Here is a 57,671-nt window from a genome sequence, read left to right on the forward strand (position 1 = left end):
AAAATTGACATTGCAACTATTGAAGCCGCCATCGCCGGGCGCTGATGGGGTGTGTGAATGTGGGAGCGCACGAGCTTTAGCGAGGCCGCGATAGCGGTGGGTCAGGTGGTTTATAGGCCAGCAGTACCGCCGCCTTCGTAGCCTCGCTGGGGCTCGACAACTCCCACATTTGATCTGTGTTGCCTGCAGGTGCTGTGCCCGCCATCCACCTCCCCCCTCACCCTCCATGCGCCAAAAAAAGTCATGCATCGGACCGCCTGGTTGCGAGCCTGGCGATAGCGGCCTATGTTTCAAGCCATGCTGTTGCTGTCCCCCACCCTACGCCCATTCCGTAACCAGGTGACGACATGCCTAACCTCCCCCGCCCCGCCGTACTTGAACTGATCGGTAACACGCCGCTGGTCAAGGTCAGCCGCTTCGACACTGGCCCTTGCACCCTGTTTCTCAAGCTTGAATCGCAAAACCCCGGCGGTTCCATCAAGGACCGCATCGGCCTGGCGATGATCGACGCCGCCGAGCGCGACGGCCGCCTGCGCCCCGGTGGCACGATTATCGAGGCCACCGCCGGCAATACCGGCCTGGGCCTGGCACTGGTTGGCCGGGCCAAGGGCTACCGGGTAGTGCTGGTGGTGCCGGACAAGATGTCCACGGAAAAAGTGCTGCACCTCAAAGCCATGGGCGCCGAGGTGCATATCACCCGTTCCGATGTGGGCAAGGGCCACCCCGAGTATTACCAGGACGTGGCCGCGCGCCTGGCCAAGGACATTCCGGGTTCGTTCTTCGCCGACCAGTTCAACAACCCGGCCAACCCCCTGGCCCATGAAACCAGCACCGCGCCGGAGATCTGGGCGCAGACCCAGCATGATGTGGATGCGATTGTGGTAGGCGTCGGCTCGGCCGGCACCCTCACCGGCTTGACCCGTTTCTTCAAGCGCGTGCAGCCCGAACTGGCCATGGTGCTGGCCGATCCGGTGGGTTCGGTGATGGCCGAGTACAGCCGCAGCGGTCGGCTTGAAACCCCTGGTTCCTGGGCCGTGGAAGGCATCGGCGAAGACTTCATACCGTCGATTGCCGACCTGTCCAGCGTGCGCCACGCCTACTCCATCAGCGATGAAGAAAGTTTCGACCATGCCCGCCAGTTGCTCAAGGCCGAAGGCATTCTTGGCGGCTCGTCCACCGGCACCCTGCTCGCCGCCGCGCTGCGCTATTGCCGCGAGCAGACCGAGCCCAAACGCGTGGTCACCTTCGTGTGCGACACCGGCACGCGCTACCTGTCCAAGGTCTACAACGACCAATGGATGAACGACGCCGGCCTGTTGCAGTACAAGCACTACGGCGACCTGCGCGACCTGATCGCCCGTCGCTTCGAAGATGGCCGGGTGATCAGCGTGAGCCCCGACGATACCCTGCTCACCGCCTTCCAGCGCATGCGCCTGGCGGATGTGTCGCAACTGCCGGTGCTGGTGGACGGCACGCAACTGGCGGGCGTCATCGATGAGTCCGACCTGCTGCTGGGCCTGCATCAGGACGCCACGCATTTTTCCATGAGCGTGGCCAGCGCCATGACCCGCACCCTGCACACCTTGGCCCCCAGCGCCAGCCTGGCCGAACTGCAGGCGGAGCTGGATCGCGGCCTGGTCGCCATCATTGCCGACGCCTCGGGCTTCCATGGCCTGATCACCCGCGTCGACCTGCTCAACCACCTACGGAGATCCCTTGCATGAGCCAGCCCGATAAAAGCGCGTTCGCCACCCGTGTGATCCATGCCGGACAGTCCCCCGACCCGACCACGGGCGCGCTGATGCCGCCGATCTACGCCAACTCCACCTACCTGCAAGATAGCCCCGGCGTGCACAAGGGCTTTGACTACGGCCGTTCCCATAACCCCACGCGCTTTGCCCTGGAACGTTGCGTTGCCGACCTTGAAGGCGGCACTCAGGCCTTCGCGTTTGCCTCGGGACTGGCGGCGATTTCCACGGTGCTCGAATTGCTCGATGCCGGTGCGCATATCGTTTCCGGCAATGACCTGTACGGCGGCACCTTCCGCCTGTTCGACAAGGTGCGTCAGCGCAGCGCCGGGCATACGTTCAGCTATGTGGACCTGAGTGATGTATCGGCGTTTGAAGCGGCGTTGCGCGACGACACGCGTATGGTCTGGGTCGAAACGCCCAGCAACCCGTTGCTGAGCCTCACCGACCTCAGCGCCATCACCCGCCTCTGCCGCGCCCGCGGCATCCTTTGCGTGGCCGACAACACTTTCGCCAGCCCGTGGATCCAGCGCCCGTTGGAGCTGGGGTGCGACATCGTGGTGCACTCAACCACCAAGTACCTGAACGGCCACTCGGACGTGATCGGCGGCATCGCCATCGTCGGCGACAACCCTGAATTGGCTGAGCGCCTGGGTTTCCTGCAGAACTCGGTGGGCGCCATCGCAGGGCCCTTCGATGCGTTCCTGACCCTGCGCGGCGTGAAAACCCTGGCCCTGCGCATGGAGCGCCATTGCCGCAACGCGCTGGAACTGGCGACCTGGCTGGAGCAGCAACCGCAGGTGTCGCGGGTGTATTACCCGGGCCTGAAATCCCACCCTCAGCACGAACTGGCCCAACGGCAGATGCGCGGATTTGGCGGGATGATTTCAGTGGACTTGAATAGCGACCTGGCAGGCGCAACGCGCTTTCTGGAAAGCGTGAAGATCTTCGCCCTGGCCGAGAGCCTGGGTGGCGTGGAGAGCCTGATCGAACATCCGGCAATCATGACCCACGCCAGCATCCCGGCGGCGACGCGGGCGCAGTTGGGGATTGGGGATGGGTTGGTGCGGTTGTCGGTGGGAGTTGAAGACGTGGAGGACTTGCGCGCGGATCTGGCCCAAGCCCTGGCCCACATATAAATCCCCAAACACCGGCGATCCAAATGTGGGAGGGGGCTTGCCCCCGATGGCAGTCTGTCAGTCCCTGGATTAGGTGACTGAACCACCGCCATCGGGAGCAAGCCCTAATGCCAGTCAGTTAAGGCTTTTTGTAGGAGCGAGCTTGTTCTGGTCAAGTTTTTCCGGACACCGATTACGGTGATCAAGCCGCCTCCTGCTCCATGGCTATTGGCGACAGGTAGTTGTTGTAGCTGTGCAGCCTGATCCGGTTGTATCGCATGAAGAAGCAAGTCATATCCTGCTTGGCTTCTTCAACTGTCGTATAGCCTTTGGTGGGCACCCACTCTGATTTGAGCGTCCCGAAGAAACGCTCTGTTGGCGCGTTGTCCCAGCACTGCCCCCTACGGCTCATGCTTTGCGTTATCCCATGCCCCAGCAGCTCGGATTGAAAGAGCTGGCTGGTGTATTGGCAGCCTTGATCCGAATGAAACATCAAGCCTGCATGTTTGCCTCGAACCTCCACCGCCATTCTCAGCGCCTTGCTAACCAGGTTGGCGTCATTGATCAGAGAAAACGCCCAGCCAACGATTCGGCGGGCGAACAGATCAATGACCGCTGCCAAGTGATACCAGCGTTTCCCAACCATCAGGCTGGTAACGTCGCCGCACCAGACTTGATTAATTGCGGTTGGCTCGAAGTTACGCTCAAGCAAGTTCTTGGCCACAAACGCTTCGACGCCTCTAGAACGATACTGATGGCGGCGGCGCTGTTTGCTGGCCAGATTTGCCTCCGCCATGAGCTTTGCAACTAAATACCGTCCCACCTTGATCTGCTGGGCTTTCAAGTGCTGAGAAATCATCCGCGCGCCTGCACTTTCCCGGCTTTCGACATGCAATTGCACGACTTTTGCTCTAAGCGCGTCACGCTCGGCATTCGGCGCTGAGCGACGCTTGATCCAGTCATAAAACGCGCTACGAGAAACGCCTAGCGCACTGCAAAGCAGGCTGGTCGGATATGAACTCGACTCCCTCAGTTCCTCGATCAGGAAAAACGATCGGGATCCGACATCAAGAGAGCCGTAGCCTTTTTTAAGATTTCAGCCTCAGTCTCCAGGCGCTTGACCTTGGCTCGTAGCTGTTGAAGCTCTCGCTGTTCGTCGCTGATAGCCTTGGTACCTGCCACTGGCTGCCCTTTGTGACGCTCTTTACGAACCTGATCCACCCAGCGGCGCAGAGCCGTAGGGCCAACGGCCATGGATGCACAGACGTCGGGAACTGAGCAGTTATCATCAAGAACCATGCTTGCAGCACGTTGCTTGAACTCGCGGGTATAGGTCTTTCGCTGTTGCATGGAACCTCCTGATTGGGCGAATCATATCGCCCTTAAGAGGTGTCCGGGATCATTAGGCCAGAACAGCTTGCTCGCGAAAAACTCACAGGCACCGCGTTTATTCAGGAAGCACGCGTTATCGTTGACGTTTTTCGCGAGCAAGCTCGCTCCTACAGACGGTGGTGTACGCTTAACTGACTGGCATTAGGGCAAGCCCCCTCCCACATTTTGCCCTTCATACATCAGATAGCTATCAATGTGCCGAGGTAGCGCTTGCCCTTGCCGCGTGCAGTTTCTTGTAGCTGTCGATCAAGCGCAAATGCCGGTCCAGTCCTTCGAGCTTCATGCTGGTCGGCGTCAGCCCATAAAACCGCACGCTGCCGTTGACCGAGCCAATCACCGCGTCCATGCGTTCGTTACCGAACATGCGGCGGAAGTTGGCTTCGTAGTCGGCCAGGTCCAGATCTTCGTCCAGTTCCATCTCCAGCACCGCGTTCACCGCCTGGTAAAACAACCCGCGTTCGACGGTGTTGTCGTTGTACTGCAGGAACATTTCCACACATTCCTTGGCCTCCTCATGCTGCTGCAAGGCGAGGAAGATCAGCAGCTTCAGCTCCAGAATGGTCAGTTGGCCCCAGGCGGTGTTGTCGTCGAACTCGATGCCGATCAGCGTGGTGATATCGGTGTAGTCGTCCAGCTCGCTTTCGATCAAACGCTCGACCAGTGCTTGCAACTGCGCTTCGTCCAGGCGGTGCAGGTTAAGGATGTCTTCACGGAAAAACAGCGCTTTGTTGGTGTTGTCCCAGATCAGGTCGTCCACCGGGTAGATTTCCGAGTAGTCCGGCACCAGGATGCGGCAGGCGGTGGCGCCCAGGTGCTCATAAACCGCCATGTACGACTCTTTGCCCATGCCCTCCAGAATACCGAACAGCGTCGCGGCTTCCTGGGCGTTGGAGTCTTCGCCGTGGCCGGAGAAGTCCCATTCGACGAACTCATAATCGGACTGGGCGCTGAAGAAGCGCCACGACACCACACCGCTGGAGTCGATAAAGTGCTCGACGAAGTTATTCGGCTCGGTCACTGCCTGGGCTTCGAAGGTCGGCTGCGGCAAGTCGTTCAAGCCTTCGAAACTGCGGCCTTGCAGCAGTTCGGTGAGGCTGCGCTCCAGCGCCACTTCCAGGCTTGGGTGCGCGCCAAACGAGGCAAATACGCCGCCGGTGCGCGGGTTCATCAGGGTCACGCACATCACCGGGAATTCACCGCCCAGGGACGCATCCTTGACCAGCACCGGGAAGCCCTGGGCTTCCAGGCCTTCGATACCGGCCAGAATGCCGGGGTATTTGGCCAGCACCTCGGCCGGTACATCCGGGAGCGCAAATTCGCCTTCGATGATCTCGCGTTTCACCGCCCGCTCGAAAATCTCCGACAGGCACTGCACCTGGGCTTCGGCCAGGGTGTTGCCGGCGCTCATGCCGTTGCTCAGGTAAAGGTTTTCGATCAGGTTGGAGGGAAAATACACCACCTCGCCATCGGACTGACGCACGAACGGCAGCGAGACGATGCCCCGCGCTTCGTTGCCCGAGTTGGTGTCGAACAGGTGCGAACCGCGCAGCTCGCCGTCGCGGTTGTAGACCTTCAGGCAGTAGGCATCCAGAATTTCACTCGGCAACTCGTCGTTCGGGCCCGGCTGGAACCAGCGCTCGTCGGGATAATGCACGAAGGGCGCGTTGGCCAGTTCCTCACCCCAGAACTGGTCGTTGTAGAAGAAGTTGCAGTTGAGCCGCTCGATGAACTCGCCCAACGCCGACGCCAGCGCGCCTTCCTTGGTCGCGCCCTTGCCGTTGGTAAAACACATCGGCGAGTGGGCATCGCGGATATGCAGCGACCAGACGTTGGGCACGATATTGCGCCATGAGGCGATTTCGATCTTCATGCCCAGGCCCGCCAGGATCGCGGACATGTTGGCGATGGTCTGCTCCAGCGGCAGGTCCTTGCCGGCGATGTAGGTGCCCACCTGGGACGTCGAGTTGGGCATCAACAGCGCCTGGGCGTCGGCGTCGAGATTGTCGACTTCCTCGATCACGAACTCGGGCCCGGCCTGCACCACTTTCTTCACGGTACACCGGTCGATGGAGCGCAGGATGCCCTGGCGGTCCTTGTCCGAGATATCCGCCGGCAGCTCGACCTGGATTTTGAAGATCTGGTTGTAGCGGTTTTCCGGGTCGACGATGTTGTTCTGCGACAGGCGAATATTCTCCGTGGGAATATTGCGCGTGGCGCAGTACAACTTCACAAAGTACGCCGCACACAACGCCGACGAAGCCAGGAAGTAATCGAATGGCCCCGGCGCCGAACCGTCGCCTTTGTAGCGAATCGGCTGGTCGGCAATCACCGTAAAATCATCGAACTTGGCTTCAAGCCGAAGGTTGTCGAGAAAGTTGACCTTAATTTCCATGCGGGCACACCAGAATAACGGGCTAAACAAAATGGCCGCCATTATGAAGATTTTCGCCGGGAAGTCTCAGGGTTTTGCGTGTGGGCTGCTGATCGGTATCGCTATGCCAGCAGCGCTTGAGCCGCTGGCATAACGTGATGGCCGGTCAGAGTTCGCGTGAAATCAGGCGTTGCGCCAGGCTGGTTCGATTGATCGCCAACTCGCTGCTGACGTCCGGCCCGCGATAGACCATGGACGTTTCATGACGCACATAATCGCCCGAACGCGCCGCGCTCAGCCAATTGAACGAGCCCACGCACAACAGCGCTTCATCGGCCATCACCAGTTTGCTGTGCACCTTGTTGACCACACGCACCTGCACGGCGTGGTGCTTCAAAGTGGCCAGCGCATCCTTGAATTCGGCGACTTTGCCGGGGTCACCCTCTGACTTACTGCGGCCGATGCCAGTGTTGAAGTGCAAATCGGTATACACCGTGACCGGCACCCCGCGCTGCACGGTGCCGCACATGGCCTCAAGGGCGCCGCTTTCGCGCATCCCCCTCAGGCGCACCCAGGGCGTCACGATCTGCACCTGCTGCTGCGCCGTCTCCAGGGTCTGCAACAGGAACTGATCATGTTCGGCAAACTCATGCAGGTGGCTCAACCCGGTGCGCGCCGTCAGCAAATCCGCCCGAGGCTGGAAATCAAAGGTGAGCGCATTGTCTGCGCTGTTCAACAAGTACTGCGCCAACCGGCCACGCGGCTTGCTGGCGGGGATCTGGCTGAACAGGTCCATATCGCCGAACACCAGAAAACTGTCTTTGGCGCGGGAAACCGCCACGTTCAACATGCTGTCCCTACGGTCGATAAACGCACCGTCGGCATGCTTGGAATACACCGCAGAAAAAATCACCACCGGGCGTTCGGCGCCCTGGAAGGAGTGCACGGTGCCAACGGTCATTTCACCGTCGCCTTTGCCGGTACGAATGCCCAGGGCGGCGCACGCCTCGGTAATGGCCTGGGTCTGCGCGCCAAAGGGGGTGATCACCCCGAGGATTTCCCAGAGTTCCTTGTTATAGCGCTGGGTCAGCTGCTGTTCATTGGCCTTGATCCAGGCAGCGATAGTCTGTGCCTCGAGCAGGTTATGGCGGCTGCCGCCCTGCTTCTGCTGGCACAGCCCGTTGATATGCAGGTAACCCAGGCCCGGCAGGCCACCCTGCGGTTTGGCGCCGCGTCGCGGTTGCAGCTTGCCTTTGTAGCAGAGCGCATTGCAGTAATCGATGATCGAGTCATAGCAACGGCGGTGTTCATATAGATAAAGGCCGCGGGCCAGGTCGCGGTCGTAATGATAGCGGCTGGTGGACTGCGCAATCGCCATGACGCTGCCACTGGCGGCACTGCGCCCGCTCTCACAGAAGGCCTCGTACTCATCGTCCACACGGCTGCGTGACAGCAGGCCGGCAGCGAGCAGGTTGCCGATATCCACCGACGGCGGCACCGACCATATCGGTTCGATTTGTTGCGTGTCGCCAATCACCAACGCTTGCCGCGCCAAGGCGAACGACGGCGCCGCCACTTCGGGCAGCACCTGGCCCGCCTCGTCTACGATCAGCAGGTCGATGAAATTCAACGCGTAATCGGCGACATAACCATTGCCGTCATGGCGGCTGCACGACAGCTCGGCCGGCAAGCGATAGAACGTCGCCACCACGCAAGGCGTGAGCTTCATCCAGCGCCGCCAGTTTTTTTCCAGGGTCTTGCGGCCGTTTTTTTTGCGGCTTTTAAGAATCAGTGGCAGCTCATCGGCGACTTCCAACAGCCAGCGGCCCTCCCAATAATGCGTGGTCAGCAGGAACGTCTCGAAGCGCAGCGAGGTGTCCGCCCAACGGTCGCAGTCCTCCAGCGTTACCTCGGCGGCGGGCTTGCCGACGGCATTGGGTAACCGACCAATCGCCGCCTGCCAGTTCAACAGCTCACGCTGCTCATCGCGCCGCAAGTGCTCCACACGCTCACGCTGGGTTTCAAGGATTTTCAGGCTTTGGGCGTGTGCGCCACGGCGGCCGTCAGCAGGCGCTCTATCTCATGCACGTCGTTGGCGCTCTGCAGCTGTGCATCAGTTTCATCGATGTGCAGTTTGGCCAAGCGCAGGCGCTTGGCGGCAATCGGGCCGAACCAGCCGAACAGCGTGTAAATCAATGACTCATGGGCCAGGTAATGCTTGAAATCTTTCAGGCGTGCCTTGGCGCTTGCCAACTGATCGGACTGCGCCCGACATTGCCCTTCAAGCGTCGCAATTGCCGTGTATGGATTATCGCCGAGCAAGGCCTTCATGGCGTCGCGCGCCGCGTTCAATCTTGCCCAGCCCTTCTCGATATCGCCCAGTTGCTGCTGGCGCAGTTGAATCAGGGCCTGCAGCTTGTCGACGGTGCCCTGAAGCGTGGGCTGCGACGGCCCGGGAAAGGCGATGGCGGCATGCTCCAGATACGCCTGCTGCGCTTTATCCAGATAGGCCTGTGTCTCCAGCTCCAGGTAAAAGCTTTTGGTCTGATAGGTGCGGGCCATCTCCGCTTCCGCAGCGGCCTTTGGAAAGTAAGCGCCAAAGCTGTTGATATCCGGAAGCCAGCGCCCAGCAAAGGGGCCGGTGCCTGCCGAGAAGTCCTTGCCAAATGCCTTGATGATGTTGGTGACCGCCTGATTGTTCGTAGAACTGGCGACAATCACCGGCGGCTCGCCGCCCTCGGCAGCGGCCTTGGCCCAGAGTGATGCGACGACCGACAGGAGCAATGTGGTCTTACCCGTACCCGGCGGCCCGTTGACCGCCAGGATATCCCCGGCGCTACCCGCCAGCAGGTGCGCGAGGCTGTCGCGTTGGGCAGGCGCCAGCGCGTATTCGTCACCGGCATGCCCTCCTCGCCCGGCGAACAGGCTGTTGGCGGCCAGGCACGGCTCATCGGGCATGCGCTCGCGTTGTGCGAACCGCTCGAACAACGGCGCATCCGGTTTGCCAAGGCGCAAATGATCGTACAGCGCCACGATATTACGGCTGAAACCTTCGGCCTTCTGTTCCTTGAACACATAGCAATAGTTGACCGGATCAAAACCGTCATCCACGCCGTTCCAGGCGTTGCAGACCGTCTGGAACATCGTCTTGCAATAGCGCAGATAGGTGATCCACTGCTCGCGGTAGTGCTCCGGCTGCACCTCCGTGCCGGCGGGTGGCGGCTCGAACTGCGGCGCATCTTGTGCGGTTAGAAACGTATCCAGGTCATGCTGGGCGCCGATGGTGAAGTTGTCGCGATCCAACGGTTCCAGAATATCGCGCGGCACCAGCGTGGGCCCGGTCGGATAGATCAGCCCGTCGCGGGTGACCGACACCCTGCAAATGATCGGCGTGATAAACGCCGGCAGCCCGTTGCGCGCCTGGCGGTGCTCCTGGCGTGAGGCGTACACGAACGGGCGTAGCGTAACCTCCACATGGAGCAGTTGTGCCGGTTCGCCGGCAAATAGGCTGTCCACTTGCTCAACCGGCAAACAACCGGCGGCCAGCGAAGCCAAGGGCACTGCGGAGTAGGTTTTGACATGGCTCGGGGATAACGCGCCATTGCCGTTTTCCGCGTCGGCCAGCGAGGTGCGCCAGTAGTTGGCGAGTTTCAGAGAATAATCGTTCATCGTCCTGATTCAGTGCAGACCGTGACTCACTGTTACGGTCGGTGGGTGGGGATGTGGACCGAGGGTAACGGTTCAGGGAGCAGGTGGGCAATCACCTGAGGCTAAAGGCACCTCTGAGGCGCAGATCGAAAAACCCCGGCCTCTGCCAACATCTCGGCCAACGCATGCGGCCATACCCTGTCATCCGATGATCGCAGTGCCTGAGCTGACCAATACCGATGATCGGCCATGACCTAGGCTTCCTGTTCAGTCCATGCGGCTTTGCGCTCGCGCATTAAATAGATTCCTTTCTGATCGCCACAGGTTATGCCGACTGCGAAACCATCCAGTCGATGAATGCATCAAGGCGCAGCAAGAACGCCTCACCCTCGGCGCTTGGGTTTCTGGCCTCGAACAGGAAGTAGGCGATTTGGGTGATCATGGTCGGATAACGCTGCCGGAACAGCGCCACATGCTCCTCCAGCGTCTGCGGCCACATCGTGGCTTCTGCTGACCGCAGCGTATGCGTGGAGCGGATCAACTTGCGCGCAGCTTCGCGCTGCAAACGCAGGCGTTGCGGTGTGTTCGCGGCCTGCACGATGTCTGCGCGATAGCGGCTCAGCACTTCCACAAAATCATCGTTGAGTGCCAGGGCGATATCGCGGCTTGGCCGGAATGGCTCGAATCGCAATCCAAGGTCATCGCCCCACAGGCACCGGCAATGATGCTTGAGCCAGAACCCCCAGCGATTATGGTTCTGCGGTGCCAATACCTGTGCGCGGTGGCCAATGTCGAAATCCACCTTCGTGACACACGGATGCCGCTGCTCCAGCGCCAGCCGTGCCAGCTCAAGCTGCTTGAGCAGGCACTCGTCGGGGGCATCGCGCAGGATCAGGGTGAGGTCCAGGTCAGACGCTTCGACACTGGCATCGCCTCGGGCGACACTGCCGTAAAGGTAGATGCCATCCAGCCCGAATGCGGACTGTGAAAGCGTCGCCACCGCATCCGCCAGCAAAGGTTCGAACTCAGACTGCACAGGCGCGGCGCCCACGGTGACAACATAGCCATTGGCGTCAACACCGACAGGTGGCTCAACACTCATAAGCTATGCACCTCGATCACCAACCCTTCCTCCTCACTCGGCACACAAAAGTGGCGGGTAATCAGGTCGAATTCGGCATCGGTGGCGGCGAAATCATGCTCGCCGCTGGCGTTGCGTGCGTGCAGTCGAGTCCGGCAGGTGGCGTCATCCAGCTCCAGGTAATGCAGGCAATGCGGTGCCTGGGCGGCCTGCGCCAGGGTGAGCAGCCATTCGCGATTGGCCAATGTGTTGGCCGGAAAATCCAGCACCACATTGACGCCCGACTTCAGCAGATCGATCACCAGCGGCTCCACGACACCGCGGATCTGCCGGGCACAGGCCAGGTAATCGGCAATCGTCTTGATCTGACCGGGATACAGCGTGGCGAGCCAATGGTCTTCGCTGAGCAAGATGGCAGCGTGATCGGTGGCAAGACTGCTGGCGAGCGTAGACTTGCCGGACGCAATCTTGCCGCAAAGCAGATGCAGGGTAGCCATGGGACGGTTCCTTTGTGGGGCCGCAAAGCATGCCATGTTTCAGGCGGATCGGTGCTGCCAATACGTATAGAACGCCAGGGCGGCGATGTTCTTGTCCTTGGCTTCGAGCATGATGTCGAAACGGTCGAGAAACTGCAGTGCATAGTCGTTGGTCCAGCGGTTCCACATTTGCGCGCTGTGGGCGTAGAGGTCGCGCTTGGACACCACTTTCAACAAGGCCGCCATTTCCAGTTTGTGCTCGGTGTCAAAGCCCAGGGCCTGCAGGCTTTCCGGGGGCTGGGAGTAATGCATCGTGGGCCGAACGCCGCGCCAGCTGTCGATGACTTGGGCGACGCGTGGGGAATCTGGGTCGATGTAGTGGTCTTCGTTGATCCAGCAATGGTGAATGTCCAGTACCACCGGCGCCAGGTCGGCGACTTGCAGGCAATGGTCCAGGCCGTAGGTTTTCTCATCATTCTCGAAGGTGATGCAGTTGCGCGCCACTTCGGACAGGCGCGACCACACCGCCCGCGTGCCTTCGACACCCAGGCGCCCGGCGATATGCACGTTGCACTTGAGGTCCTGGAAGCGGCGGCCGTAACCCATCATGCGGATCATGTCGGCGTGGTATTCGAATTCGGCCAAGCTGTTCTCCACCACGCCAGGGTTTTCCGAGGCCAGCACACAGTACTGGCCGGGATGAAACGACAGGCGGATATCCGACGCCCGCGCCAGCTCGCCGATGGCGGCAAACCCTTCCTGCAATTGGCGCTGGATCGCCGGGTCCTGATAGACAGCGGCAACGTCGGGGTGGCTGTAGAACGGCAACAGGTCACTGCTCAGGCGCAGCATGCGCAGGGTCGGCGGCAACTCCGCGACGTAGGCCAGCAGGCGCAATTGGGCGGCGAGGTTGTGGGTGACTACCTCGACCAGTTTATCCCGCGCCACCTTGGGCTCGACGCTGTTCATCCAGCGCAACGTGGTGGTACGCGGGTTGAACGGGCCTTCGATCAGCTTCAAGGCACTGGCCGAAGGCAGTCGTTCGGGATGCTTGTACTGGCATGCAAAGCCGATGCGCGGGTGGGTCATGGGAACGCCTGTAATAAGCAATGAAGGTTAGAGGCTTAGGTGAATCCGGCGGCCAAGGGTTCGAAAAACATCCGGACACGAACCTTCGGTGAACTTTCTCACAAACAGCGCGCTCCTTTCCTATGCAAAGCCTATGTGCAAAGCCTATGCAAAGTCATCGCACGCCTAGCCAGGCGTGCCGAACGATAAGGAGCTGCATCCCCCATGACTACCCTTCCCGCCTATCGCTGCACGCCAGGCCCGCTGCATGCGACCTTGCTCGCCGGCAGCGTGCCGCTGTTCCTCGGCGCCACGCTCAGTGACATTGCCTACGGCCAGACCTACCAGATTCAGTGGGCCAATTTCGCCTCCTGGCTGATTGCCGGTGCGTTGGTGTTCAGTGGGTTTGCCCTGTTATTCGCCCTGGTCAATCTGCTGCGCGCCGAACGCAAGGCCGGGCGCCCTGCCGCTTACTTTCTGGTGTTGTTGGCCGCTTGGGTGCTGGGGCTGATCAATGCCTTCCAGCATGCCAAGGATGCCTACGCCATGATGCCCACCGGCCTGGTGCTGTCGGTGATCGTCACGCTGCTGGCGATGGTGGCGACGTGGATCGGCCTGACTAACCTGCGTTCGGGAGCTGCCCAATGAAAACCACCCACACCTTGACCCTGTTAAGCGCAGCGTTGCTGCTGGCCGCGTGCGGCGGCGAAGGCGACAAGACTCAGGTCCACGGCCCCGACCCCAAGTTACCGGCCCAACAAAGCAGCCTGCTGCCTAGCATGAAGATCGCCGAGCCCGTCGCCTGGGGCGACCAGAAGCCCCAGGTACCCGAGGGCTACAGCGTCACGGCGATTGCCACCGACCTCGCCATTCCGCGCCAGACCCTGGTACTGCCCAACGGCGACATTCTCGTCGCCGAAGGCCGTGGCGGCAGTGCGGCCAAGCTCAAGCCCAAGGATGTGATCGCCAGCCTGATCAAGGCCGAGGGCAATACCAAGGTCAAGAGCGGCAACCGCATCACGCTGTTGCGCGATGCTGATGGTGACGGCACTTATGAACTCAAGACCGTGTTCGCCGACAATCTCAACGCGCCCTATGGCCTGGCTTACGCCGATGGGAAAATCTACGTGGCCAACCAGGACGCGCTGGTACGCTTCGACTATGCCGACGGCCAGACCAAAGCAAGCGGCGCCCCGACCAAGGTCACCGACCTGCCGGCGCAGATCAATCACCACTGGACCAAATCCCTGGCGGTGAGCGAGGACGGTCGCCAGCTCTATGTCGGGATCGGCTCCAACAGCAACATCACCGAGCGCGGCATGGAAGTGGAAATCGACCGGGCGATGGTCTGGCAGATCGACGCCGCGACCGGTGCGCACAAGCCCTATGCCACCGGCCTGCGCAACCCCACGGCGCTGACTATCCAACCGGGTTCGGGGCAGCTGTGGACGGTGGTCAACGAGCGCGATGAACTGGGCCCGGACCTGGTGCCGGATTACCTCAGCTCGGTGCGCGAAGGCGCCTTCTACGGCTGGCCTTATAGCTACTGGGGCCAGAACGTCGACCCGCGTGCGCAACCGCAGAACCCGGCCAAAGTGGCTGCGGCGATCAAGCCCGATTACAGCCTCGGCTCGCACGTTGCGGCACTCGGTGTGGATTTCTCCATCCCGGCCATGGGCGAAAAATTCGCCGACGGCGTGTTCGTTGGCGAGCATGGCAGTTGGAACCGCGATAATCCGGTGGGCTACAAGGTGATCTTCGTACCGTTCAGCAACGGCAAACCGGCTGGCGAGCCTGTGGACTTCGCCACCGGTTTTCGCGGGGATGATGGCAAGACCCGTGGTCGCCCGGTCGGTGTGACGGTGGACCCGAAAGGCGCGCTGATCATTGCCGATGACTTGGCCAACACAGTGTGGCGGGTAACGCGTAATCGATAAACCGACATTGCCGGAGCGGCTTGCCCGCTCCGGCATACTCACTCAGAGGTCGGTGATTTCCTTATGGCGCGGCACCAGCGTCTTCATCACGCTCCACGCCACCAGGTACGCCAGGGCACAGATCGCAAACATGATCATGTAGCCGGTGTGGATGTCGTTGATGGATTTGTAGTAGTCGAACACCCAGCCGCCGATCTTGGTCATCACCACCCCGCCCAAGCCCCCGGCCATGCCGCCGATACCGACCACCGAAGCGACGGTTTTCTGCGGGAACATGTCCGATACCGTGGTGAAGATATTGCACGACCACGCCTGGTGTGCCGAGGCACCCACGCCGATCAGCAGTACCGGGACCCAAAAGCTGATGTAGCCCAACGGCTGCGCGAGCAGCACCACCAGCGGGAACAGCGCAATTACCAGCATGGCTTTCATGCGGCCATCATAGGGCGCGTCGCCCCGTGCCATGAAATAGCTGGGAAACCAGCCACCCCCGATACTGCCGACCATGGTCATGCTGTACAGCACGGCCAGCGGCATCACGATGTCGGCGCCCTTCATGCCGTATTGTGCCGACAGGTAGGTGGGCAGCCAGAACAGGAAGAACCACCAGACGCCGTCCGTCATGAACTTGCCGAAGGCAAAGGCCCAGGTCTGGCGATAGGTCAGCAATTTGAACCACGAGACTTTTTTCGGTGTTGCGCCCGCAGCCAATGGCGTGAAGGGTTGTACGGTCTGGTCGCTGCGAATGTAGGCCAGTTCTTCGGCCGACAGGCGTTTTTGCTGCTCAGGTTTTTCGTACACGGCGGCCCACACGGCCACCCACACGAAGCCCAGCATGCCGATGACCATGAAAGCCGCTTCCCAGCCCCACATCCCGGCGATCAATGGCACACAGATGGGCGCCAAAATCGCGCCTACGTTGGCGCCCGAATTGAAGATCCCGGTGGCGAAGGAACGCTCTTTCTTGGGGAAGTACTCGGCCGTGGCCTTGATCGCGATGGGAAAGTTGCCCGCCTCGCCAATCGCCAGCACCGCGCGTGACAGCATGAAACCGGCAATCGACACCGGAATCACCGCCAGCCCGACGGCAGTGCTGACCGCCGCAAGGCCCTCGCCCATCTGCACCGAGAAGGCATGCATGATCGCGCCGGTGGACCAGATGCCAATCGCCACGACGTAGGCGGCCTTGGTGCCGATCTTGTCGACAAACCGCCCGGCAAACAGCATGGAAATCGCGTAGACAAACTGGAACACCGCCGCGATGTTGGCGTAATCGGTGTTGCTCCAGCCAAATTGCGTGGACAACTGCGGCGCCAACAGGCTAAGCACCTGGCGGTCGAGGTAGTTGACGGTAGTGGCGAAAAACAGCATCGCGCAGATCGTCCAGCGATAGCTGCCGACCGCCTGGCCGACACGATGGGCACTGATGGGCTCGTTCAGATTCATGGCATCACTTTTTATTTTTGTTAGGTAGGACATATGCAACGTCATATGTCGTCGTACAACTGTGGCTTTTATATCGGGCTGCCTGGGCAGTGTCAATCTGAAAGATTGCTGTGAGCGAGGATTTACAGGGGTGTGAAAACTGTCAGGCTGAGGCGGTTGTAGGATGACAAACGCGCATTACCCGGCTGGGTGCTTGGCCGGGCACATCATCCAGCAGGCCGAATGGCTGCATGCCGATCTTCTCCAACACGCGGATCGACGCCGCGTGCTCCGGTCGTACCAAGCCGAAAACCTCCGGCAAGCCCAGTGTTTCGAATGCCAGCACCAAGGCATCGCGTCCCAACTCAGTGGCATAGCCCTGCCCCCAGGCTTCGACGGCGAAGCGATAACCGAGGTTGATGCGCGGCTCCGTCAGGTAGTTGAGCGGTGCGATACCGCCGAAGCCGATGATGTATTCCGGCGCCTCACGCCGCGCCACCGCCCACCAGCCGTAACCCAGGGCAGACCACTGTTCGAGCCAGCGCTCCAGCAGGCGCTGCGCATCATCAACACTGGCCATAGGGCCGGCAGGGTTGAACAGGTTGGTCTGCGGGTCGCTGTAGATGGCGAACAATCGCTGAACATCCGTTGGCCGTGGTTGGCGGTAGATGAGGCGTGAATGGTTGTTTGGCATACAAATGACGTCCCTATTGGCGGCATAGCGCTGCGAACCCAGTTTAACCAGCAAGTACACGCCTCGGTAGGCACACAGCTGGACAATGTGGGAGGGGGCTTGCCCCCGATGGCGGTGGGTCAGCAGCAGATGCATTCATTGACAGCCCCTCATCGGGGGCAAGCCCCCTCCCACATTAGAGTTTCGTTGACGCTTGGATACGCGCACTGCCGGGTGGCATGGATCACGACATTTTGGCTAATTCGAGAAAAAGTAGCCCAGTGGGTGAATTATTTAGTGTCCGCTTGTATCTGAAGTGACAGAGCGGTGCCATCGCGGCGATGGCGCCTCCCGTTCAGCTTCTAGAGTGGCCCGCATGAAATTACGTAAGAAACGCGTCAAACCCATCGGTTTGAACGACATCACCATTGTCGACGACAACAAGATGCGCAAGGCAATCACCGCCGCCGCACTGGGCAACGCCATGGAATGGTTCGACTTTGGCGTCTATGGGTTTGTCGCTTATGTGCTGGGCAAGGTGTTCTTCCCCGACGCGTCCCCCAGCGTACAAATGATCGCGGCACTGGCCACCTTCTCGGTACCCTTCCTGATCCGTCCGCTGGGCGGTCTGTTCTTCGGCGCTCTGGGTGACAAGTACGGACGACAGAAAGTCCTCGCTGCCACTATCGTGATCATGTCCCTGAGCACCTTCGCCATCGGCCTGATTCCGGGGTACGCGTCCATTGGCATCTGGGCACCGATCCTGTTGCTGTTGTGCAAAATGGCCCAGGGTTTCTCGGTGGGCGGCGAGTACACCGGCGCGTCGATTTTCGTCGCCGAATACGCCCCGGACCGCAAGCGCGGGTTCCTCGGCAGTTGGTTGGACTTCGGCTCGATTGCCGGCTTCGTACTGGGCGCCGGCGTGGTGGTGTTGATTTCCACTGTGCTCGGCGAGGCGGATTTCGAGGCCTGGGGCTGGCGCCTGCCGTTCTTCCTGGCCCTGCCTTTGGGCATCATCGGCCTGTACCTGCGCCACGCGCTGGAAGAGACTCCGGCGTTCCAGCAACACGTCGACAAACTCGAACAGGGTGACCGCGAAGGCCTCAGCCATGGCCCCAAGGTCTCCTTCAAAGAGATCGCCACCAAGCATTGGCGCAGCCTGCTGACCTGCATTGGTATCGTCGCGGCCACCAACGTGACCTACTACATGCTGCTCACGTACATGCCCAGCTACCTGTCGCACAACCTGCATTACGCCGAAAACAGCGGTGTGCTGATCATCATCGCGATCATGGTCGGCATGTTGTTCGTGCAGCCGTTCATTGGCTTTGTCAGCGACAAGATCGGCCGCAAGCCCTTCATCATCGCCGGCAGCATCGGCCTGCTGTTCCTGTCGATCCCGGCGTTCATGCTGATTACCAGCGGCAAGACCGGGCTGATCTTCAGCGGCCTGCTGATTCTGGCAATTGTGCTTAACTTCTTTATCGGCGTGATGGCATCGACGCTGCCGGCGATGTTCCCCACTCACCTGCGCTACAGCGCGCTGGCGAGTGCCTTCAACGTCTCGGTATTGATCGCCGGTATCACGCCAACGGCAGTGGCCTGGCTGGTAGAAAGCACCAATGACTTGTACATGCCTGCTTACTACCTGATGGTATTCGCCGTGGTCGGTCTGGTCACGGGCCTGACCATGAAGGAAACTGCCAATAAACCACTGCGTGGGGCGGCCCCGGCGGCCTCCGACATGGAAGAAGCCAAGGAACTGTTGCAGGAGCACCATGACAATATCGAGCAGAAGATCGAGGACATCGATGCTGAGATTGCGGCGCTCCAGGCCAAGCGCGAAAACTTGGTGCAGCAGCACCCAAGGATCAATTAAGACCTGGCTGTGCGTGGTCGCTGCCTGCGGCCACGCCTTTGGAGCGTTCAAATGATTCCAAGCGTCACCTCTGCCCAATCGCTGCTGAGCGCCGACGAACGCGCGGCCATCGCAGAAATCGAAGCGACCACCAACATCCTTAAACTGGTTACCCGCCTGACCGGCATGCGCTTCGCCGGCATCGCCAAATTCACCGACCTGGAATGGGTGGTCTGCTCGGCCTACGACCCCATGCAGATGGGCATCCATGTCGACGACGTGCTCGACCTGGAAACCACCCTGTGCAGTGAGTTTTGCGTCGATCCCCAAGCCTTGTTCGTCCCGCAGATCAGCCTCGACGGCCGCTTTGCCGCACGCCCGGTGGTCAAGCAATTCGCCATCGAGAGCTATGCCGGCGCGCCGATTTTCCTGCCCGACGGGCGCCTGTTCGGCGCGCTGTGCGCGCTGGATTCGCGCGCCATGCTGTTCGACGACCCCAACCTGCCAGAAACCCTGAGCCTGTTCGCACGACTGATCGGGTGCATCTTTTACGCTAACTTGACGCCGTCAGATCAGTAACACCCGCCCTGCCCCGCAGCACGGCCATGTCGCGCTTGGGCGGCACGCCGAAGAGGCGGCTGTACTCGCGGCTGAACTGCGACGGGCTTTCATAGCCGACTTTGAACGCGGCACTGGACACGTCCTGGTGCTCGTTCAACATCAAGCGCCTGGCCTCGTTCAAGCGCAGCCATTTCTGATACTGCAACGGGCTCATCGAGGTCAGTTGGCGGAAGTGATGGTGAAAGGTCGCCGCGCTCATCTGCACGCGCGCGGCCAGCTCTTCCACGCGCAGTGGGCTATCGAAATTCAATTTCAGCCAATCAATGGCCTTGGCGATCCGGTAGCCCTGCCCGTCCACCGAGCAGATCTGCCGCAGCCGGCCGGCCTGGTCGCTCTTCAATAAGCGGTAATGAATTTCACGCTGGATCAACGGCGCCAACACCGGTATCGCTTCAGGCTCATCGAGCAGCGCCACCAGGCGCGCGAATGCGGCCAGCATGCTGTCCGTCACCGAGCCGATGCCAACCCCCTTCATCATCGTGCGCTCACGGGCGGGCGGCAGGCCGCCCTGGGCGATCAGCTCGGCGAGCATGCGCAGGTCCAGCTTGAACATCAGCCCCAGGCACGGTTGCTCGGGGCTGGCGACCAGCACTTCGGAGTTGGCCGGAATATCCAGCGAGGTCACCAGAAATCGCGATGTGTCGTAGGGATAGCCCTCACCGCCGACCCACAACCGCTTCTCTCCCTGTACCACCAGCACGATGCTCGGTTCGACCATGCACACCACCGGCGCGGCCGGTTGTTCACGCCGATAGAACCCCAGGCCCGGGATCGGCATGGGGAAGTCGCCGGGCGCCGGGATGCGCGAGCCGATGGCCTGGATCAGCGCGTCCAGCGGCGATTGATGGATCGTCATAGGGCCCTTCCACTGCTTCACTGAATGTGTTGGCAGGACTTTACCTGCGTCAGCCCCAGGCGTCGCCGCCAAACCGTGAAACTCAGAGGATCAGGCAAGTAATCCACTCAAATGCACTACAGAAGCCCGGCCGCCATCGGGAAAATGCTCGGACACTTCGCAAGGAACATCCCTATGAAACGCCTCTTGCTCGCGCTGGGTTTGCTGGTGACCTCCCTTTCTTCATTAGGAGCCGACATGTCCAAAGATGCTGATAATTTCTACACAAGCGACACGGTGACGGCTGAGAACGTAACCTTCAACAATCAGTACGGCATGCCGGTCGCGGGCACGCTGTTCATGCCGAAAAAGCTGGCCGCAGGTGCCAGAAACGCGGCCATTGTGGTCGGTCACCCCATGGGCGCCGTCAGGCAACAAAGCGCCAACCTCTATGCCACCAAAATGGCCGAACAGGGCTTCGTCACGCTGTCCCTGGACCTGTCGTTCTGGGGCGAAAGCGCCGGCACGCCGCGCAACGCGGTGCTGCCCGACCTCTACACCGAAGACTTCAGCGCCGCCGTGGACTTCCTCGGCACCCGCCCCCAGGTCGATCGTGAACGCATCGGTGCCATCGGCGTGTGTGGCAGCGGCAGCTTCGTGATCAGCGCGGCGAAGATCGATCCGCGCATCAAGGCGATAGCGACCGTCAGCATGTACGACATGGGCGCCGCCAACCGCAACGGCCTCAAGCACGGCGTGACGCTGCAACAGCGCCAGCAGGTGTTGCGCCAGGCTGCCAACCAGCGCTATGTCGAGTTCCAGGGCGGCGAGACCGTCTACACCGGGGGCACGCCGCAGACCCTCACCGGCGACGCGGTGGGCGATGAGTTCTACGATTTCTACCGCACCCCGCGCGGCGAAGTCACCCCGCCAGGCGCCTCCAAGCTGACCACCACCCGGCCGACGTTGACCAGCAACGTGAAGTTCATGAACTTCTACCCGTTCAACGACATCGAGACGATCTCCCCACGCCCGCTGCTGCTGATTGCCGGGGCCGACGCGCACTCCCGTGAATTCAGTGAAGACGCCTTCCAGCGCGCCGCCGAGCCCAAGCAATTGCTGATCATCCCGAACGCGGGGCACGTCGATCTCTACGACCGGGTCGACCTGATCCCGTTCGCCAAACTCACCACCTTCTTCCAGGGCTATTTGAAGTGATGTCTGCTACATCCCAAACCCAACGCTGGGGCGCCGTGCTGGCGATGTCGCTGGCGGCGTTCGCGCTGGTCGCTTCCGAATTCATGCCGGTAAGCCTGCTGACACCCCTGGCCGCCGACCTGCACATCACCGAAGGCCAGGCCGGCCAGGGCATTTCGGTGTCCGGGGTGTTTGCCCTGCTCACCAGCCTGGTGATCGCCTCGATCGCCGCGCGGGTGGATCGCAAGCGCCTGCTGATGGCGCTGACACTGCTGATGATCGTCTCCGGCAGCGTGGTGGCGTTCGCCCCGAACTACCTGGTGTTCATACTCGGTCGCGCGTTGATCGGCGTGGCGATTGGCGGCTTCTGGTCACTGTCGGCGGCCACGGCGATGCGTCTGGTGCCGCAGGCCCAGGTGCCGCGTGCCCTGGCCATCGTCAACGGCGGCAACGCACTGGCGACGGTGATTGCGGCGCCGCTGGGCAGCTTTCTGGGCGGCATCATCGGCTGGCGTGGCGCGTTTTTCTGTGTGGTGCCGGTGGCCGTGATTGCACTGGTGTGGCTGCTGGTGAGCCTGCCTGCGCTGAAGCACAACGCCGAGGCGAAAGCCGGCAATGTCCTGAGCCTGATGAAAAACCCCACCGTAGCCCTGGGGATGGTGGCCGTCAGCGTGTTCTTCATGGGCCAGTTCATGCTGTTCACCTACCTGCGGCCGTTCCTGGAAAGCGTGACCCGAGTTGACGTCTCCACCCTGTCGTTGATGCTGCTGGTGCTCGGCCTGGCGGGCCTGGCCGGGACGTTCCTGATTGAACGCTTCCTGAAGCACCACCTGTACCCGACGCTGATTGCTATCCCGCTGATCATGGCAGGCATCGCCCTTGCACTGGTGGCGTTCGGCAGTTCCACCCTCATGACCAGCGTGTTGCTGGGCAGCTGGGGCCTGGTGGCGACCGCCGCGCCGGTGGGCTGGTGGACGTGGTTATCGAGAACCACGCCTGACAACGCCGAGGCTGGCGGTGGCTTGATGGTCGCCATCATTCAATTGGCGATTGCCGCAGGCGCCACGGTCGGCGGCGTGGCGTTCGACCTGAGCGGTTACCAGGCGACCTTCGAACTGAGCGCGGCCTTGCTGGTGGTCGCCACCGTGCTGGCCTACCTGGCGTCACGCCGCCCGCGGCCTGCCCGCATTATCAGCAGCGTTAGCTGAAAAACTGACTCGGCGTCTTGCCGAACTGTTTTTTGAACATGCTGGTAAAGGCGCTGGGGCTTTCGTAACCCAACTCAAGGGCCACATCGATAATTTTCTCGCCCACCGCGATGCGCTCCAGCGCCAACAGCAAACGGGCCTGTTGGCGCCACTGGCCGAAGGTCATGCCGGTTTCGCGGCGGAACAGGCGTTGAATGGTTTTTTGATCCAGGTCCAGGCGCTGGCTCCAATCGGCGACGGTGGACGCATCGCCCGGGTCTTGCTGCAGCGTCAGGCAGATGTGATTGATGCGCGGGTCGGCGGGCTGAGGAAGCGACAGTGGCAGCGCGGGCAGGATAGCCAGCTCATCGAGGATCAGGCGCATGATCCTGGCGTCGCGCGAATCCTCGGCAAAGGGCGGTTTCAAGCTGACCGAGACTTTGATCAATTCACTCAGCAGCGGCGACACCGTCACCGTCTTCGGCTCGGTCGGCAGGTCCGGAAAGCTGTCCGGGCGCACGAATACGCTGCGCATTTTCAAGGTGCCCACGCAACGCAGCGCATGCACCTGGCCACAGGGCATCCAGAACCCGCGATTGGGCGGCACGGTCCACTGGTTCAGCGCCGAATACACCACCATCACGCCGCCAATAGCGTAGAGCAGTTGATGCTTGTTGTGGCTGTGCTCGGGAATCACCCAGTTTTCCGGGTAGTCAGTGGCCGAGCTGATGACGGCCCAATCGCCTTCATCGATCTCTTGGAGGAATTTGTCGAGGGATTTGATGATTTCGCCCTTTTTGCGATGAATTACGCCCGAATTGCGCGAGACAGGCATTTGCGTCGACTCTAGCATGGCTCCCGAAATAATTAGAAATGGGCCGCCCGCTCAAGTAGTGTCGGCCCCTGTTCGCTGCCTTGTATGGAATGCCTGCATGTCGACCCTCACCGCGACACCCGCCGCTGCCACCGCGACGCCTCAGGTCAGCCCTTTGGTCATGCGCGTGCTCGGCGCCTGCGCCCTGGCGCATCTGATCAACGACCTGATCCAGGCCGTGCTGCCGTCGATCTACCCAATGCTCAAGGCCAACTACGGCCTGACGTTTACCCAGGTCGGCCTGATCACCCTGACCTTCCAACTCACCGCATCGCTGCTGCAACCCTGGATCGGCTACCACACCGACCGTCATCCCAAGCCCTGGCTGCTGCCGGCGGGCATGGTCTGCACCTTGATCGGCATTCTGATGCTGGCGTTTGTCGGCAGCTTCCCGCTGATTTTGCTGGCGGCGGGGCTGGTCGGTGTCGGCTCGTCAACGTTCCACCCGGAAACGTCCCGCGTGGCACGCCTGGCTTCCGGCGGCCGCTATGGCCTGGCGCAGTCGACGTTCCAGGTCGGCGGCAACACCGGCAGCGCCTTCGGCCCACTGCTGGCGGCGGCCATCATCATTCCCTACGGCCAGAGCCGTATCGCCTGGTTCGGCCTGTTCGCGGTGTTCGCGATCCTGGTGCTGTACGGCTTGAGCCGCTGGTACCGCCACCACCTCAACCTGTTCAAGCTCAAGCAAGGCAGCAAGCCGACCCACGGCCTGTCCAAAGGCCGGGTGACGTTTGCCCTGGTGGTGCTGGCGCTGCTGGTGTTCTCCAAATACTGGTACATGACCAGCCTGACCAGCTACTTCACGTTCTACCTGATCGAAAAATTCCAGCTGTCGGTCGCCAGCTCCCAGATGTACCTGTTCCTGTTCCTCGGCGCGGTGGCCGTGGGCACCTTCGCCGGCGGGCCGATCGGCGACAAGATCGGGCGCAAGAAGGTCATCTGGTTTTCGATTCTCGGCGCCGCACCGTTCACCCTCGCCCTGCCCTATGTCGACCTGTTCTGGACCGCCGTACTCAGCGTGATCATCGGCTTTATCATCGCCTCGGCGTTCTCGGCCATCGTGGTGTTCGCCCAGGAACTGGTGCCGGGCAATGTCGGCATGATCGCCGGGATCTTCTTCGGCCTGATGTTCGGCTTCAGCGGGATCGGCGCAGCACTGCTGGGCTTGCTCGCCGATAGCCACGGTATCGAATACGTCTACAAGCTCTGTTCGTTCCTGCCGTTGGCGGGCGTCCTGACGATATTGTTGCCGTCGACCAAAGGCGTGTGAGCCTGCCGCTGTCCAGGCGGGAGACGCTTAAACAATGTGGGAGGGGGCTTGCCCCGGTACAAACCGGGGACATCGTTTACATTTCTAACCGGGGACATGGTTTACAGGTTAATACGCATGATCAGGAGGTAACTGATCATGCCCTGGAACCAAGAGTCTCCGATGAATCAACGAATCAGACTGGTCGCTGACTGGCTTTCTGGTAATTACACCAAAAGCCAGCTGGCGCGCCGCTTTAACGTAAGTCGGCCTACCGTCGACAAATGGATCGGCCGGCACAATGGCGATTTAAAGTCGTTAGCCGAACTGTCCCGACGCCCTCACAACAGCCCCAATAAAACCGACGATGAAATCCTGGCCCGTGTGGTGGCGATGAAGGAGGCGCACGATAAATGGGGTCCGAAGAAGCTTCTCGAGCTATTGCGACTTGAAGATCCCTCCATCGCCTGGCCTTCCCCAAGTACAGCAGGCCAATGGCTTGATCGACTTGGGCTCGTCCAAAAGCGGCGCTTCAAGCGCAGACACGGTAATTCCCCTGTAGTAATGCGCGAGGCCAACGAACCTAACCAGACGTGGTGCGCCGACTACAAAGGGCAATTCAAAATGCATAACGCGCAGATGTGCTTCCCTTTGACCATCACAGACCACGCTTCCCGGATGATTTTGGCGTGCAGGGCTCATTCAAAGATCAAGACTGAACCTGTTAAACAAGCCTTTGAGAGACTGTTTCAGGAGTACGGCATGCCCGAAGTTATTCGGTCGGACAACGGTGTTCCGTTTGCCTCTCCTGGCCTGGCAAGAATATCCACGCTGGCAGTTTGGTGGATACGTCTGGGCATCTATCCGGAGCGCACCATGCCAGGAAGACCGGCCCAAAATGGTCGCCATGAGCGGATGCACCGTAGCTTGAAACTGGAGCTGCCCTTAGGAGAAAACTTAATCGAGCAGCAGCTTTTGCTGGAGCATTTCAGGCATGAGTTCAATTACGTGCGCCCTCATGAAGCGCTCGGTATGAAGCGTCCAGGGGACGTGTATGTGCCGTCTACGCGGATTTACCCAGGATGCTTGCCGGATGTGGAGTATCCGTCCGAAATGAAGGTTCGAAGCGTCAGACAGGACGGGTCGATCAAGTGGAACGGCAAGTTGGTATTTATCAGCGAGGCGCTGTCAGGGGAGCAGATAGGGCTTAAAGAGGCTGAGGATGATGTTTGGGATTTGTACTTGTGTGATTATCCCCTGGGAAGGCTTGGGCGAGGTATGACCCGCGTCCAAGCCTCAAATGTGTAAACGATGTCCCCGGTTTCAGATGTAAACGATGTCTACGGTTCTACACCCCGATGGCGGTATGTCAGTTATAGAGGATGTGACTGAACCACCGCCATCGGGGGCAAGCCCCCTCCCACATTGGTATTTTGTCGTCAGGTGCGTCGCGTAAAACCATTGACGACGATATACAGCAGCGGCCCTACCGACACGAACACCGCCGTCAGCAGGAAATAGGGGATCAACGACGCCACGGAGCGCCCCCGCCCCCGCGCATCCTGGTACATCCACACACACGCCAGTATCGCCATCAGGTACAGGTCAATCACCACCTGCGCCGTATCTGGCCGCGACATCAACTCCTGCCCAAACGCAATGAGCGATTGCTCGGCCGTTAACATGGTCGCCACGGTGTACAACGAAAACCCGAGCAAACCGGCCAGGGCGATATAGGGTCTTGGCATGTTCTCCTCCTTGGAGTGCAATGTGAATCATCAGGCCGCTTACCTTAGCAGTAAGCTGGCACTGAGAAATATCTGTACGTAGACTGCCGCCATACCCCCACTTGAAGGCGGCGAAAAAAACCTGATGCAAGTTACCGAAGTCTCCATTGCCCAATTGCGCGCTGCGCTTGAATCCGGCCAGACCAGCGCCGTTGAACTGGTGCAGGCCTACCTGGCGCGGATCGACGCCTATGACGGCCCGCAGACCGCCACCGCGCTGAACGCCGTGGTGGTGCGCAACCCCGAGGCCTTGCAGGAAGCCGAGGCGTCCGATGCACGCCGGGCAAAAGGCCAGACGCTGGGGCCGCTGGATGGCATTCCCTATACGGCCAAGGACAGTTACCTGGTCAAGGGCCTCACCGCCGCGTCCGGCAGCCCGGCGTTCGCCAAGCTGGTCGCCCAGCGTGACGCCTTCACCATCGAGCGTTTGCGCGCTGGCGGGGCCATCTGCCTGGGCAAGACCAATATGCCGCCCATGGCCAACGGCGGCATGCAGCGCGGCGTCTATGGCCGCGCCGAAAGCCCGTACAACGCCGATTACCTCACCGCACCCTTCGCCTCGGGTTCATCCAATGGCGCCGGCACGGCCACGGCGGCAAGTTTCGCCGCGTTTGGCCTGGCCGAAGAAACCTGGTCGAGCGGTCGCGGCCCGGCCTCCAACAACGGCTTGTGTGCGTACACGCCTTCGCGTGGGGTGATTTCGGTACGCGGCAACTGGCCGCTGACCCCGACCATGGACGTGGTGGTGCCCTATGCGCGCACCATGGCCGACCTGCTGGAAGTGCTTGACGTGGTGGTCGCCGAAGACCCGCACACCCGTGGCGACCTGTGGCGCCTGCAACCCTGGGTGCCGATCCCCAGCGTCAGTTCGGTACGCCCGGCGTCTTACGCCGAACTGGAGGTGGGCAGCGCGGCCCTGGCCGGCAAACGCTTCGGCGTGCCGCGCATGTACATCAACGCCGACCCTGAGGCCGGCACCAGCGAGAAACCCGGAATCGGCGGCCCGACCGGGCGGAAAATCCACACCCGCGCCTCAGTGATCGAGCTGTGGCAAGCCGCACGCCACGCCCTGGAAGCCGCTGGCGCCGAGGTCATTGAAGTGGATTTCCCACTGGTGTCCAATTGCGAAGGCGACCGCCCCGGCGCGCCCACAGTGTTCAACCGTGGCCTGGTGTCCCGGCAATTCCTCCACGATGAACTGTGGGAATTGTCGGCCTGGGCGTTCGATGACTTCTTGCGCGCCAACGGCGACCCAGCCCTGAACCGCCTGGCGGATGTGGATGGGCCGAAGATCTTTCCCCACGACCCCGGCACCCTGCCCAACCGCGAAGACGACCTGGCCGCCGGCATGGATGAATACGTGCGCATGGCCCAGCGCGGCATCACGCCATGGAACGAGATCAGCAGCTTGCCCGACGGCTTGCGCGGCCTCGAGCAAACCCGCCGGCTGGACCTGGAAGACTGGATGGACCGCCTGGGGCTCGACGCGGTGCTGTTCCCCACCGTGGCCGACGTTGGCCCGGCCGATGCCGATGTCAACGAAGCCTCCGCCGATATCGCCTGGAGCAATGGCGTGTGGGTGGCCAACGGCAACCTCGCCATTCGCCACCTCGGAGTGCCTACGGTCACCGTGCCGATGGGCGTGATGGCCGATATCGGCATGCCGGTCGGGCTGACATTTGCCGGGCGGGCGTATGACGATTCGGCGCTGTTGCGCTTGGCGTCAGCGTACGAAGCCACCGGCAGCAAACGCATGATTCCACCGCGTACACCGCCGTTGTCAGCCGGCTGATTACGGCCCCCTGTAGGAGCGAGCTTGTTCGCGAAAAACGTCCAGGCAACGCGTTTATTCTGAATAAGCGCGGGGGCCCGGAGTTCTTCGCGAGCAAGCTCGCTCCTACAGTGGACCACTTTCGCCTAACTGAATGGCATTAGGGTTTGCCCGAAAACCCCTCCCACAGGTTCAGCCGAGTTCCACGTCGGCAAATAAGTAATTTCAGAATATTTCAAGAACCCCCTTTCCTTCCCCTGCCAATTTATTGCATGGTTGTACGACGACAGACGTCATCATGTCGATCCCCAACAACAATAAGGACTCCCCATGCAAAATCTCAAAGTGCTGATCGCTTTCCTGTGCCTGTTCTCCGGCTACGTCGCGGCCGCACCGGCGCCCGCCGAGAAGGAAGTAGCCCAGGCGGTCGACCAACTGACCCAGGCCATGTTGCACCTGGACCTCAAGCAACTGCATGCGCTGACCGCAGACACCCTCACTTACGGCCATTCCAGCGGCAAGGTGCAGAACAAAGCGCAGTTCATCGAAGACCTGGAAACTCACAAGAGCGCGTTCAAGACCCTGGAAATGCAAAACCAGAGCATCACCCTCAATGGCGATACCGCTCTGGTGCGCAACCACTTTCACGCCCTGGCGGTGAACAGTGGCGTCGAAGTGCCGACCGATATCGATAACTTCCAGGTCTGGCAGAAGCAGCAAGGCCAATGGCTGCTGATCGGTCGCCAGGCCTACAAATACTGACCCTTGTCGGTGAGCCGCTCAGCCACGGCTCACCATTGCACCACCTTGCGCACCTTGAGCAACGCCTCACGCAGCGCCGTCATCGACACCGACCCCAACGCCAGGCGCAGCGCGTGGGGCACATGGGCCGAGACGGCAAACGGCTCGGCGGTGGAAACGCCAATGCCCTCGCGCTGCAAGGTCATGGCCACCTGATCGGCGCGGGCATCTTCGGCCAGCGGCAGCCACAAAAAATACGATGATGGATGGCTGATATAGCTCAGCCCCGTCAGCACTTGCGCAGCCAAAGCTTGCCGCGCCTGGGCATCTGCACGTTTTTGCGCCTCCAACTGCGCGACGGTGCCATCTTCGATCCAGGCCACGGCGATCGCACTCATCACCCCCGGCACGTTCCAGGTGGTGGCCATGACGGTGCGTTCCAATACCTTGACCCAAGCCAGGGGCGCGGCGATAAAACCGACGCGCAAGCCGGTGGCGACACTTTTGGAAAACCCACCCACGTAGACAGTGCATTCAGGCGCCAGGGTCGCCAGCGGCGGCGGTGCGTGTTCGGCCAGGAAGGCGTAGGCGGCGTCCTCGATGATCATCAAGTGGTGCTCTCGCGCTATCGCCACCAGGCGCTCGCGCTGCGCCAGGCTCATCACCCAGCCCAGCGGGTTATGCAGGGTGGGCATGCTGTAGACCGCGCGCACCGGCCGCTTGCGGCACAGGGCCAGCAGGTGATCGAGGTCCGGGCCGGTGGCGCTGGTCGGGATCGCGACGATTTCCAGATGCAGGGTCTCGGCCAACACCTTGAAGCCCGAATAGGTCAATGCGTCGACGGCGATCACATCGCCGGGTTTGAGCAGCGCCATCAGGGTTACCGCCAAGCCGTGCTGGGCTCCGCTGACCAGCAATACCTGTTCGGTCTGCACCGCCAGCCCGCGCTGCAACAGGTGCTGCGCGACCGTGGCACGTTCATGCAGGCGGCCGGCATGGGGCTGGTAACGCAACAGCGCTTCCAGGTCGCCGGATAACGCCAACTGGCGCAGCGCGCCACGCAAAAGGTCGGCCTGGCCGGGCAATGAGGGGTAGTTGAAATTCAGGTCGAGCATGCCCGCCGCGACGGGCATCTGCCCACTGCCCTGCCCCGGCGGTAACGCCAGTTCGCGCACAAAAGTGCCGCGCCCGGTTTCACCACTGACCAGCCCCATCGCCTCCAGCTCGGCGTATACGCGGCTCGCGGTGACCAGCGCCAGGCGATGCTCGGCGGCGAGTTGGCGGTGCGTGGGCAGGCGCGTGCCGGGCGGCATTTTGCCCGCACGAATGGCCTCGGCGAAGGTATCGACCAGCGACTTGTAGCGGGCGCGCGGCATTGGCGATGTATCCATGACAATTTTTTGATTGCCTCAATCTTCAGCCCTAGGATGCCGGGCACGCAACTTCCCTTTTTCGGACATCCCCCCATGGAACGCACCTCGCCTTTCGGCACACTGGACAGCAGCACCCAAGGCTGGATCAACGGTTTTATTGGCGTGGTGATTTTCAGCGGTTCGCTGCCGGCCACGCGCCTGGCGGTGATGGAATTCGAGCCGGTGTTCCTGACCATGATCCGCGCGACGCTCGCGGCCATCCTGGGGCTGTGCCTGTTGCGGTTATTCCGCGAAAAACGCCCCACCCGCCCGCAATGGGCGCCCTTGGCTATCGTCGCGGTCGGCGTGGTGATCGGTTTCCCACTGCTGACGGCGCTGGCGCTGCAATACGTGACCTCCGCGCACTCCATTGTGTTTATCGGCCTGCTGCCGCTGGCGACGGCGATCTTCGGCGTGCTGCGCGGCGGCGAGCGGCCGCGACCGGTGTTCTGGTTGTTTTCGGGGCTGGGCAGCGCGCTGGTGATGGCTTACGCCTTCGCCCAGGGCCTGAGCGCTGCGCCCGCCGGGGACCTGCTGATGCTGTTGGCGGTGCTGGTCTGCGGCCTGGGCTATGCCGAAGGCGCCAAGCTGTCGCGCAGCCTGGGTGGCTGGCAGGTGATTTGCTGGGCCCTGGTAATGTCGCTGCCCGTCGTCGCGCCGTTGAGCTGGCTGCTGGCGCCCGCGTCGTTCACCGGCATCAGCCTGCCGGCCTGGCTGAGCCTGGGTTACGTCGCAGTGTTCAGCATGTTGATCGGCTTTGTGTTCTGGTATCGCGGCCTGGCCCAGGGTGGCATCGCTGCGGTCGGCCAGTTGCAGTTGCTGCAACCGTTCTTTGGTTTGGCGCTGGCGGCGGGCCTGCTGCATGAGCAGGTCAGCCTGGGCATGCTGCTGGTCACGGTGGCGGTGATCGGCTGCGTGGCCGGCGCGAAGCGCTTCGCGCGCTAGCGCTAGGGGCCAGGGGCTGCTAAACAGAAATGGCGTCCGCGCCCGTGGCCGCACGGGTTGATCCTGGTCTACATTTGACGGCAACCGCTAATCGAGGACTGCACCGATGACTCGTCTCACCGCCAAAGACTTCGCTCCCGAACTGCTGGAACTCTACGATGGCTACGCCCACGGCACGCTGAACCGCCGCGAATTCCTCGACCGCGCCGCGCTGTTTACCTTCGGTGGCCTGACCGCCTCGGCCCTGCTCGCCGCCCTGAGCCCCAACTACGCACTCGCCGAACAGGTGAAATTCACCGACCCCGCTATCGTTGCCGACTACGTCACCTACCCGTCACCCAAGGGTAACGGCACGGTGCGCGGCTACCTGGTGCGCCCGGCCAAGGCCGCCGGCAAACTGCCTGCGGTGGTGGTCGTGCATGAAAACCGAGGCCTGAACCCGTATATCGAAGACGTGGCGCGGCGCCTGGCCAAAGCCGGCTTTATCGCCCTGGCGCCCGATGGCCTGACCTCGGTGGGCGGCTACCCCGGCAACGATGAAAAAGGCGTGGCCCTGCAGCAGACCGTCGACCCCACCAAACTGATGAACGACTTTTTCGCGGCCATTGAGTGGCTGATGCACCACGACAGCAGCACCGGCAAAGTCGGCATCACCGGTTTCTGCTATGGCGGTGGCGTGACCAATGCGGCGGCGGTGGCCTACCCGGAACTGGCGGCGGCCGTATCGTTCTACGGGCGTCAACCCGAGGCCAAGGACGTACCCCGCATCAAGGCACCGATCATGCTGCATTACGGGGAGCTGGATGCGCGCATCAACGAAGGTTGGCCGGCCTACGAGCAGGCGCTGAAAGCCGCCGGCACGACGTATGAGGCATTTATCTACCCGGGAGCCAACCACGGCTTTCACAACGATTCGACGCCGCGTTATGACGAGGCAGCAGCGAACCTGGCGTGGGAGCGCACCCTGGGATGGTTCCGCAAATACCTTGCTTAGATACAATCCAACAACGGTAACCACGATGCGAAGCGAGTCGCTCTTGATCTTGCTTTTGATCTAGGCGCCCCGTTAAACCACGCTGGCCGGAATTCGATATTGATTTGGGGGGTAAACCGGCAGGGATGCCGGTTTAGCCGCCCCGCGCCATGGATGGCGCGTGGCGGCGGCCCCCCAAATCACTGTCGGATTACGGGCACACCGAGCCTAGGCGAGGTGCCGAGTGGTGGGGCAAGAGCGTTTTGCTTACTTTTGCGCTTTTCAAAAGTGAGACGCCGTAAGGGCGGAACCCTAAGCCGCCGTTACCGCAGCAACGGATATGTACTCGCCCTGATCCAGCATCCTGGTCGGCTGTCAGGCCGCCATCGGGGGCAAGCCCCCTCCCACATTTAGGGCGCGGGGCGTCAGTTAGAGAGGCTTCGGCTTCTGAGCCGTCACAGGTTCAGGGCTACACCAAAGTTGTGTAGATACCTATGCACATCAGGCAGCACTCGCCTGCAACCACCCCTTGAACGCCAGCATCGCTGGCGTCTCAGCCCGCGACTGCAAGCGCGTCAGCCAGTAACTGCCGGTGGTTATCCCCACCGCGAACGGCTGGCGAATCACGTCACTCTCCAATTGCCGCGAAAACATCATCGCCGGCGCCAGTGCCACGCCGACGCCCTGCAGCGCCGCTTCCATCATCGCCAGCGACGAATCGAACACGATGCTGCGCGGTACCAGGGGTATCGACCGGCAGCCCGGCAGCCTGGAACCACAGGCTCCGTTCATCGGTGCGGTAAGAGCGCAGCAATGTGTGTTTCAACAGGTCGGCCGGCGTGTGCAGCTGTTCGGCGACATCGTTTGTATCAGCGACTAATAACGCCTAGATTGGCAGCGCCCGCGCAGGCTCTCAGCCTTAGTCCATCCGTTACAAGAAAGCGAAAATACTATGCAAGAAAAATCCCGTTTTAGCGTACGAAGCCTAATGATTTCAGCGTCTCTGCTGGTTTCTGCTCCGTGCATGGCTGCGACTGACCTGCGCGAAGTGGTGGACAGTCGCGTCAAACCGCTGATGCAGCAACAGGGCATCGTCGGGCTGTCGGTGGCCGTGGTGAAGAAGGGACAGGCGCAATACTTTAACTACGGCGTGGCGTCCAGGGAAGGCAAGCAGCCCGTCACGCAAGACACCCTGTTCGAAGTCGGCTCAGTGTCCAAGACCTTCACTTCAACCCTCGGTGGCTATGCCCAGGCCAGCGGCAAGTTGAAGCTGTCGGACCGCGCCAGCCAGCACTGGGCCGAACTGGCCGGCAGTGCGTTCGATCACATCAGCCTGTTGCAACTGGCGACCTACACCGCAGGCGGCCTGCCGCTGCAGTTCCCAGGTGCGGCCGACAGCGCCGCGACCATGCTCGATTACTACAGGCATTGGCAACCCACCGACACCCCCGGTACGCGACGCCTCTACTCCAACCCGAGCATCGGCTTGTTCGGCTACCTCGCGGCCAAAAGCCTGGGCCAGCCGTTCAATGTCGCCATGGAACAGACCTTGCTGCCGGCGCTGGGCTTGAAGGACACCCACGTCAACGTGCCCGCCGACAAGCTGGGCCGCTACGCCCAAGGCTACGATAAGCAGGACAACCCCGTGCGCGTGGGCCCAGGCGCACTCGACAGCGAAGCCTACGGCATCAAGACCAGCACCCAGGACCTGGCGCGCTACGTGATGCTCAACCTGCACCCCGAAACCTTGAGCGCGCCGCTGCAACAGGCGATCGCCACCACACACAACGGTTACTACAGCGTCGACGGCATGACCCAGGGCCTGGGTTGGGAATACTACCCCTACCCCATCACCCAGCAGGCTTTGATAGAGGGCAACTCCACACCGATGGCGCTGGAGTCGCACACCGTCAAGTGGCTGCAACCGGCGCAGGCCCAACCGGCCAATGTGCTCTACAACAAAACCGGTTCAACCAATGGTTTCGGCGCCTACGTGGCGTATGTACCGAGCAGGGATATTGGCGTGGTGATCCTGGCCAACAGGAACTACCCGAATGCCGAACGGGTGAAAGTGGCGCATGCGATCTTGACTGCCCTGGATAACTGACTTGACACATAACCCTATGGTCGAGGCCGGCGTTAACAGTCTTTGACAGTTTCCCGACAAAGCACTCAAAGATTACGTGCCGCCACGGCCCTAACATTCGAGCATCCAAACCACCATCCGGGTGCTCTTCATGTTTCGCACGTTACGCGGTATCCCGCTGCTCGGTTGCCTGTTGGGCACGCTCGGTTGCCAGGGGCAATCGAGCGTGCCGCCGCCGATTCAAAAAGGCGACTACGGCGCGATCATCCGCTACCTGCAAAATCGCATTCCCCGTGAGATGGCGCGGGACAATGTGGCGGGTTTGTCGATTGCCCTGGTCAGTGGCCAGGAATTGATCTGGGCCCGGGGCTTCGGCCTGGCCGACAAGGCCCGAGGGGTGCCGGTCACCCCCAACACGGCATTTCGCGCCGGGGGCCTCTCTACGTTGCTCACCGCCACAGCGGCCTTGCAATTGGTGGAACAACAGCGCCTGGGGCTGGATGCGCCGCTTCAGCAAACCTTGCGCGAGTTCCACGTACGCTCGCGGTTTCACAGCGACCAGGCCGAGGCGGACCAAGCGATTACCTTGCGCCGCTTGCTCAGCCATCAATCCGGCTTGCCCAGCGAGCATTTGCGCGACCTGCGCAGTAACTACGCCATGGGCCAGATGCCGCAACGCATTTCGGGCGTGTGGCTGAGCAGCCCGCCGGGCTCCCAGGTGGCGTATTCCAATCTGGGCTACGCCTTGGTGGGGGCAGCCATCGAGCGCAGCACTGGTAAAAGCTTCGAGGCGCAACTGCAAGGCAGCCTGCTCAGGCCTCTGGAAATGAACCAGTCAAGTTTCGTCGGCACCGGCACCCAATTGAGCTACCGCGCTTTGGGCTACGAAGAGGGCAAGGCCAGCAACGACGCGCAGGTCCGTGACCTCGCCGCCGCCAGCCTGTGGGCCAGCCCCAAAGACCTCAGCCATTACGTACACATGCTGTTCGCCAAAGGGGTCTACAAAGGCAACCGGGTACTGGGCAGCGCTTCGATCGATGAGATGTTCACCCAGCAGAACACCGGCAACGCCCTGGATTTCGATTGCCAGATGGGTCTCGGCTGGTTTCTGGCGCCGTGCGGGGATGAACCGGTCGGCCCTGGCATACGGGCCTATCAGCACAGTGGCGGCGGCGATGATTTCGCCGCGCAGTTGAGCATGCTTCCGGATCAGCAACTGGCCGTGATCATCATGGCCAATGACAGCAATGCCGAACAGCTGGTGGTATCGTTGTCCACCGACACCCTGCGCCTGATGCTCCAGGCGCAGACCGGCAAGGCGGTCTGTGCCGACGACTGCCAGGCCCCGAACCACGGCCTCAAGCTGCGCCAAGTGCCGGCCGCAGTCGACCGCAAGCGCCTGGCCGGGTTCTACGCGACCTCATGGGGTGTGTTGCGTATCAAGGATGATCACGGGCGTTTATCCGGCGAACTGGGCGGGTGCGACTTCGAGCTGCTGCGCGACGATCAAGGCTGGCTGCGCGCGCAGAAAAGAATCCTCGGCTTCTGGCTCAAGGACCTTGGCGAACTCGGTCGTGTGCAACTGGACGTAGTCAGGGTACAGGGCCGGCAGATCCTCACCGCCCGCAGCCACGGCCAACGCCTTGCCGTGGGCGAACGCATCGAGCCGCCGCCGCTGCCCCTGGCGTGGGCAGACACCGTCGGCACGTACCAGGTGCTCAATACCCACGAGCCCGATGCGCCGTTGAGCGGCGTCAGCGTGCGCCTGGAGGAAGGCTTCCTGGTGATTCGCGGCCAACTGCATGATGAGCCCCTGACCGACTACATCCTGCTGCCCGTCGATAACGCCCACGCGGTCGTAGCCGGCAGCGGCTATGGCCTGGGCGATACCGTCAGCCGTCAGGTCAATGGCCTGAGCGCTTCGGGCTACGCCTTCAAACGTCTGCACTCGCCCCTCGACACGTTGAATTTTTAACCTGGGCGAGCAATCTGGGCTCACTGTAGGAGCGAGCTTGCTCGCGAAAAACGCCCAGGCAACGCGTTCATTCTGGATAAACGCGGGGGGCCTGAATGCTTCGCGAGCAAGCTCGCTCCTACAAAAAGCCCTAACTGACTGGCATTAGGGCAAGCCCCCTCCCACATTGGCTTTTCGTTGTTTACGGGTACTTACTCGGCATACGCCCAGGTCATCCGAAACGACGCTCCGCCCCACTCCGAGTCCAGCACCTGCACCTGTCCGCCATGCCATTGGCTGACCCGCTGGACCAGCGCCAGGCCCAGGCCGAAGCCGCCGGTACGGCGGTCGCGGCTTGAATCCAGGCGCATGAAGGGTTCAAAGATTTTGGCGCGGCCCTCGACCGGAATACCAGGACCATCGTCGCTGACCTGCAGTTCGTAACCGCTGCCGAACTTGATCAACGACACTTCAACCCGCCGGTCGGCATAGCGAATGGCGTTGCGCAGCAGGTTGATCACCGCGCGCGCCATGAATCGTGGCTCGATTCGAATCACATCGACCTCACAGGTACGCAGCGACAACTGCACACCTGCGGCCTCGGCCTCCAGCGCCACGCTGCCGATCACGCTGTCCAGCCAACTGTGGGCCTCGATGCTTTCGCGGGTGACCTGGGTCGCGCCGCGCTCCAGGCTGGCGTAGGTCAACAGCTCGGAGACCATTTCTTCCAGTTCGCCAAGGTCGGCGTACATATCGGCGATCAGTTCGCGACTTTGGCGCGGATCGGCCTGCTGCTTGAGCTGGTCAAGCTCGAAAGACAAGCGCGCAATCGGCGTGCGCAGCTCGTGGGATACCGCGTTGGTCAGTTCGCGCTGGTTGGCGATCAGGCTTTCGATGCGCTCGGCCATCTGGTTGAAGTGCCCGGCCAGCGCACGCACGGTGGAGCGACGCGGCAACAGGATGCGCGAGCCGAGGTCGTTGTCGCCAAAGCGCTGCGCCGCCAGGCGGATGTGCTCCAGGTCGCGCCAGTGCGGACGCACCCAAAAGTACAACACAATGGCCAGGCTCACGCCCAGGAGCCCGTAGGCCCACAGGTACAACCATTTCGGTTCTTCCGGCAATTGGATTTCGAGCAATTGCGGGCCGTCGTCGATGGGCGCGAGGAACTTCATGAAGTCCTCGCGCACCACCACTTGGCCGGCCGCCAGCAGTGCCTGTTCGCGCGCGCTCAGGTGCTGGCTGTCGCGCTGCACCAGCTGCAGGCGCAGGCCGTAATGCGGTTGCAGCTGGTCCAGACGCGCCTGGCGCGCCTCGCCCTGCACCGGCCGCAGTTGTTCCACCAGGGCCCACGCTGGGCCGCGCAGGGCCTCGCGATTATAGGTTTCATTGGACTCGGGCATGTACGCGTCCAGGCCATAGTTGACCAACCAGATCGCACCGGCCAACCCAAGCGCGAGAATCAGGTACAAGCGCAGATACAGGCGCAGCATCTACATCTCCCAGGCGAACGGATTGAACAGGTAGCCCTTGCCCCAGATGGTCTTGATGCACACTGGCTCGCGCGGGTTGTCATTGAGCTTGCCGCGCAGTTTGCTGATGTACACATCGACGCTGCGGTTCAGGCCATCGAACGCAATGCCGCGCATGCGGTTGAGGATGTCGTCGCGCGAAAGGATGGTTCCCGAGCTGCTCGCCAGTAGCCAGAGCAATTCGAACTCCATGGTGGTGAGGTCGATTTTTTCATCGCCCAGGCTGACCACCCGGCAACTGCGGTTGATCGACAACCGGCCGAATTCGAGGTAATCGCGTACCGTCGTCTCGGGCACTTGCCGACGTTGCAGCGCCCGCAGGCGCGCCAGCAACACTGGCGGCTTGATGGGTTTGATCACATAGTCATCGGCACCGGACTCCAGGCCCAGGATATGGTCCAGGTCATCTTCCTTGGCGGTGAGGATCACAATCGGTGTGTCGGACACTGCGCGGATCTCGCGACACACATGCAGGCCGCTCTGGCCCGGCAACATCAAGTCGAGCACGACCATTTTCGGTTTGAACGCCAGGAACGCCGCCAAGGCCAAATCGCCCCGGTGCACCGCCTGCACCTCGAAACCATGTTGCGACAGAAAATGCGCGATCAGCCCTGCCAGCTTCTCATCGTCCTCGACGAGCAGGACTTTGCCCAGACCCAGGTTTTCCATAAGTTCTCAGTGTAGGAACGCCGATTGAAAGGCTGGCAGTATAGGTGGCAAGCTGCCCAACGGGAGCCGCCGCACGCAGGGTGCCAGCAAGCTTCATGCTTTTAAGAGTTTTTAACAAATAGCCTGCACTCTTTTACGCCATTCACAGGGAGTTATATGCGCAAGGATTACCTGGCGTTCTTCGTTTCACTGTTCCTGTCGCGACTGGCGGACCAGATCCTGCTGTTCATCGTGCCGCTGATCGTGTTCCAAACTACCCAGAGTGTGTCTTGGGCGGGCCTGGCGTTCTTTGCCGAGTCACTGCCGCGCTACCTGGCCTTTCCGGTGTGCGGGGCGTTGTGCGACAGGTTTTCACCCGTGCGCATCCTGCATGTCAGCCAAGTGTATCGGGCGTTGGCCTGCGTGGTAGCGGTGGTGCTGTACGGGCTGTTCGACGGTATCCAATGGCTGGTGATCCTGTCGGCGTTGTGCGGGGTATTGACCACCCAGGGCATCATGGCGCGGGAAGTGCTGATGCCGCATATTTTCCAGCATTATACCTACACCAAGACCTTGTCTTATTCGCAGATCGCCGACCAGAGCGGCCTGGTACTCGGGCCGTTGGTGGCGGCGCTGATGCTGGAAATCTGGGCGTGGCCTTGGGTGGTGCTGGGCATCGCCGCACTGTTTGTGCTGGCGGACCTGGCGATGCTGGCCTGGCAGCGCAACACCCGCGTGCACCTGCAGCCCCATGAGCCGCAGCACCCGGGCCTCTGGCTGCAGCCGCTGCGCACCGCTTTGGGCCACATCCGCAGCCGGGTGGAGTTGAAGCGCATCATTACCCTGGCCATTGGTGTGAACCTGATCGTCGGCGTGACGCTGGCCACGTCGGCGGCCCTGGTCACCGGGCAATACGCGGCGGACAAGGACGCCTACGCCCTGCTGCAAGCCGCTGGCGCGGTGGTCACCCTGGTAATTCTGTTTTACCTCGCACGCTCGAGCCTGGCGCTGAAGGTGCTCGGCGGGCTGTCGTATTCGATGATTGCCGTGGGCGCGTTGATCACCGCCCTCAGCCCCGGCGTGTGGATGTACGCCGTGGGCTTCCTGCTGGTGAGCGGTTTCGACAAGATGTTCAACGTGTACATGCGCAGCACCCGTCAGCGGGTGATTCCGGTGCAGGATTTCGGCAAAACGGTGGGAGTGATCACCCTGCTCAACAACCTCGCCCAGCCCTTGGCGGGCTTGCTGATTGCGGTGCTGGCAGCGCCGCTTGGCACGCAAACGGTGATTCTGCTGCTGACCGGAATCAGCGCCTTGATCGGCGTAGCCGTGGCCTCAGGCTGGCACGCCACTGTGAAAGCGGAACTCGACGTCGGCTGACTCGATCAACGCCTGCTCGGCCGCCCTCACCCGCTCGATCACCTGGGCGATGTCCTTGGCGTCACCGTACTGGTAGGCCAGTTTCAAATAGCCCTGGAAGTGCCGCGCTTCGCTTTTGAGCAAACCGAAGTAGAACTTGCCGAGTTCTTCGTCCAAATGCGGCACCAGCGCTTCAAAACGCTCGCAACTGCGCGCTTCGATAAACGCCCCCACCACCAGGGTATCCACCAGTTTGACCGGCTCATGGTTGCGCACCACCTTGCGCAACCCCGAGGCGTAACGGCCGGCGGACAATTGGCGCAGTTCAACCTTGCGTTTTTTCATCAGGCGCATGACCTGCTCGTGGTGCACCAGCTCTTCACGGGCCAGCCGCGACATCATATTGATCAGGTCGAGGTGGCCGTGATACTTGGCGATCAGGCTCAGGGCGGTGCTGGCGGCTTTGAATTCGCAGTTCTTGTGGTCGATCAGCAGGGTGTCCTGGTCGGCCAGCGCGGCCTGGACCCAGGCGTCGGGGGTGCGGCAACCGAGGAATTCGTGGATTTCGGGCAGGATCATCGGGCTCACGGGCAAAGGATCACAAAAGGGCGCCGATTATACCGACCACGCCGCAGACCACCAGCCATGGGCCTTGATGTACATCAAGATGACGGCACGCGTGCAGCAACTATAGTTGTTGCAGGCCCACTCCTGGAGAACCGACCATGCAAGCCATCCGCAGCATCCTGGTGGTCATCGAGCCCGAGCATACCGAAAGCCTGGCCCTCAAGCGCGCGAAGCTGATCGCTGGGGTCACCGACGCGCACCTGCATTTGCTGGTCTGTGACAAAAAGCATGAGCATTCGGCGCTGCTGAGCCTGCTCAAATCTGGCCTGCAGGAGGACGGGTACAGCGTCACGACCGAACAGGCGTGGAACGACAGCCTGCATGAAACCATCGTCGACGTGCAGCAGGCCGAGGGCTGCGGCCTGGTGATCAAGCAGCACTTTGCCGACAGCCCGCTGAAAAAAGCCCTGCTGACCCCGGCAGACTGGAAACTGCTGCGCTATTGCCCGACGCCCGTGCTGCTGGTCAAGACCGCCACGCCCTGGGCCGGCGGCGTGATTCTGGCGGCCATCGACGTGGGCAATACCGACAGCGAACACCGCTCGCTGCACAATTCCATCATCGACCACGGCTTTGATATCGCGAGCCTGGCCAAGGCGCAGTTGCATGTGATCAGCGCACACCCCTCGCCGATGCTGTCGGCGGCGGACCCGACGTTTCAACTGCGGGAAACTATCGAGGCGCGTTATCGCGAGCAGTGCCAGGCCTTCCAGGCCGAATTCGATGTGGATGACGCACACCTGCATATCAAGGAAGGCCCGGCGGATGTGCTGATTCCCCATATCGCCCACCAGTTGCAGGCGGCACTGACGATTATCGGCACTGTGGCGCGCACTGGAATTTCCGGGGCGTTGATCGGCAATACGGCAGAGGTGGTGCTGGATGCGGTGGAAAGCGATGTGCTGGTGCTCAAGCCGCAGACGCTGATGGACCATTTGGAAGAACTCGCCACCCAAGCCTGAAGCAATGAAGATCAAATGTGGGAGGGGGCTTGCCTCAAGGCTTTTCTGTAGGAGCGAGCTTGCTCGCGAAGAACTCAGCCCCCCGCGTTTATTCAGAATGAACGCGTTGCCTGGGCGTTTTTCGCGAGCAAGCTCGCTCCTACAGGGGCCCCTGTACCGTCAGGTAGATAGCGTATCCTTCAGGAATCCCGGTGCGATATAACGCTGGTAATGCGCCTCGGACAAGATAAAGAATTCCCGATCAATCGCGTCGCGCAGGTCTGGCAAGGGCCAGTCGCGGAACTCCGGCAGCAGTACCATGCCGTAGGCCTCCAGGTTATTGATCACCCGCGCCCCACGTGCAATCAACTGATAGGCCCAGCAATACTCGGACTGGTGCGGCACGAAGCGAATCTTGCGCTGTTCCAACTGCCCGCGCAGGGTCTTGGGGGCAAAAACCTCGACTTTGCCGGCCATCACCTGCACCAGCAATTGCTCGAGCCTGAGCCAGACCGCACGCTTTTCTTCTTCGTTATAGCCGTTCCACTGGATCACTTCGTGGTGAAAGCGCTTGCAGCCGCGACACACGAGATCGCCGTAGACCGTGGAGCACAGGCCGACGCAGGGGGTCTTGATGGTTTGGTTGGACATGGGCGAAAACACGCAGATCAGCGAAACAGTGCGCCATGTTAGCCCTTTGTCTAAGGTTGATCACCCTGCAAACTTGGTGACGCAACTTACCTTTAGATTTTTTTTGCCGTAGAATCACCCGGCCTTGTAAGGCGCCAATAATCCGCTGGAAGCTGTTTTCAAAGCGTCACGAGCACAGTCGTTCCTTCAGAACGGTGTTGGCGCAGGTTTGACCCCGGTAGGTCAACACTGCGCCGACCCTCATCAGCTCCGTTCTGCAGGCGTAAAACTTTGAAAGCAGCTTCTGTAAGGACGGTCGGCAGCGCTGGCTTTGCGGCCCAAAAAGCCCCCGAGCGCACGCGTGCCGGTCATTCCTGGATGAGCGTCCCGTGGGACCACTGATGAGGGTAATAACTGTGCTTGAAGCCTACCGCAAACATATCGAAGAGCGTGCCGCCCTGGGTATCGTGCCCCAGCCGCTTAACGCCGAACAAACCGCAGGCCTGGTCGAGCTGCTGAAAAATCCCCCGGCTGGCGAAGAAGAATTCCTCGTTGACCTGATCACCAACCGCATTCCACCGGGCGTTGACGAAGCTGCCTACGTCAAGGCCGGTTTCCTGTCCGCCCTGGCCAAGGGTGAAGCCACCTCCCCCCTGATCGACAAAAAGCGCGCTGTTGAACTGCTTGGCACCATGCAAGGCGGCTACAACATAGTGACGTTGGTCGAGCTGCTGGACGACGCCGAGCTTGCGCCTGTCGCGGCCGCCCAACTCAAGCACACCCTGCTGATGTTCGATGCGTTCCACGACGTGGCGGAAAAAGCCCGCAACGGCAACGAGCACGCCAAAGGCGTGATCCAATCCTGGGCCGACGGCGAATGGTTCCGTAACCGTCCGACCCTGGCCGACAAGATCAGCCTGCGCGTGTTCAAGGTCACCGGTGAAACCAACACCGACGACCTGTCCCCTGCCCCGGACGCCTGGTCGCGCCCTGACATCCCGCTGCACGCCCTGGCCATGCTGAAAATGGCCCGTGAAGGCATCGTGCCGGACGAGCAAGGCAAGACCGGCCCGATGAAGCAGATCGAAGAAATGCGCGGCCAAGGCTTCCCGATCGCCTACGTTGGCGACGTGGTCGGTACCGGTTCGTCGCGTAAATCGGCAACCAACTCCGTGCTGTGGTTCTTCGGCGACGACGTTCCCTTTGTTCCGAACAAGCGCGCCGGCGGTTTCTGCTTCGGCAGCAAAATCGCTCCGATCTTCTACAACACCATGGAAGATGCGGGCGCACTGCCGATCGAGTTCGACGTCACCAACATGCACATGGGCGACGTGATCGACCTGTACCCGCATGCTGGCAAAGTCTGCAAACACGGCACCGATGAAGTCATCACCACCTTCGAAATGAAGACCCCGGTGCTGTTGGACGAAGTTCGCGCCGGCGGCCGTATTCCGCTGATCATCGGTCGCGGCCTGACCGACAAGGCCCGTGCCGAACTGGGCCTGGGCCCTACCGACCTGTTCAAGCTGCCTGAAGCGCCTGTCGACACCGGCAAGGGCTTCACCCTGGCGCAGAAAATGGTCGGCAAGGCGTGCGGCCTGCCGGAAGGCAAAGGCGTGCGCCCTGGCACCTACTGCGAACCGAAGATGACCACCGTCGGTTCCCAGGACACCACCGGTCCAATGACCCGTGATGAACTCAAAGACCTGGCGTGCCTGGGCTTCTCGACCGACCTGGTGATGCAGTCGTTCTGCCACACTGCGGCTTATCCAAAGCCGATCGACGTGACCACCCACCACACCCTGCCTGACTTCATCATGACCCGTGGCGGTGTATCGCTGCGTCCAGGCGACGGCATCATCCACAGCTGGCTGAACCGCATGCTGCTGCCGGACACCGTCGGTACCGGTGGTGACTCCCACACCCGCTTCCCGATGGGCATCTCGTTCCCGGCCGGCTCCGGTCTGGTCGCGTTCGCCGCTGCCACCGGCGTGATGCCGCTGGACATGCCGGAATCGATCCTGGTGCGTTTCAAAGGCAAAATGAAGCCTGGCATCACCCTGCGTGACCTGGTGCATGCCATTCCTTACTACGCGATCCAGGCTGGCCTGCTGACCGTAGAGAAGAAAGGCAAGAAAAACGCCTTCTCCGGCCGCATCCTGGAAATCGAAGGCCTGAACGATCTGACGCTGGAACAGGCTTTCGAGCTGTCCGACGCCTCGGCTGAACGTTCGGCTGCCGGTTGCACCATCAAGCTGTCCAAGGACTCCGTCACCGAGTACCTGAACTCCAACATCACCTTGCTGCGCTGGATGATCGGCGAAGGCTACGGCGATCCACGCACCCTGGAACGTCGCGCCCAAGCGATGGAAGCCTGGGTTGCCAACCCGGAGCTGATGGAAGCCGATGCCGACGCCGAATACGCCGAAATCATCGAGATCGACCTGTCGGAAATCAACGAGCCGATTCTCTGCGCACCGAACGATCCGGACGATGCCCGTCTGCTGTCGAGCGTTGCCGGTGAGAAGATCGACGAAGTGTTCATCGGTTCGTGCATGACCAACATCGGTCACTTCCGCGCTGCCGGTAAGCTGCTGGAGCAGGTCAAGGGCCAGTTGCCAACCCGTCTGTGGCTGTCGCCGCCGACCAAGATGGACGCCCACCAGCTGACCGAAGAAGGCTACTACGGCATCTACGGCAAGGCTGGTGCGCGCATGGAAATGCCGGGCTGCTCGCTGTGCATGGGTAACCAGGCGCGTGTAGAGCCGAATTCGACCGTCGTGTCGACCTCGACCCGTAACTTCCCGAACCGTCTGGGCGATGGCGCCAACGTCTACCTGGCCTCGGCCGAGCTGGCGGCAGTCGCCTCTACCCTGGGTCGCCTGCCCACCGTCGAAGAGTACATGGGCTACGCGGCGAAACTGGACACCATGGCCAGCGACGTCTACCGCTACCTGAACTTCGACCAGATCGCCGAGTTCCGCAAGATCGCAGCAAGCGCCAACATCCCGGTGATTCAAGCTTAACGGTGTGTTGATGTGATAGGCGCCGCGTATCGCAAGGTACGCGGCGTTTTTTATGCCTGGAATACAAACAAATGTGGGAGGGGGCTTGCTCCCGATAGCAGTGGTTCAGTCAATTCATAGGTGACTGATACACCGCCATCGGGGGCAAGCCCCCTCCCACATTTGGTTCTCTGTAGCCCTTGCGGGCTGTGTCAGACCTTAAGCCATCAGCGAGTCAACCAGAGCAGTGATCGCCATCTGGAGATACGCGGCATTTTCATGCCTGGAATACAATCCCAGCAACACCACAAAACACATGTGGGAGGGGGCTTGCTCCCGATAGCAGTGGTTCAATCAATTCATAGGTGACTGATACACCGCCATCGGGGGCAAGCCCCCTCCCACATTTGGTCTCTGTAGCTCTTGCAGGCTGTGTCAGACCTTAAGCCATCAGCGAGTCAACCAGAGCAGTGATCGCCATCTGGAGATACGCGGCATTTTCATGCCTGGAATACAATCCCAGCAACACCACCAAACACATGTGGGAGGGGGCTTGCCCCCGATAGCGTTGGTTCAGCCAATTCATTGGTGACTGACATACCGCTATCGGGAGCAAGCCCCCTCCCACATTTGGATCTCGGACAGCCTTGGAGATTGCGTCAGGCCTTAAGCCATCAGCGAATACACCAACGCAGTAATCGCCACCAACCCCACCGCCGTGACAAACACATTCGACGCCTGCCCCCGGTACTTGGCCATGGCCGGCACTTTGCGGATGGCGTACATCGGCATCAGGAACAGGATCGATGCAATCACCGGCCCACCCAGGGTCTCGATCATGCCGAGGATGCTTGGGTTAAGCGTGGCGACGACCCAGCACACCACCAGCATGAAGGCGGCGGTCATGCGGTCCAGAGATTTGGCTGCCGGGCGGCGGCCAGTCTTCAGCACCAGGCCCTTGAGGCCTTCGCTGGCACCGATGTAGTGGCCCAGGAATGACTTGGCAATCGCCACGAATGCAATCAACGGCGCGGCGAAGGCAATGGTCGGGTTGTCAAAGTGGTTGGCCAGGTACGACAGGATCGACAGGTTCTGCGCTTTCGCCTCGGCCAACTGCGCCGGTGACAGGGTCAGCACGCAGCTGAACACGAAGAACAGCACCATCACCACCATCAACAGGTGCGCGCGAGACAGGATCTGCGAGCTGCGCTCGTCGGCGTGTGCGCCATACTGGCGTTTCTGGTCCACCGCGAAGGCCGAGATGATCGGCGAGTGGTTGAACGAGAACACCATCACCGGAATCGCCAGCCACAAGGTGTTGAGCAAGGCCGACGGCGCCGGAATCTCACGGGCGGTACTCAGGATGCCGCCCGTCCAATGCGGCACCAGGTACACGGCGAGGAACAGCAAGGCAACGATAAACGGATACACCATCAGGCTCATGGCCTTGACGATCACCTTTTCGCCGCAACGCACCACCGCCAGCAAGCCCAGGATCAGCACAAACGCCAGGACTGCCCGAGGCGGCGGCATGATGTGCAGTTGGTGTTCCATGAAGCTGCTGACGGTGTTGGTCAGGGCCACGCTATAGATCAGCAGGATCGGGAAGATCGCAAAGAAGTACAGCAAGGTGATCAACGCGCCGGCTTTAATGCCGAAATGCTCTTCGACCACATCGGTAATGTCGGAACCTTCCCGGCCGGAGAGTACGAAACGGGTCAGCCCACGGTGGGCAAAGAACGTCATTGGAAAGGCCAGCAGCGCCAGGATCACCAGCGGCCAGAAGCCCCCCAGGCCCGCGTTGATCGGCAAGAACAAAGTACCGGCGCCGATGGCGGTGCCGAACAGCCCAAGCATCCAGGTGGTGTCCTGGCGGCTCCAGCTTGTGAGCGTTGCAGGTGTCGTTGCATAGCGTTCATCGACGCTATTGGCCTGATCATTCATCCGGTCGGATCTCCGCATTCACACGGCCGGGACGAGTCAGAAAAACCTGACAGGCAGCGCCCCGACCTCAACAGGGACGCGATTGTCCGGGATTCTCGTGCATAAGCAAAGACTTAGCTGAGGAATGGTCAGGTGGTGGAGCCGGCTGCACGGTAATGCGTAGCGCACTCAACTTCGTTCGAGAGCAAGCTCGCTCCTACAGCAACCTACGTTCCGTCTTACAAATCCCGCATACTCATGCGCTCAAGCACTTCAGGAAGAACCTTGCATGACTACCACTGTTCTGGTCCTGGTTGAGACCATCAACGAATACCTGCAAATCATCGAGAGCAATGATTTCCATGTGATCCTGGCGCCGACGCCTGTCGAACGAGCCCAGGCGATCAAGGCCCATGGCGGGCAGATCAAGGCCGTGCTCACCCGTGGCCCGCTGGGGCTGTATGCCGAGGAAATCGCCGCGCTGCCGCTGCTGGAGATCATCTGCGTGATCGGTGCCGGCTACGAACATGTAGACCTGCAGGCCGCCGCCAACCGTGGGATTGTGGTGACTAACGGCGCCGGGGTAAATGCGCCGTCGGTGGCTGACCATGCCATGGCCTTGCTGCTGTCGCTGGTGCGCGGTATCCCCCAGAATGACGCCGCCGTGCGCCGCAGTGAATGGCCAAAGGTGATGCGCCCTTCCCTGGGCGGCAAGCAACTGGGGATTCTCGGGCTGGGCGCCGTAGGCCTGGAGATCGCCAAGCGCGCGTCCCTGGGGTTTGGCATGGAGGTGAGCTACCACAACCGCCAACCCCGCGATGATGTGGATTACACCTACTGCTCAAGCGCCGTGGAATTGGCGCGCACCTCGGATTTCCTGATCCTGGCCACGCCCGGTGGCGCCAGCACTCGCCACCTGATCGATCGCCACGCCCTCGACGCCCTGGGGCCGAACGGCTATCTGGTCAATATCGGTCGTGGCAGCGTGGTGGTCACCACCGACCTGGTGGCTGCGCTGGAACAGCGACGTATCGGCGGCGCCGCGCTGGACGTCTTCGACGACGAGCCCAAGGTGCCCGACGCGCTCAAGCGCCTGAACAATACCGTGCTGACCTCCCATGTGGCCGGCCTGTCGCCCGAAGCCGCCCACGACACCGTGCAACGGGTGGCCGACAACCTGGTGGAATACTTTGCTGGTCGCCCTGTACTGACCCCCGTGACACTCCCGTCGCGCAACCCGTAGCGAATGCCCGCGGCGGGGCCGTACCGCCCGGGTGATTTGCGTGGATCAGGCCCGCTGATCATTCCCCAACACGCTAACCTATTAAGCCGCCCCGACCTTGTCGGTGGGCGGCGCGGCGCATTAGATTAGCCAATAGTCCAAGGCCTTTATAATAAGCAGAAGGGATAAGCATGGCGCTTAACGACCAATCGACCCAGATTCGCCCCGGCGAAGAACTAGATGCCGGCCTGATCGATCCCTACCTCAAGGCCCATATTCCCGGCCTGCACGGCACGCTCAAGATCAGCCAGTTTCCCGGCGGCGCCTCCAACCTGACGTATCTGCTGGAATACCCGGACCAGGAATTCGTGTTGCGTCGCCCGCCATTCGGCCACAAGGCCAAGTCCGCCCACGACATGGGGCGTGAATATCGCATCCTCAACCAGCTCAAGGATGGCTTTCCGTACTGCCCCAAGGCCTACGTGCATTGCACCGATGAAACGGTGATCGGCGCTGAGTTCTATGTCATGGAACGGGTCAATGGGATTATTTTGCGCTCCGACCTGCCGGCCGAACTGGGCCTGGACGCGAGCCGAACCGAAGCGTTGTGCAAAAGCTTTATCGACAAATTCGTCGAACTGCATCAGGTCGACTACACCGCCTGCGGCCTGGCCGACCTGGGCAAGCCCCAAGGCTACGTGGAACGCCAGATCCGCGGCTGGAGCGAGCGCTACGAAAAAGCCCTGACCCCCGATGCCCCGCGCTGGGAAGCCGTGCGCGCCTGGCTCAACGATAAAATGCCGGCCGACCACCCGACCTCCAGCATCGTGCACAACGACTATCGCTTCGACAATGTGATTCTCGACCCGCGCAACCCCATGCAGATCATCGGCGTGCTCGACTGGGAGCTGACCACCCTCGGCGACCCGTTGATGGACCTGGGCAACACCCTCGCCTACTGGATCGAAGCCGCTGACCCCGCGCCCGTGCAGTTGATGCGTCGCCAGCCAAGCAATGCGCCCGGCATGCTCACCCGCCGCCAGTTCGTCGACTACTACGCCGAACGCTCGGGCATCCAGATCGACAATTTCGACTTCTACTACACCTACGGCCTGTTCCGCCTGGCCGGCATCGTGCAGCAGATCTACTACCGTTTCTTCCATGGCCAGACCCAGGACAAACGTTTTGCCCAGTTCATACACATGAACAAGCTGCTGGAACAGATGAGCCTGGCAGTCATCGGCAAATCCGCCCTCTGATAACAATCACAAGGAACCCTTCATGTCCAAGACCCACCTGTTCGACCTCGACGGCAAGATCGCTTTCGTTTCCGGCGCCAGCCGTGGCATCGGCGAGGCCATCGCCAAGCTGCTGGCCCAGCAAGGCGCCCATGTGATTGTCTCCAGCCGCAAACTCGAAGGCTGCCAGCACGTTGCCGACGCGATCATCGCCGACGGCGGCAAGGCCACTGCGGTGGCCTGCCATATCGGTGAAATGGAGCAGATCACCCAAGTGTTCGCCGGTATCCGTGAACAGTTCGGCCGCCTGGACATCCTGGTCAACAACGCCGCGACCAACCCACAGTTCTGCAACGTGCTGGACACTGACCTCGGCGCGTTCCAGAAGACCGTCGACGTGAACATCCGTGGCTACTTCTTCATGTCGGTGGAGGCCGGCAAGCTGATGCGTGACAACGGCGGTGGCAGCATTATCAACGTCGCCTCGATCAACGGCATTTCCCCTGGCGTGTTCCAGGGCATCTATTCGGTGACCAAGGCCGCCGTGATCAACATGACCAAAGTGTTCGCCAAGGAATGCGCCGAATTCGGCATTCGTTGCAACGCGCTGCTGCCAGGCTTGACCGACACCAAGTTCGCCTCGGCGCTGGTCAAGAACGACGCGATCCTGAAGATGGCCCTGGCGCAGATCCCGCTCAAGCGCGTGGCCGACCCCAGCGAAATGGCCGGCGCGGTGCTGTTCCTGGCAAGCGATGCGTCGAGCTACACCACCGGCGTGTCGTTGAACGTGGACGGTGGTTTCCTGTCCTGAGGCCGCCGGGTTTCTTCCGATCGATTTGCGCGTAACCTTGGCGCAGATCGATCTGTCCCAGGATGAAACATGGAACTGCACCTCGTCATCAATGGCCGCAAGGACCTGGCAGCCCAGCTTTACCAGCAACTGCGCGAAGCCATCGCCACCGGGCGGCTGGCAGCCGGCGCGCAATTGCCGCCCAGCCGGCTGCTCGCCGAGCAATTGGGCGTATCGCGCAAAACCGTGTCGGATACCTACGCCACCTTGACGTATGAAGGCCTGCTGGTCGGCAGGATTGGCCGAGGCACTTTCGTCAACGCCTGGGCACCGCAGCCCGACCGTGTACAGACCGCCACCGACCTGGCCTGCGCCGCCAACCTGGGCAAATGGGCGGCGCTGCCCTCGCCGATGCACCACCCCGCCAGCGGCGACATTCTGCGCTACGAATTCATCGGCGGGGCAACCACGCGCAGTCAGTTCCCCCAGGAAGAATGGCGGCGCTGCACCCAGGATGCGTTACGCCGTATCGCCAGGAACAGCGGTTTCTATAGCCAACCGGAGGGCTTGCCGGCACTGCGCGAGGCCATCGCCGGGCATATCGCGTTTTCACGCGGAGTGAAATGCCGCGCCAGTGACATCGTGGTGACCAATGGCGCGCAACAGGCGCTCGACCTGATCGCCCGCGTGGTCCTCGAGCCAGGCAGCATCGTCGCCATGGAAGACCCTGGCTACAGCCCGGCGCGCCAGTTGTTCGTGGCGATGGGGGCGAAGGTCGCCAGCGTTCCGGTCGATGCACAGGGCATTCAGGTTGACCAGATCCCCGAAGGCACGCGGCTCGTCTATGTGACGCCGTCCCACCAGTTTCCGCTCGGCATGCCCATGAGCCTGGCGCGGCGCAAAGCCTTGCTGGACCGCGCGATCGAACTCGGCGCGATCATCATCGAAGACGACTACGACAGTGAGTTCCGCTACCAGGGCCGCCCCACCGACTCCCTGCAAAGCCTGGACACGCGAGGCGTGGTGACCTACGTCGGGACCTTCTCGAAAACCCTGTTGCCCGAGTTGCGCCTGGGCTACGCGGTGCTTCCGCCGGCGATCCATGGCGCCGTGCTCAAGGCCAAGCAACTGACCGACCAGCACAGCTCCACCCTGCCGCAATGGGCGCTGGCCAAGTTCATCAGCGAAGGCTATCTGCTCAAGCATATCCGCCGCTGCCACAGCGTGTATGCGGGGCGCCGCGAACGAATCCTGCAGCGCCTGGCGGGCGACCTGTCGCCCTGGTTCGAGGCGGTGCCGACGGTGGCCGGGTTCCACTTGGCGGCACTGTGCAAAGTGCCGGTGGGCATCCCGCTATTGATGCAGCAGGCGCGTGAGGTGGAGGTGGGTTTGTACCCCCTGGATGGTTTTTTCCACGACGTTGCGCCACGCGCGGGGCTGATTCTCGGCTTCGGTGCCATCGAAACCCTCGATATCGACCCGGCGCTGGATAGGGTGCGCGACATCCTGTTGCGGATTGGCTAGGGGGTTTTCCGGCGGATTGGTCATTGGTCGATCCTGCCCCCAAGCGTAGGGTGAACAGGTCTCCAACCCCGTGGAACCCCATCATGAAACGTCTGCTCGCCACCGCTGCGGTACTTGCCTCGCTCACGGCCTACGCCCATGAGCCGGTGTACAACAAGGAAACCCTCAAGGTGCTGCAGGAGCACGCCTTGACCAACATGCCCGGCAAGAAAACCCTCATGCTCACCGTCGATTACGCCCCCGGCCAGGCCACCGTGCCCCACAGCCACACCGGCACTGCCGTGGCTTATGTGCTGGAAGGTGCAGTCACTTCAAGGGTCAACGATGAGAAAGCCGTGACCTACAAGGCCGGCGAGTCGTTCTACGAGCCCGCCGGTTCACGGCACTTCGAATCGAGCAACGCCAGCCAGACCCAGCCTGCCAGGCTGCTGGTGGTGATGGTGCTGGACGACAAGGCCGAGGTGCTGACGCCGCTTGCCCGATAAGCTGCACCGGGATAAAAATGTGGGAGGGGGCTTGCTCCCGATAGCGGTGTATCAGTTGGCTTACTCAGCGACTGACACACTGCCATCGGGGGCAAGCCCCCTCCCACATTTTGAAGGGTGTGATTCAGTAAGATTGGCCGTGTATGTCAAGCAAGGCTCTTGCTGACCACCTCGAACACATCGCTGGACAGCTCGCCCGCGCCCAGGATGCGCTCCAGTTCCGCCTTCATCAGCGCTTGCCGCGCGGCGTCGTATTTACGCCAGCGCGTCAGCGGTGCCAACTGGCGCGACGCAATCTGTGGGTTCAGCGTGTTGAGCTGGATCACCAGGTCCGCCAGGAAGCGGTAGCCCGAACCATCCGCCGCATGGAAGTTGATCAGGTTCTGCCCGGCAAAGGCGCCAATCAGGGCGCGCACTTTGTTCGGATTCTTGATGGTGAACGCCGGGTGTTCCATCAACGCCTTGACCCGCGCCAGCCCGCCCGGCAGGGTGCTGCCGGCCTGTACGCTGAACCATTGGTCCATGACCAGCGGGTTGTCCTTGAAGTTCTCGGCAAACACCGCCAGCGCCTGGGCTTTTTCCGCTTCGAATGGTGAGTTCACCAACACGGCCAGGGCCGTCAGGCGCTCGGTCATGTTGTCGCTGGTGTCGAATTGGTCCAGCGTCGCCGCCAGCACTTCAGGCTTGCCGCTGAGCATCAAATAGGACAATGCGATGTTCTGCAGGGCACGCCGGGCAAAGTGCTCGGCCTCTGCCACGTAGGGCGTTTTCCGGGACAGGTCACGGTTGGCCTGATAGCGCAGCCACAGCCCTTCGAACAGGTTGTCGGCCAGTTGCTTACGGGCAAATTCGCGGGCGGCGTGGATCGCATCGACATCCGCCACTTCACTGATTTCGGCCAGGTAGGCTTCGCTCGGCAACGAGAGCATCTCGGCGACCATGGCCTGGTCCAGGCGCTCGTCGCTCAATACCGTGCGCAACGCGTCGACCAGGCGTTGATCGAGCTTCAGCGGTTGCCCGGCCTGATGCTGGCCGATCAGTTCCTGCAGCACCTGCACCGACAATTGCTGGCCGGCGTCCCAGCGGTTGAAGCCGTCGCTGTCGTGCTGCATCAGGAACATCAGTTGGTCGCGGTCATACGGGAAGCTCAGCTTCACCGGTGCCGAGAAGCCACGCAGCAGTGAAGGCAACGGTTTTTCCGCGACGTCAACAAAGGTGAAAGTCTGCTCGGCTTCGGTCACCGAGATCACACGGGAGGTACCGCTTGCCGTGGCTTCACCTTCCAGGCGCAAGGCGATACCGGCGCCCTTGTCGTCCAGCAGACCCAGCTCAACCGGGATCACGAACGGCAGTTTTTCCACCTTGTCCGGGGTTGGCGGGCAGCTCTGGCGGAAGGTCAGGCTATAGGTCTTGGCCGCCGCATCAAAGGACTCGCTCACCGCCAAACGCGGCGTGCCGGCCTGGCTGTACCAGCGCTTGAACTGGCTGAGGTCGACGCCGTTGGCATCTTCCATGGCCTTGATGAAGTCATCGCAGGTCACGGCCTGGCCGTCGTGGCGCTCGAAATACAGGTCGCTGCCTTTGCGAAAGCCTTCGGCGCCGAGCAAGGTGTGGAGCATACCGACGACTTCCGAACCCTTTTCGTACACGGTCAGGGTGTAGAAATTGGAGATTTCGATAAAACTGTCCGGGCGCACCGCGTGGGCCATGGGGCCGGCGTCTTCGGCAAACTGGTGGGTACGCAGGTACGCCACATCCTGGATGCGCTTGACCGTGGCCGAGTTCATGTCGGCGGAAAAGCCCGAGTCACGGAACACGGTAAAGCCTTCCTTGAGCGACAGCTGGAACCAGTCGCGGCAGGTCACGCGGTTGCCCGACCAGTTGTGGAAATATTCGTGGGCGACGATCGCTTCGACACGCTGGTGGGCGGCATCGGTGGCGGTTTCGGCGCGGGCCAGCACGGCGCTGGAGTTGAAGATATTGAGGCCCTTGTTCTCCATGGCGCCCATGTTGAAGTCGTTGACCGCCACGATCATGAAGATGTCGAGGTCGTACTCACGGCCGTAGGTCTCTTCATCCCAGCGCATGGATTTTTTCAGGCTGGTCATGGCGTGCTGGCACTTGTCGATGTTTTCCGGCTCGACGTAGATGCGCAGCGCAACTTCGCGCTGGGTCATGGTGGTGAAGCTGTCTTCGACACACCACAGGTCACCGGCCACCAGGGCAAACAGGTAGGCCGGTTTCTTGAACGGGTCTTCCCAGGTCGCCCAGTGCCGCCCGTCTTCGCCGGGGCCGCTGGCAATCGGGTTGCCGTTGGACAGCAGCACCGGGTAGCGATGCTGCTCGGCGATCACCGTGGTGGTGAACACGCTCATCACGTCCGGACGGTCGAGGTAGTACGTGATCTTGCGGAAGCCTTCGGCCTCGCACTGGGTGCAGAACATGCCACCGGATTTGTACAGGCCTTCGAGGGCGGTGTTGGTTTCTGGGTGAATCTTGACCGTGGTGTCGAGGGTGAAGGTTTCGCGCTGTGGCTGCAGCGTCAGGTGGCTGTCGGTCAACTGGTAATCAGCGGCCGTCAGTGGCTGATCGGCGAGGTTGACGCTCAGCAGTTCCAGTTGCTGGCCGTCCAGCACCAACGGCGGCAGCCCGGCGCCGCGCTCGGGGTTGCGGCGCATCACCAGCTGCGCGTGGACCAGGCTGTGGTCCTCGAACAACTCGAAGGTCAGGTGCGTCTCGTCGATCAGGTAGTCCGGCGCCTGATAGTCCTTCAGGTAAATCATCTTCGGTTGTTCGGTGCGCATGGGTGGCATCCCTCTACTGATGCACGGCGAGCTGGTAGGCCGTGTATTTACGAATATTGATCACGCCGGTATCGAAGATCAGGTATTGGCCCTTGATCCCCAGCAGCGTGCCTTCGGCAATCGGATTCTTATCCAGGTTGAAGCTGACGATCTTGGCCGGGTACTGCTGCACCGGGTAACGGATCTCGATCGGTTCGATGTCGGCAATGGTTTGGATGGCCTGTAGGCCAAAGCGTTCCTGCAACCCCAGCAAGCCTTCGGCGCAGGAGGCGAACAATTCATCGCGTACCTGCCTGAGGTCGACCGATTGCGCATCGCCCTTGAGCAGCGCGCGCCAGTTGGTCTTGTCGGCCACCTGGCTGCGAAACAGATCCTCGACAAAGCCCGATTGCTGGCGGGTGGCCACGCGCATGATCGGCAGCGCCTGGCTGGCACCCTGGTCGAGCCAGCGGGTCGGCAACTGCGTAGCGCGGGTGATGCCGACCTTGATCCCCGACGAGTTGGCCAGGTAGACCACGTGGTCGGTCATGCAGAAGGTTTCACCCCAACTCGGATCGCGGCAGGTACCAGCGTCGTAATGGCAACGCTCGGGGCTCATGATGCACAGGTCACACTGGGCCAGCTTGGTCATGCATGGGTAGCAATAACCCTGGCTGAAGCTGTTTTTGGTCTTGCGCCCGCAATGGCTGCAATGAATGGCACCCAGGTATTCCAGGCGGATATGGGTGCCGATCAACGGGTTGACCGCAACCTCGGTGTCGCCAAGACGAAACGCGTATTGAACGGTCGGCTCACCGAGTTTCGCCGACATTTTGCTGACTGCACCGCGACCGATTTCAATCAATGGATCGCATCCGACTTGAACAGGATGTTTGGCACCGGTGCCGATTTCGACGCGCATTCCTGCGGGCCCATATAGCCGGTGCGCTGGTCTTCGGGCAGGTTCTGCAGTTCCCAGGCGATCATCGCTTGCAGCGACAGCTCGCGCTGTTCGGCGGTGAGCTTGCGGCCGTCGGACCACTTGCCGATTTCCACGGCGAGCTTAAGGCTCTCGTAGATGTCCGGGGTGATGTTTTCGATCATTTCAGCAAAAGAGGACATAAGGCTCTTCCTTATCAAATAGCCGATTTGCGACGGTTGTACAGCCCGCCCAGCAAACCGGTCAGGCAACCGATAACCAAGCCGCCCACATGGGCCGCGTTGGCGATTTCGCCGAAGCCGATCATCGAGACCAGCCCCGACAGGCAGAGCACCAGCCACACCAGCATCATCACCAGCACCCCACGGGGCAGGCGATACGCCGGGTTGGGCGAGAGTAGTTGAAAGATCCAGCAATGCCCCAGCAGGCCATACAACACGCCGGACAAACCGCCAAACAGGCCCGGGCCGCCGTACGCATACTGCGCGTAATTGGAGACCAGGCTGAACAACAGGGTCAGTCCCAGCAGGTTGATGCTGCCCTGGCGCGCTTCGATGCGCCGGCCCAGCTCCCAGTACCACATGCCATTCATGGCCAGGTGCAGGATGCCGAAGTGAATCAGCATTGGCGTGACCAACCGCCACCACTGCCCGGACGCCAGGCTGTCGGCCAGCGGCGTGAACTGGATGTATTCGCCCAGCACCCGGAACGGCAGGAAGGTCAGCCAGGCCATGGTCTGCAGGTTTTCGCCAAGCAGCGTCACCGCACCCACGATGAGGCTGGCCAACAGCACCAGTGCCGTGACCGGGCTATGGCGTACCTGCTGGACAAACCCTGGCCGCGCCATGGGCGCCTGTTCGGGAATATCCAGTTGCTGGTCCGGGTCACCGGCGGGAAAGCGTTGGTACAACACGCGCACATCGTCGCTGATGCTCTCGGGCACCCACAGCACTTGTTCGCCGGCTTCCTCGCTGACGCGATGAGGCACCTGCATGCGTTGCAGCAACTTGACGAAACCGCCCAGGTCGACGCTCAGGGGCAGGCGCAATACAGCCACGGTACTCATTGACTAACCTCAGGTCGCTCAACGTCGACCCAGACGAATTTATGCGGATCCAGTTGGGTTTCCTGGTCCAGGCGATACGCCACCAGCTTGCCGTACAGCACCGCGCTGTAGTCCAGGCAGGCCAGATTCGGGCGGATCGGTGCCGGTTTGCCGCTGCGCCAGTAATGGCCGACGAACAACAGCGGCTCGTCGACGCCATAGCGCAGCAGGGAATTTTTTTCAGTGGAGGACAATGGCGTGCGCGCCACCGGCTCGGGCAAGGCATCGGGCTGGAACACGATGTCGCCGTAGGTCTTCGGGTCGTCTTCCCAGAATTTGGTGCGAAAGAACGAGCGCGTCAGGCCATCGCCACCGGTCAGGGTGAGCCCGTGGGGCAAGCGCATGTCGGTGCCGCGCAACAGGCGATCGAACGCGTTGCAGGCGAAACTGCCCGGTACGGCGGCGGCCTGCAGGAAATGCTGATCGATGCAGCCATCCGGGAACGTGGCGCGCAGCGGCTGGATGAACCCCTCATCCCAGCACGCATGCACCACC

Annotated in this window: 49 protein-coding genes and 1 pseudogene (2 of these 50 running past the window's edge); 25 read left to right on the forward strand and 25 right to left on the reverse strand. The window is 61.4% G+C overall.

Annotated elements, in window-relative coordinates; translation table 11 throughout:
- The 3 genes from C4J91_RS15080 to C4J91_RS15090 all read left to right on the forward strand — a co-directional run.
- Positions 1-45, forward strand: partial view of a VOC family protein gene (locus C4J91_RS15080; RefSeq protein ID WP_124363067.1) — the 3' portion only. It extends 438 nt beyond the left edge of the window; only the last 45 of its 483 coding nucleotides appear in the window; its start codon lies beyond the left edge, outside the window; the stop codon is at positions 43-45.
- A 302-nt stretch (positions 46-347) separates the two neighbouring features.
- Positions 348-1,724: a cystathionine beta-synthase gene (locus tag C4J91_RS15085; protein ID WP_124363068.1), complete on the forward strand. Its 1,377-nt coding sequence runs from the start codon at positions 348-350 to the stop codon at positions 1,722-1,724.
- Positions 1,721-2,887: a cystathionine gamma-synthase gene (locus C4J91_RS15090; protein ID WP_124363069.1), complete on the forward strand. Its 1,167-nt coding sequence runs from the start codon at positions 1,721-1,723 to the stop codon at positions 2,885-2,887. Before C4J91_RS15085 ends, C4J91_RS15090 begins: the two co-directional genes overlap by 4 nt.
- 181 nt (positions 2,888-3,068) lie before the next feature.
- Here the strand turns inward: C4J91_RS15090 and C4J91_RS15095 are convergent, their stop codons facing one another.
- From C4J91_RS15095 to uvsE, 8 genes are all read right to left on the reverse strand, one after another.
- Positions 3,069-3,911: an IS3 family transposase gene (locus C4J91_RS15095; protein ID WP_305955271.1), complete on the reverse strand. Its 843-nt coding sequence runs from the start codon at positions 3,909-3,911 to the stop codon at positions 3,069-3,071.
- Positions 3,908-4,216 carry a transposase gene (locus C4J91_RS27820; protein ID WP_256681590.1) on the reverse strand — a complete coding sequence of 103 codons (309 nt, stop codon included), beginning with the start codon at positions 4,214-4,216 and terminating at the stop codon, positions 3,908-3,910. The genes C4J91_RS15095 and C4J91_RS27820 overlap by 4 nt, the downstream gene beginning before the upstream one ends.
- A 232-nt stretch (positions 4,217-4,448) precedes the next feature.
- Positions 4,449-6,650 carry an OsmC domain/YcaO domain-containing protein gene (locus C4J91_RS15100; protein ID WP_124363070.1) on the reverse strand — a complete coding sequence of 734 codons (2,202 nt, stop codon included), beginning with the start codon at positions 6,648-6,650 and terminating at the stop codon, positions 4,449-4,451.
- Positions 6,651-6,795: 145 nt separating this feature from the next.
- Positions 6,796-8,634 carry an AAA domain-containing protein gene (locus C4J91_RS27660; RefSeq protein ID WP_218567794.1) on the reverse strand — a complete coding sequence of 613 codons (1,839 nt, stop codon included), beginning with the start codon at positions 8,632-8,634 and terminating at the stop codon, positions 6,796-6,798.
- Positions 8,635-8,660: 26 nt separating this feature from the next.
- Positions 8,661-10,298, reverse strand: coding sequence for an AAA domain-containing protein (locus C4J91_RS27665; RefSeq protein ID WP_218567795.1), 1,638 nt, complete (start codon positions 10,296-10,298; stop codon positions 8,661-8,663).
- Between the two features lie 304 nt (positions 10,299-10,602).
- Positions 10,603-11,379, reverse strand: a complete 777-nt coding sequence (locus tag C4J91_RS15110; RefSeq protein WP_124363071.1) for a nucleotidyltransferase domain-containing protein — start codon at positions 11,377-11,379, stop codon at positions 10,603-10,605.
- Positions 11,376-11,855, reverse strand: a complete 480-nt coding sequence (locus C4J91_RS15115; RefSeq protein WP_124363072.1) for an ATP-binding protein — start codon at positions 11,853-11,855, stop codon at positions 11,376-11,378. Before C4J91_RS15115 ends, C4J91_RS15110 begins: the two co-directional genes overlap by 4 nt.
- Positions 11,856-11,894: 39 nt before the next feature.
- Positions 11,895-12,923 carry a UV DNA damage repair endonuclease UvsE gene (gene uvsE / locus C4J91_RS15120; RefSeq protein ID WP_124363073.1) on the reverse strand — a complete coding sequence of 343 codons (1,029 nt, stop codon included), beginning with the start codon at positions 12,921-12,923 and terminating at the stop codon, positions 11,895-11,897.
- 204 nt (positions 12,924-13,127) lie between these two features.
- Here uvsE and C4J91_RS15125 point away from each other — a divergent pair, with 204 nt between their 5' ends.
- The gene (locus tag C4J91_RS15125) at positions 13,128-13,550 is read left to right on the forward strand and encodes a DUF2231 domain-containing protein (RefSeq protein ID WP_124363074.1); all 423 of its coding nucleotides are present in this window, start codon (positions 13,128-13,130) and stop codon (positions 13,548-13,550) included.
- The gene (locus tag C4J91_RS15130; RefSeq protein ID WP_124363075.1) at positions 13,547-14,839 is read left to right on the forward strand and encodes a sorbosone dehydrogenase family protein; all 1,293 of its coding nucleotides are present in this window, start codon (positions 13,547-13,549) and stop codon (positions 14,837-14,839) included. Before C4J91_RS15125 ends, C4J91_RS15130 begins: the two co-directional genes overlap by 4 nt.
- Before the next feature lie 42 nt (positions 14,840-14,881).
- Here the strand turns inward: C4J91_RS15130 and C4J91_RS15135 are convergent, their stop codons facing one another.
- Both C4J91_RS15135 and C4J91_RS15140 read right to left on the reverse strand, forming a co-directional pair.
- Positions 14,882-16,285, reverse strand: coding sequence for an MFS transporter (locus C4J91_RS15135; protein WP_124363076.1), 1,404 nt, complete (start codon positions 16,283-16,285; stop codon positions 14,882-14,884).
- 142 nt (positions 16,286-16,427) lie between these two features.
- Positions 16,428-16,958: a GNAT family N-acetyltransferase gene (locus tag C4J91_RS15140; RefSeq protein WP_124363077.1), complete on the reverse strand. Its 531-nt coding sequence runs from the start codon at positions 16,956-16,958 to the stop codon at positions 16,428-16,430.
- A 355-nt stretch (positions 16,959-17,313) separates the two neighbouring features.
- Here C4J91_RS15140 and proP point away from each other — a divergent pair, with 355 nt between their 5' ends.
- Together proP and C4J91_RS15150 are read left to right on the forward strand one after the other, a co-directional pair.
- Positions 17,314-18,816, forward strand: coding sequence for a glycine betaine/L-proline transporter ProP (gene proP / locus C4J91_RS15145; RefSeq protein ID WP_124363078.1), 1,503 nt, complete (start codon positions 17,314-17,316; stop codon positions 18,814-18,816).
- A 51-nt stretch (positions 18,817-18,867) separates the two neighbouring features.
- Complete coding sequence (locus C4J91_RS15150; RefSeq protein WP_124363079.1) at positions 18,868-19,374, forward strand: GAF domain-containing protein; 507 nt, start codon at positions 18,868-18,870, stop codon at positions 19,372-19,374.
- Here C4J91_RS15150 and C4J91_RS15155 read toward each other — a convergent pair.
- Positions 19,349-20,272 (reverse strand): AraC family transcriptional regulator, encoded by a 924-nt coding sequence (locus C4J91_RS15155; RefSeq protein WP_124363080.1) that lies wholly within the window; start codon positions 20,270-20,272, stop codon positions 19,349-19,351. The genes C4J91_RS15150 and C4J91_RS15155 overlap by 26 nt on opposite strands.
- A gap of 174 nt (positions 20,273-20,446) precedes the next feature.
- On the opposite strand from C4J91_RS15155, the gene C4J91_RS15160 reads away from it, so the two are divergent.
- Together C4J91_RS15160 and C4J91_RS15165 are read left to right on the forward strand one after the other, a co-directional pair.
- A complete protein-coding gene (locus tag C4J91_RS15160) occupies positions 20,447-21,469 on the forward strand; it encodes an alpha/beta hydrolase (protein ID WP_124363081.1) in 1,023 nt (340 codons plus the stop codon).
- Complete coding sequence (locus C4J91_RS15165) at positions 21,469-22,656, forward strand: MFS transporter (RefSeq protein WP_124363082.1); 1,188 nt, start codon at positions 21,469-21,471, stop codon at positions 22,654-22,656. The genes C4J91_RS15160 and C4J91_RS15165 overlap by 1 nt, the downstream gene beginning before the upstream one ends.
- On the opposite strand, the gene C4J91_RS15170 is transcribed toward C4J91_RS15165, so the two are convergent.
- Positions 22,649-23,470 (reverse strand): helix-turn-helix domain-containing protein, encoded by an 822-nt coding sequence (locus C4J91_RS15170; protein ID WP_124363083.1) that lies wholly within the window; start codon positions 23,468-23,470, stop codon positions 22,649-22,651. The genes C4J91_RS15165 and C4J91_RS15170 overlap by 8 nt on opposite strands.
- 97 nt (positions 23,471-23,567) lie before the next feature.
- Between C4J91_RS15170 and C4J91_RS15175 the strand changes: the two genes are divergently transcribed.
- Both C4J91_RS15175 and C4J91_RS15180 read left to right on the forward strand, forming a co-directional pair.
- Positions 23,568-24,779, forward strand: coding sequence for an MFS transporter (locus tag C4J91_RS15175; RefSeq protein ID WP_124363084.1), 1,212 nt, complete (start codon positions 23,568-23,570; stop codon positions 24,777-24,779).
- Positions 24,780-24,917: 138 nt separating this feature from the next.
- Positions 24,918-26,066, forward strand: coding sequence for a DDE-type integrase/transposase/recombinase (locus C4J91_RS15180; protein WP_124361143.1), 1,149 nt, complete (start codon positions 24,918-24,920; stop codon positions 26,064-26,066).
- Positions 26,067-26,197: 131 nt separating this feature from the next.
- On the opposite strand, the gene C4J91_RS15185 is transcribed toward C4J91_RS15180, so the two are convergent.
- On the reverse strand, positions 26,198-26,506 hold the full coding sequence (locus tag C4J91_RS15185; RefSeq protein ID WP_124363085.1) for a DUF2834 domain-containing protein: 309 nt from the start codon (positions 26,504-26,506) through the stop codon (positions 26,198-26,200).
- Positions 26,507-26,627: 121 nt separating this feature from the next.
- On the opposite strand from C4J91_RS15185, the gene C4J91_RS15190 reads away from it, so the two are divergent.
- Positions 26,628-28,337, forward strand: coding sequence for an amidase (locus C4J91_RS15190; RefSeq protein WP_124363086.1), 1,710 nt, complete (start codon positions 26,628-26,630; stop codon positions 28,335-28,337).
- 309 nt (positions 28,338-28,646) lie between these two features.
- Entirely contained in the window at positions 28,647-29,078 is a 432-nt protein-coding gene (locus C4J91_RS15195) for a nuclear transport factor 2 family protein (protein WP_124363087.1), read from the forward strand.
- Between the two features lie 29 nt (positions 29,079-29,107).
- Here the strand turns inward: C4J91_RS15195 and C4J91_RS15200 are convergent, their stop codons facing one another.
- On the reverse strand, positions 29,108-30,433 hold the full coding sequence (locus C4J91_RS15200) for a PLP-dependent aminotransferase family protein (protein ID WP_124363088.1): 1,326 nt from the start codon (positions 30,431-30,433) through the stop codon (positions 29,108-29,110).
- 90 nt (positions 30,434-30,523) lie between these two features.
- Here C4J91_RS15200 and C4J91_RS15205 point away from each other — a divergent pair, with 90 nt between their 5' ends.
- Complete coding sequence (locus tag C4J91_RS15205; RefSeq protein ID WP_124363089.1) at positions 30,524-31,414, forward strand: DMT family transporter; 891 nt, start codon at positions 30,524-30,526, stop codon at positions 31,412-31,414.
- A 106-nt stretch (positions 31,415-31,520) separates the two neighbouring features.
- Entirely contained in the window at positions 31,521-32,408 is an 888-nt protein-coding gene (yghX, locus tag C4J91_RS15210) for a YghX family hydrolase (protein ID WP_124363090.1), read from the forward strand.
- A 480-nt stretch (positions 32,409-32,888) separates the two neighbouring features.
- On the opposite strand, the pseudogene C4J91_RS15215 reads toward yghX, so the two are convergent.
- Positions 32,889-33,246 (reverse strand): annotated as a pseudogene (locus C4J91_RS15215) (LysR substrate-binding domain-containing protein); the annotation flags it as partial.
- A gap of 93 nt (positions 33,247-33,339) precedes the next feature.
- On the opposite strand from C4J91_RS15215, the gene ampC reads away from it, so the two are divergent.
- Positions 33,340-34,494, forward strand: coding sequence for a class C beta-lactamase (gene ampC, locus C4J91_RS15220; RefSeq protein WP_124363091.1), 1,155 nt, complete (start codon positions 33,340-33,342; stop codon positions 34,492-34,494).
- A 130-nt stretch (positions 34,495-34,624) separates the two neighbouring features.
- Entirely contained in the window at positions 34,625-36,448 is a 1,824-nt protein-coding gene (locus C4J91_RS15225; RefSeq protein ID WP_124363092.1) for a serine hydrolase, read from the forward strand.
- A 191-nt stretch (positions 36,449-36,639) separates the two neighbouring features.
- On the opposite strand, the gene C4J91_RS15230 is transcribed toward C4J91_RS15225, so the two are convergent.
- Together C4J91_RS15230 and C4J91_RS15235 are read right to left on the reverse strand one after the other, a co-directional pair.
- Positions 36,640-37,917, reverse strand: a complete 1,278-nt coding sequence (locus C4J91_RS15230; RefSeq protein WP_124363093.1) for an ATP-binding protein — start codon at positions 37,915-37,917, stop codon at positions 36,640-36,642.
- Positions 37,918-38,625, reverse strand: coding sequence for a response regulator (locus C4J91_RS15235; RefSeq protein ID WP_124363094.1), 708 nt, complete (start codon positions 38,623-38,625; stop codon positions 37,918-37,920).
- A 156-nt stretch (positions 38,626-38,781) separates the two neighbouring features.
- Between C4J91_RS15235 and C4J91_RS15240 the strand changes: the two genes are divergently transcribed.
- A complete protein-coding gene (locus C4J91_RS15240) occupies positions 38,782-39,984 on the forward strand; it encodes an MFS transporter (protein ID WP_124363095.1) in 1,203 nt (400 codons plus the stop codon).
- Here the strand turns inward: C4J91_RS15240 and C4J91_RS15245 are convergent.
- Entirely contained in the window at positions 39,940-40,542 is a 603-nt protein-coding gene (locus tag C4J91_RS15245) for a tRNA-(ms[2]io[6]A)-hydroxylase (RefSeq protein WP_124363096.1), read from the reverse strand. The two genes, C4J91_RS15240 and C4J91_RS15245, sit on opposite strands and share 45 nt — an antisense overlap.
- A 146-nt stretch (positions 40,543-40,688) precedes the next feature.
- Here C4J91_RS15245 and C4J91_RS15250 point away from each other — a divergent pair, with 146 nt between their 5' ends.
- Positions 40,689-41,552 (forward strand): universal stress protein, encoded by an 864-nt coding sequence (locus tag C4J91_RS15250; RefSeq protein WP_124363097.1) that lies wholly within the window; start codon positions 40,689-40,691, stop codon positions 41,550-41,552.
- A 159-nt stretch (positions 41,553-41,711) separates the two neighbouring features.
- Here C4J91_RS15250 and C4J91_RS15255 read toward each other — a convergent pair whose 3' ends face one another.
- Entirely contained in the window at positions 41,712-42,182 is a 471-nt protein-coding gene (locus C4J91_RS15255; RefSeq protein ID WP_124363098.1) for a DUF1289 domain-containing protein, read from the reverse strand.
- 395 nt (positions 42,183-42,577) lie between these two features.
- Between C4J91_RS15255 and acnB the strand changes: the two genes are divergently transcribed.
- On the forward strand, positions 42,578-45,187 hold the full coding sequence (acnB, locus tag C4J91_RS15260; RefSeq protein WP_124365161.1) for a bifunctional aconitate hydratase 2/2-methylisocitrate dehydratase: 2,610 nt from the start codon (positions 42,578-42,580) through the stop codon (positions 45,185-45,187).
- Positions 45,188-45,832: 645 nt separating this feature from the next.
- Here acnB and C4J91_RS15265 read toward each other — a convergent pair.
- Positions 45,833-47,110, reverse strand: a complete 1,278-nt coding sequence (locus C4J91_RS15265; RefSeq protein ID WP_124363099.1) for a serine/threonine transporter — start codon at positions 47,108-47,110, stop codon at positions 45,833-45,835.
- Positions 47,111-47,378: 268 nt separating this feature from the next.
- Between C4J91_RS15265 and C4J91_RS15270 the strand changes: the two genes are divergently transcribed.
- The 5 genes from C4J91_RS15270 to C4J91_RS15290 all read left to right on the forward strand — a co-directional run bounded on the left by C4J91_RS15270 (position 47,379) and on the right by C4J91_RS15290 (position 52,348).
- Entirely contained in the window at positions 47,379-48,332 is a 954-nt protein-coding gene (locus C4J91_RS15270; RefSeq protein WP_124363100.1) for a 2-hydroxyacid dehydrogenase, read from the forward strand.
- A 170-nt stretch (positions 48,333-48,502) separates the two neighbouring features.
- On the forward strand, positions 48,503-49,570 hold the full coding sequence (locus C4J91_RS15275; RefSeq protein ID WP_124363101.1) for a phosphotransferase family protein: 1,068 nt from the start codon (positions 48,503-48,505) through the stop codon (positions 49,568-49,570).
- Positions 49,571-49,592: 22 nt separating this feature from the next.
- Positions 49,593-50,360 carry an SDR family oxidoreductase gene (locus C4J91_RS15280; RefSeq protein WP_124363102.1) on the forward strand — a complete coding sequence of 256 codons (768 nt, stop codon included), beginning with the start codon at positions 49,593-49,595 and terminating at the stop codon, positions 50,358-50,360.
- Between the two features lie 69 nt (positions 50,361-50,429).
- Entirely contained in the window at positions 50,430-51,863 is a 1,434-nt protein-coding gene (locus tag C4J91_RS15285; protein WP_124363103.1) for a PLP-dependent aminotransferase family protein, read from the forward strand.
- Between the two features lie 83 nt (positions 51,864-51,946).
- Entirely contained in the window at positions 51,947-52,348 is a 402-nt protein-coding gene (locus C4J91_RS15290; RefSeq protein ID WP_124363104.1) for a cupin domain-containing protein, read from the forward strand.
- Positions 52,349-52,494: 146 nt separating this feature from the next.
- Here the strand turns inward: C4J91_RS15290 and pepN are convergent, their stop codons facing one another.
- The 5 genes in view from pepN to C4J91_RS15315 are tightly spaced (at most 14 nt apart) and all read right to left on the reverse strand, a layout consistent with a single transcriptional unit that may run on beyond the window.
- On the reverse strand, positions 52,495-55,152 hold the full coding sequence (gene pepN, locus C4J91_RS15295; protein WP_124363105.1) for an aminopeptidase N: 2,658 nt from the start codon (positions 55,150-55,152) through the stop codon (positions 52,495-52,497).
- Positions 55,153-55,165: 13 nt separating this feature from the next.
- Positions 55,166-55,996, reverse strand: coding sequence for a DUF2797 domain-containing protein (locus C4J91_RS15300; protein WP_164484543.1), 831 nt, complete (start codon positions 55,994-55,996; stop codon positions 55,166-55,168).
- Positions 55,993-56,253, reverse strand: coding sequence for a YeaC family protein (locus C4J91_RS15305; protein ID WP_065895393.1), 261 nt, complete (start codon positions 56,251-56,253; stop codon positions 55,993-55,995). The genes C4J91_RS15300 and C4J91_RS15305 overlap by 4 nt, the downstream gene beginning before the upstream one ends.
- Positions 56,254-56,267: 14 nt before the next feature.
- Positions 56,268-57,137, reverse strand: coding sequence for a rhomboid family intramembrane serine protease (locus C4J91_RS15310; RefSeq protein ID WP_124363107.1), 870 nt, complete (start codon positions 57,135-57,137; stop codon positions 56,268-56,270).
- A protein-coding gene (locus tag C4J91_RS15315) for a metallophosphoesterase (protein WP_372237504.1) crosses the window boundary here: on the reverse strand, positions 57,134-57,671 show its 3' portion. Its footprint extends 437 nt past the window's final position; 538 of the gene's 975 nt are visible here — the last part of the coding sequence; the start codon falls outside the window, past its right edge; its stop codon occupies positions 57,134-57,136. Before C4J91_RS15315 ends, C4J91_RS15310 begins: the two co-directional genes overlap by 4 nt.

This window comes from Pseudomonas sp. R3-52-08 (assembly GCF_003851745.1).
Lineage (GTDB): Bacteria > Pseudomonadota > Gammaproteobacteria > Pseudomonadales > Pseudomonadaceae > Aquipseudomonas.

Excerpts from the sequence above, each read along its gene's own strand:
- C4J91_RS15235 (WP_124363094.1), bottom strand. The coding sequence starts at position 38,625 with ATGGAAAACCTGGGTCTGGGCAAAGTCCTGCTCGTCGAGGACGATGAG.
- C4J91_RS27820 (WP_256681590.1), bottom strand. The coding sequence starts at position 4,216 with ATGCAACAGCGAAAGACCTATACCCGCGAGTTCAAGCAACGTGCTGCA.
- C4J91_RS27665 (WP_218567795.1), bottom strand. The coding sequence starts at position 10,298 with ATGAACGATTATTCTCTGAAACTCGCCAACTACTGGCGCACCTCGCTG.
- C4J91_RS15270 (WP_124363100.1), top strand. The coding sequence starts at position 47,379 with ATGACTACCACTGTTCTGGTCCTGGTTGAGACCATCAACGAATACCTG.
- C4J91_RS15180 (WP_124361143.1), top strand. The coding sequence starts at position 24,918 with ATGCCCTGGAACCAAGAGTCTCCGATGAATCAACGAATCAGACTGGTC.
- C4J91_RS15310 (WP_124363107.1), bottom strand. The coding sequence starts at position 57,137 with ATGAGTACCGTGGCTGTATTGCGCCTGCCCCTGAGCGTCGACCTGGGC.
- C4J91_RS15085 (WP_124363068.1), top strand. The coding sequence starts at position 348 with ATGCCTAACCTCCCCCGCCCCGCCGTACTTGAACTGATCGGTAACACG.
- C4J91_RS15285 (WP_124363103.1), top strand. The coding sequence starts at position 50,430 with ATGGAACTGCACCTCGTCATCAATGGCCGCAAGGACCTGGCAGCCCAG.
- C4J91_RS15255 (WP_124363098.1), bottom strand. The coding sequence starts at position 42,182 with ATGTCCAACCAAACCATCAAGACCCCCTGCGTCGGCCTGTGCTCCACG.
- C4J91_RS15155 (WP_124363080.1), bottom strand. The coding sequence starts at position 20,272 with ATGACGATCCATCAATCGCCGCTGGACGCGCTGATCCAGGCCATCGGC.
- C4J91_RS15265 (WP_124363099.1), bottom strand. The coding sequence starts at position 47,110 with ATGAATGATCAGGCCAATAGCGTCGATGAACGCTATGCAACGACACCT.
- proP (WP_124363078.1), top strand. The coding sequence starts at position 17,314 with ATGAAATTACGTAAGAAACGCGTCAAACCCATCGGTTTGAACGACATC.
- C4J91_RS15280 (WP_124363102.1), top strand. The coding sequence starts at position 49,593 with ATGTCCAAGACCCACCTGTTCGACCTCGACGGCAAGATCGCTTTCGTT.
- C4J91_RS15195 (WP_124363087.1), top strand. The coding sequence starts at position 28,647 with ATGCAAAATCTCAAAGTGCTGATCGCTTTCCTGTGCCTGTTCTCCGGC.
- C4J91_RS15170 (WP_124363083.1), bottom strand. The coding sequence starts at position 23,470 with ATGCCTGTCTCGCGCAATTCGGGCGTAATTCATCGCAAAAAGGGCGAA.
- C4J91_RS15160 (WP_124363081.1), top strand. The coding sequence starts at position 20,447 with ATGAAACGCCTCTTGCTCGCGCTGGGTTTGCTGGTGACCTCCCTTTCT.
- C4J91_RS15205 (WP_124363089.1), top strand. The coding sequence starts at position 30,524 with ATGGAACGCACCTCGCCTTTCGGCACACTGGACAGCAGCACCCAAGGC.
- C4J91_RS15175 (WP_124363084.1), top strand. The coding sequence starts at position 23,568 with ATGTCGACCCTCACCGCGACACCCGCCGCTGCCACCGCGACGCCTCAG.
- pepN (WP_124363105.1), bottom strand. The coding sequence starts at position 55,152 with ATGCGCACCGAACAACCGAAGATGATTTACCTGAAGGACTATCAGGCG.
- C4J91_RS15200 (WP_124363088.1), bottom strand. The coding sequence starts at position 30,433 with ATGCCGCGCGCCCGCTACAAGTCGCTGGTCGATACCTTCGCCGAGGCC.
- C4J91_RS15135 (WP_124363076.1), bottom strand. The coding sequence starts at position 16,285 with ATGAATCTGAACGAGCCCATCAGTGCCCATCGTGTCGGCCAGGCGGTC.
- C4J91_RS15290 (WP_124363104.1), top strand. The coding sequence starts at position 51,947 with ATGAAACGTCTGCTCGCCACCGCTGCGGTACTTGCCTCGCTCACGGCC.
- C4J91_RS15165 (WP_124363082.1), top strand. The coding sequence starts at position 21,469 with ATGTCTGCTACATCCCAAACCCAACGCTGGGGCGCCGTGCTGGCGATG.
- C4J91_RS15245 (WP_124363096.1), bottom strand. The coding sequence starts at position 40,542 with ATGATCCTGCCCGAAATCCACGAATTCCTCGGTTGCCGCACCCCCGAC.
- C4J91_RS15110 (WP_124363071.1), bottom strand. The coding sequence starts at position 11,379 with ATGAGTGTTGAGCCACCTGTCGGTGTTGACGCCAATGGCTATGTTGTC.
- C4J91_RS15130 (WP_124363075.1), top strand. The coding sequence starts at position 13,547 with ATGAAAACCACCCACACCTTGACCCTGTTAAGCGCAGCGTTGCTGCTG.
- yghX (WP_124363090.1), top strand. The coding sequence starts at position 31,521 with ATGACTCGTCTCACCGCCAAAGACTTCGCTCCCGAACTGCTGGAACTC.
- C4J91_RS15100 (WP_124363070.1), bottom strand. The coding sequence starts at position 6,650 with ATGGAAATTAAGGTCAACTTTCTCGACAACCTTCGGCTTGAAGCCAAG.
- C4J91_RS15250 (WP_124363097.1), top strand. The coding sequence starts at position 40,689 with ATGCAAGCCATCCGCAGCATCCTGGTGGTCATCGAGCCCGAGCATACC.
- C4J91_RS15140 (WP_124363077.1), bottom strand. The coding sequence starts at position 16,958 with ATGCCAAACAACCATTCACGCCTCATCTACCGCCAACCACGGCCAACG.
- C4J91_RS15115 (WP_124363072.1), bottom strand. The coding sequence starts at position 11,855 with ATGGCTACCCTGCATCTGCTTTGCGGCAAGATTGCGTCCGGCAAGTCT.
- ampC (WP_124363091.1), top strand. The coding sequence starts at position 33,340 with ATGCAAGAAAAATCCCGTTTTAGCGTACGAAGCCTAATGATTTCAGCG.
- C4J91_RS15150 (WP_124363079.1), top strand. The coding sequence starts at position 18,868 with ATGATTCCAAGCGTCACCTCTGCCCAATCGCTGCTGAGCGCCGACGAA.
- C4J91_RS15230 (WP_124363093.1), bottom strand. The coding sequence starts at position 37,917 with ATGCTGCGCCTGTATCTGCGCTTGTACCTGATTCTCGCGCTTGGGTTG.
- C4J91_RS15240 (WP_124363095.1), top strand. The coding sequence starts at position 38,782 with ATGCGCAAGGATTACCTGGCGTTCTTCGTTTCACTGTTCCTGTCGCGA.
- uvsE (WP_124363073.1), bottom strand. The coding sequence starts at position 12,923 with ATGACCCACCCGCGCATCGGCTTTGCATGCCAGTACAAGCATCCCGAA.
- C4J91_RS15090 (WP_124363069.1), top strand. The coding sequence starts at position 1,721 with ATGAGCCAGCCCGATAAAAGCGCGTTCGCCACCCGTGTGATCCATGCC.
- C4J91_RS15305 (WP_065895393.1), bottom strand. The coding sequence starts at position 56,253 with ATGTCCTCTTTTGCTGAAATGATCGAAAACATCACCCCGGACATCTAC.
- C4J91_RS15125 (WP_124363074.1), top strand. The coding sequence starts at position 13,128 with ATGACTACCCTTCCCGCCTATCGCTGCACGCCAGGCCCGCTGCATGCG.
- C4J91_RS15275 (WP_124363101.1), top strand. The coding sequence starts at position 48,503 with ATGGCGCTTAACGACCAATCGACCCAGATTCGCCCCGGCGAAGAACTA.
- C4J91_RS15185 (WP_124363085.1), bottom strand. The coding sequence starts at position 26,506 with ATGCCAAGACCCTATATCGCCCTGGCCGGTTTGCTCGGGTTTTCGTTG.
- C4J91_RS15225 (WP_124363092.1), top strand. The coding sequence starts at position 34,625 with ATGTTTCGCACGTTACGCGGTATCCCGCTGCTCGGTTGCCTGTTGGGC.